Origin of the sequence: Streptomyces sp. NBC_01775 (assembly GCF_035917675.1) — a bacterium.
Classification (GTDB): domain Bacteria; phylum Actinomycetota; class Actinomycetes; order Streptomycetales; family Streptomycetaceae; genus Streptomyces.
On the sequence record NZ_CP109104.1, the window covers coordinates 1,927,797 to 1,985,467 of the forward strand.

The following is a 57,671-nucleotide window of genomic DNA, read 5'->3' on the forward strand; positions in this document are numbered from 1 at the left end:
CCTGGAGGGGGACCTCACGGTGCTGGAATTCCCACTCGACATCCGGGCCCGTGAGCCGGTCGAGCGTGGTGTGGAACTCTTCCTCGGCGTCCGGCAGCATCCGGCCGTCGACCCGCGCCGTCGCCGTCCCGGGGATCACATTGATCTTGTAACCCGCGTCCAGCATGGTCGGGTTGGCGCTGTTGCGCACGGTGGGCTCGATCAGTGCCGCGGCAGGTCCCAACTTGGCGAGCAGCGCGTCCACCTCGGCGTCCGTCACCCCGGGGCCGGGCCCGTCGAGGCCGTGCAGCTCGGCGAGGCGGGTGAGCGCGGCGCGGGCGGTGTGGGTCAGCCGGACGGGCCACTCGTGCTCGCCGATGCGGTGGACCGCGGCGGCGAGCCTGCTGACGGCATTGGCGCGGTTGGTCTTGGAGCCGTGCCCCGCCCGGCCGTGCGCGGTCAGCTTGAGCCAGGCCGTGCCCCGCTCCCCCGCCGAGACGGGGTAGAGCCGCAGCCCGTCCCCGGCGTGGAAGGTGAAGGCGCCCGACTCGCTGATTCCTTCGGTACAGCCCTCGAACAGCTCGGCGTGCTGCTTCACGAGGTGGTCGGAGCCGAACTCGGCGCTGTCCTCCTCGTCGGCCGTGAAGGCGAGGACGATGTCGCGCGGCGGGCGCACTCCCGCCCGGGCCCAGGCGCGTACCAGGGAGAGGACCATGGCGTCGGCGTTCTTCATGTCGATCGCGCCGCGCCCCCACACCACTCCGTCCCGGATCTCGCCGGAGAAGGGGTGCACGCTCCAGTCGGCGGGCTCGGCCGGCACCACGTCCAGATGGCCGTGCACCAGCAGGGCGCCGGCCGTCGGGTCCGTGCCCTCGATCCTGGCGACGACGTTGGTGCGTCCGGGCTTCTTCTCCAGCAGCGTGGGCTCGATACCGGCCTCGGCGAGCCCGGCGGCGACGTACTCGGCGGCCTGCCGCTCGGAGCCCTCGCCGCCGCCCCTGTTGGTGGTGTCGATACGGATCAGCTCCGAAGTGGCCGTCACCACCTCGTCGAAGACCCGGGCGTCCAGATGGTCCGGGACTCCAGGCGTCATGGTGCTCTCCTCCAGCTCAGCCATATTGCTCCTCCACGGCGGAGGAGACGACGGTGGTGACGGCCTTGAAGGCGCGGATCGCCTCATAGGCGCTCGGGGAGGTGAAGGCCACCCGGCGCTCACCCGCGGGCTCGACACCGGGGACGACCGTGGCGGCGCCCACCAGGTGCTCGGCGTCGAACTCGATCTCGATCGTGTGCGGTTCGGGACTCTGCGGGGTGTGGCGCACGGCCAGCGGCGCTGCGCGCTGCGCTGCGCCCTCGATGTCGGCGGCCGTGCGGGTCGGCGTACGGCAGATGGCGGCATACCGCGACACGTAATCCTTGACGGCTACGCCCTCGGCCTCGGGGGCGTAGCCCTTGGCGTCCTCAATGGTGCGGTCGTCCCCGGTCACGAGGATGACCGGCACGCCGAGCTCGGCGACGACCAGGGTGTTGAGGTAGCCCTCGCTGGCGCGCACGCCGTCGGCCCATACGCCGGTCAGGGTGTTGGCGAGGTAGGTGTGGGCGAGGACGCCTTCGGTGCCCGCTCCGGTGTGGTAGCCGATGTAGGCGATCCCGTCCACGTCAGCGCGCTGGGCGCCCTCGACCATCGACAGCGACTTGTGCTTGCCGGTGAGCATCTCCACCCGCTCGTCCAGCTTCTCCAGCAGGAGGTTGCGCATGGTCCAGTGCGCTTCGTTGATGAGCACCTCATCGGCGCCCGCGGCGAAGAAGCCTCTGACAGCCGCGTCCACGTCCGAGGTGAACATCGACCGGCAGCGCTCCCACTGGGGCGTGCCGGGCAGCACGTCTGCGGGCCAGGTGACTCCCGTGGCGCCCTCCATGTCGGCGCTGATGAGGATCTTCATGGCCGGAACGTTACGCGGTCGCCAAACGCCACGACACCCCTGTGGATAACTCCACTGGTCCACACCAGCTGTTTCCACCCGGGCGGGTGAGCAGGTTATCCACACCGCCCGCTGACCTGGGCGTTCAATGCCGCGAGCGCCGGGTCGTCGAAGGGAACGGGACGGCTGACCTCCAGTACCGGAGAGCCCAGATCCAGGACCCGCCTCACGAGCCGCGCGCCCGCCTCGCGTCCGGATCGGCCCAGCATTCCCGGCAGCCGCCGGGCCAGCTCCGCGGTCTCGGGAAACCACCGGTGCGGGCCGAAGCCGGGCGCGAATCTGGCGCCCCGCAGGCCGCGTTGGCGCTGGAGCCTGGCGGCGTCCGCCGCGAGCACCAGCAGCCGGGCGGAGGAGGGAGCGGGCAGCGGATAGGCCCACCACAGCACATCGGCGCGCTCGGCGGCGTCGGAACGCTCGGCGCCGGACGCGATCCGGGCTCTGCCCGCCATGACGTGTCCCGCGCCCGCGAGGTCTCCCGCGCCGTCGAGCCAGTGGTGGTCGCCGCGGCGCGCGGTGGCGTTCAACGCGCCTGTCACGGGCAGGACTTCACCGGCAGGTGCCCCGACGGCGTCCTGGCGGCGGTGGCCGAACAGCCCGCGTGCCCCGGCGCCCCAGTGCAGGACGGTGCCGCGCGCGTCGATGGTCACGGCGGCCGTGGGCACGCAGCCCTGTACGGCGAGGAGGCTCTCCCCCGCCCCTGGCCCCCGGGCGATGTCCGGCTCACTTTCCATGGAACCAGTCCTCCCTTCCGGCGGCGGCCGGTCCCCGGCCGCTCCTGGCGCGGCCACGTCCACGGTAGGGCGGATGGCCGGCCAGGCGCGGGGCAACGCACGAACGGGTGGTACGCCGGAGCGGGGGCGGAGCAGGAGGAGAGCCGGGAGTGAGCCCCCGCCCGCCGGAGTCTCGGAGTCAGTCCTCGTGGCCCAGTTGGAGGTCGCGCTCGGTGCGGCCCCCGCCGGCGATGTGCAGCACGGTGGCGACGGGCGGGTATCCGGCGGCTACCACCGTGTACTCGCCGGATGCCAGGTCGACGAAGCGGAAGACGCCGTCTGCGCCCGTGGTCGCGGTGTCCACGACGTTGCCCGCCGCGTCCAGGAGGGTCACCCTGGCGTCCTCGACGGGCCTGCCGCCGCTGGCCCGCACGGTGCCGCGCAGCACGGCGCCGCCCGCCAGTTCGATGTCCTGCCGCGTCTCGCGCGACGCCTGCACGGAGACGGGGAGCGCGGCGGGGCGGTAGACGGGGGCGCTCGCCGCCAGGGTGTACTCCCCCGCGACGAGTTCGGTGATGACGTAGTTGCCCTCCCGTCCGCTGCGCGTGCTTGCCACGACCTCGCCGCGCACGTCGGTGAGGGTCACCACGGCTTCCTTGACCGGGATGCCGTCGGCGGTGAGCACGCTGCCCGCCAGCCGTCCCGCGCCGCCCAGCACCACGTCGAGGTCGACCGGCCGCTCCCCGACGGTGACGCTGACGGCGCGCGGCTGGTGCCCGCCGGCGGCGGCGATCAGCACATAGGCGCCCTCGCCCGGGGTGCTCAGCGCGTAGCGGCCGTCATCACCCGTCGCACCGCGTCCGATCTGCCGCCCCGAGGTGTCGACCAGGGTGAGCGCGGCGCGGGGCACGGTGCTGCCGTCGTGGTGCCGGACCGCGCCGCAGAGCGGGACTCCCGCCGCGTACGGCACCGGCTGGAGCTGTGGCGACGCGCCGTTGGCCTCGGCCCCCGGGACCGGCGGGTCGTCGGCCGAGCGGGCCTGGGGGACGGACATGTGCTGGGACACCAGTGGTTTCTCCTTGAGGAAGAGGGCCAGCCCGAGCCCGAGGACGAGCACCGGCACGAGGTAGAGAAAGATCCGCGGCATCGCGTCCGCGTACGCGTGGATGTAGGCGTCACGCAGCGGTGCGGGCAGCGCGCGCACCAGTTGCGGAGTCACGGAGTCGGGGTCGGGCAGCTCGCCGTTCCGGGTGTGCGGCAGTTCGCGGATGAGCGCGTCCGCGAGGCGTTCGGCCAGGAGCGTGCCGAACAGGGCGGCTCCGACGCTGCCGCCGATCTGCCGGAAGTAGTTGTTGGCGCTGGTGGCCGCGCCGAGGTCGGCGGCGCTCACGGAGTTCTGCACTGCCAGGATCAGCACCGGCAGCACGAAGCCGATGCCCAGGCCGAGGATGGCGGACCAGACGCCGAAGACCTGGCGGGAGGTGTCCTCGTCCAGCTTGGAGAGCAGCCACATGCCCTCGGCCGAGAGGGCGCAGCCCAGGACGGGGAAGATCTTGTAGTGGCCGGTGCGGGAGATGAGCTGCCCGGCGAGGGTGGAGGAGACGACGACACCGCACATCAGCGGCAGCATCAGCAGCCCCGAGGTGGTGGCACTCGCGCCCTCGACCATCTGGAGGAAGCTGGGCAGATAGCTGGCCGCGCCGAACAGGGCGATGCCGATCGCGGCACCCACCAGGCCGGTGACGTTGAAGATGGAGTCGCGGAACAGCCGCAGCGGCAGGACGGGTTCGGCCGCGTAGCGCTCGGCGACGAGGAACAGCAGCCCGCTGAGCACCACGCCCGCGGCCAGGCCGACGATGACGCGGTCGCCCCACTCGTAGGTCGTACCGCCCCAGCTGGTCAGCAGGACGAGGCAGGTGGAGAAGACCGCCAGGAGCAGCGCGCCGAGCACATCGAGCCGGGGACGCGCAGGGATGCGGGGCAGCTTCAGGGCGAGCGCCGTGACCACCAGGGCGAGGAGGCCGACGGGGACGTTGAACCAGAAGCACCAGCGCCAGGAGTGCGCGTCGGTGAACCAGCCGCCCAACAGGGGTCCGGCCACCGACGCGAGGCCGAAAGCCGCACCGATCAGGCCCATGTAGCGCCCGCGCTCGCGGGGCGGTACGACGTCGGCGATGATCGCCTGAACGCCGATCATGAGGCCGCCCGCGCCTGTTCCCTGGATGGCGCGGTAGACGATGAGCTCTTCCATGGAGCCCGCCCAGCCGGCGAGCGCGGACCCGGCGGTGAAGACCGCGATGGCGAAAAGGAAGAGCCCCTTGCGGCCGAAAAGGTCGCCGAGCTTGCCGTAGACGGGCAGTCCGATGGTGGCGGCGAGCAGGTAGGCGGTGACCGCCCACGACATCTGCCGCAGGCCGTCGAGTTCACCGACGATCTTCGGAAGCGCCGTGGCGACAATGGTCTGTTCGAGCGCGGCGAGCAGCAGCGAGAGCATCAGGGCGCCGAAGACGAACCGAAGGCGGCGCGGGCTGAGGGCCGCGCCCTGCTGCGCCGGGTCCGTGGGCCGCGCCGACTCCGCGGGCCTTTCGGTGTGCTGCCATCCGGTGCGGTAGGCCTCTGGCCGGGCATCCGGCTGTGCGTCCGCCGCGGACGGCTGTACGGCGGTCCCCGCCGGGCCTCGGACGGGCAAGGACTGCACGGGTTCGACCGATCCCGACGGAACATGACCGGGCGTCAGCCGCTCGGAGGGACCGGGCGGGACCGGATCCTGCCCGGGAGTGTCCGGCCCGGTCGGCTCCGGACCGGAACGCCCGCTCCAGGAGTGCATCGGGTCCGGATACTCGACCCCGCCCGGCAGCACCTCGCTCGGCAACGCGTCCGGATGCTCCGCCCCTGCCGGCGGCTGATCCGCGGGGGCCTCGTGGCCGCCGGGGATCTCGACGGTGACCTCGACCGCGGCCGGTGCCAACGTGGGGCCGTGGCCCCGCACTTCGGGCGGCGATTCGCCGCCGTACGCCCGCCGAGCGGGGTTCTCATCGTCCTTGCTGTCGAGGATCGCCCCGCCGGTCCCGCCCATCGCACTCCCCTTGCCGCTTCCTCCGGGGGAGTATTTCTCGCATTGCACGACAAGAGCGTTCAAGCAAGGTCCAAGCGCGCGCCGTGGGACTCAGGACCTCAACTCTTTTGCCCGAGGCTCCTGTCGGGCGGCCGAGCAGGGGCTTTCGCCGCGGAGCGGGTACCACCGGCGCACCTCGGCCCCGCCGCGAAAACCACTCGTTCCGGTGAGCGGCACGGCGCCGCGCGCCGCTACTCCGCGGCCGTGCCGCCCTGCTCGACGTGCGCGGCCAGGCGGCTGAGCACGTCGTCGTAGATACGGGCGAGGCCCTTGGGGGCGAAGGTCTTCTCGAAGAAGCCGCCGATGCCGCCCGCGCCGTTCCATACGGTCGTCACGGTGACCCGGGCGGTCTTCTCACCGCTGCCGGGGGTCACCCGCCAGGTGGTGACCATCGAGGAATTCTGGTCCTTTTCGACCAGCTCTCCGTCGGAAGGCTCGGTGACCTCCAGCAGGCAGTCGCGGATGCGCTTGCTGGTCGCCTGGAGCTTCCAGTGCACGACGGTGCCCGCGCCGTCGCCCCCCTCCTTGACCTCGTACTCGCTGAAGTGCCCGGGGAGCAGCTTGGCCCGGGTCTCGCTGTAGTCGGCGAGTGCGTCGAACACCTCGTCGGGACCGGCGGCGATCTCCCGCTGCGTGGTCGCCTCGACCTGCGCCATAACTCCTCCTGTGCTGGGCGCCCCACGGGCCTCCGCAGGGCGCTACGGACATGGCGCCCAGCCAATCACCCTCGCGTCGGCCGCCAAAATCCGGCTTGACAGAGAGGTGGGGAACAGGTGTTCTATTCTGGACGAGCAAGCGACAGTGCCGCCAGAGGGACGCGACACCACCACTGAGGAGGCCGCACATGCGCTGGGACGAGCTGAGCGACAAGGGACCGACCGCGGCGCCGGCGCTCTTCGGGACCTCCGCCGTCACCACTCGGACGTTCGACACCCCCGAGTTCCGCGGGATCACCTTCCACGAGGTCAGGGCCCGCTCCCTGGTGAACAAGGTGCCCGGAGCGTCCCGGATGCCGTTCGAATGGACGGTGAACCCCTACCGCGGCTGCTCGCACGCGTGCGTCTACTGCTTCGCCCGGCGCAGCCACAGCTATCTCGACCTGGACACCGGCGAGGGCTTCGACTCCCAGATCGTCGTCAAGGTCAACGCGCCCGAGGTGCTACGCAAGGAGCTGAGCGGCCCGCGCTGGTGCGGCCAGCACATCGCCATGGGCACCAATGTCGATTGTTATCAGCGGGCGGAAGGACGCTACCGGTTGATGCCGGGCATCCTGACGGCCCTGCGCGACTGCGCCAACCCGTTCTCGATCCTCACCAAGGGCACGCTCATCCTGCGCGACCTCGACCTCCTGCGCTCGGCAGCCGCCGTCACCGACATCGGGGTCTCCGTCTCGGTCGGCTTCACCGACGAGGAACTGTGGCGCACGGTCGAGCCCGGCGCGCCCGCACCCCAGCGGCGGCTGGACGTCGTCCGTACGCTCACCGAGCACGGCATCCCGTGCGGGGTGCTGATGGCACCCGTGATCCCCTTCCTGAGCGACTCACCCGCACAGCTGCGCGAGACCGTCCGCGCCATCGCGGCGGCGGGCGCCACCTCCGTCACCCCGCTCGCCCTGCATCTGCGGCCCGGCGCGCGCGAGTGGTTCTCCCGCTGGCTGGCCGAGCACCACCCGCACCTGGTGCGGCACTACGAGGCGCTCTACGCCAACGGCCCGTACGCGCCCAAGTGGTATCAGCGGCGCATCACGCGCCAGGTGCACGAACTGGCGGCGGAATACGGCGTGGGCCCCTCCTCCCCCGGCGCGGCGCGACGCATCGAGCCACCGGCGCAGACCGCGCGTCCCGCGCTGGAGGAACGGGCAGCGCAGGAGGCCGAGGACGCGCGCTGCACCCAGCTCACCCTGCTGTGAGCCACCGGCTCGGGACCGCGCTGTCAGACCGGTCTGGGATCATTTCGGCATGTCATCGCTCACTCATATCGCCACCCCCGACGGCCTCGCTCCCGGCAACGGCTTCAGCCATGTCGTGTGGGGAGAGGGCAGGTTCGTCGCGATCTCGGGCCAGGTGGCCGTCGACGCGGAAGGCCAGGTCGTCGGCGAAAGCGACCCGGCCGCACAGGCGCGCCAGGTGTTCGCCAACCTCCAGCGCTGCCTGGAGGAGGCGGGAGCCGCCTTCACCGATGTCGTGAAGTTCACCTTCTTCGTGACCGACCTGTCCGTGATGCCCGCCCTGCGGGAGGTCCGGGACACCTACCTCGACCCCGAACGGCTCCCCGCGTGCAGCGCCGTCCAGGTCGCCGGGCTGGTGCGGCCCGAACTGCTCATAGAGATCGAGGCGTTCGCCGTGATCCCCGCACCGTGATCCGGGTGCCGTGATCCCCGCACCGTGATCCGGGTGCTGTGATCCCCGCACCCTGATCCGCGTGTCGCGATCCGTACGCCGTGACCCGGTCGCGGTGGCGGCCTCAGTCCTCGCGCGGGGGCGCGTCGTCGTTGCCGCGCCGGATGGTGCGCAGGGGGCGGCCCGGCTTCCACGTCCGGAAGACGATGTCCGGCGCCTCGATGAAGACCACGACCACCTCCGTCAGCTCGACGCGGAAGAGGTGGAAGACCTCGGGCGCATGGCCTTCGGGCGCACCGGCGGCCCAGCGCGCCGTCTCCTCCTCGTCCCGCACCTCCACGGCCCGTCCGGTCACCCGCGCGTCGCCCCCGTCCATCTCCGTACCGGAGCCCGGGTTGGCGTACAGGGAAAAGCGGGGGTCGCGTCGCAGGTCCAGCGCCTTGAGCGAGCTGGGCATCATTCCCAGCCACAGCTCTCCCTCTCTGAAGTCGGCCTCCAGGCCCGTCAGCCGGGGCGAGCCGTCCTTGCGCAAGGTGGCCAGCACATGGTGGGTGTAGCGCTCGAACCGCCGCCGCACCCGGTCGGCGAAATCCGGCTCCGCCTTCACGAAGCCCGCCCAGCTCACATCCGTCAATTCGCTCCTCGTCATAGGGGGCAGCCTCGCGCACCAACCAGACACCCTCTGTCGGGTATGACGCCGGTCTGCCGGCTTGTTACGCCGGCTGCCGCGCCGTCGCCGCTCAGGGTGTGCCGCGGTGAGGGCGTTGGATCCGGTGCGGAGCGTTAATCCGGTGCGGGCGTTGATCCGGTGCCGCTCCCACCTGTCCCGCTGCCACCATCGCCGCATGAGGGTGCGGGCGATGGCTGAGGGCGATACGGAGGCCGTCTTCGAGGCACGGGTGCGCGGCTGGCAGCACGCCTACGCGGAGCTGATCCCGCAGGCTCATCCCGACGCGATGCACCCGGCCGAGAACACGGCCAGGCGGCGCCGCGCGCGGCGCGGCCGGCCCCGGATGCTGCTGTGGGTGCCGGAGGGCAACGCGCGCACCCGCCGCTTCTACGAGAAGGCGGGCTTCGCGCACGACGGGCTCGCCGACTCCCTCGAGGTGGGCGGCGCCACCGTTCCCGAGGTGCGCTACGTACGCTCGCTCGCCGACCTGGAGCCGGCCGAGGTCTGAGCGGGGATGCGGGCCAGCGCCGCCTTCGCCGAGGGGGAGAGTCTGTGGTGCTCAGCCGCCGCGTCCAGCACGGGCACCGCGCGCTTGTCGCCGAGCGCGCCGAGGCCCAGGACGCACGCCTCGGCGATCGGGTAGTAGTGCAGCGGCCCGATGAGCAGCCGCTGGAGGACGTTGATCAGCGTCGGCACCGATTCGGGGGCCCGCAGCGCGGTGAGCAGCCGCACGGGATACAGGGCGTAGGCGGTGCGCAGTTCGTTGGTGGCCAGGGCCGCCGCCGCCTTGGCCGTACGTGGGTCGCGCAGCTTCTCCAACGCCTGTGCCGCGCTGGCGCAGCGGGTGGGATCGCGGTAGTTCAGCATGAACACCAGCGTCTCGAAGGCCCGGCTGTCCCCCGCGCTGCCCAGCGCGAAGGCCGCGATCTCGCGGGCCCACAGCGGCCGTTCGGTCTCCACGAGCACGGAAGCGAGCTGGTCGCGCGCCTCCGGCCCGCGCTGCCTGGCCAGCGTGACCAGGCGCGCGTACTCGACGGGCTCGGCCTCTGGCCGCACTCGGTCGATCAGCGCTCGGAATGCGTCGCCCACTCCGCCTCCCCCTCACGTGCTGTGTGCCACAGCGTTGGAAGTGCTCCTACCCCTGGCTTTCTAGTTACCCACGAGTTACGGTGCTCATCAGAGCGGCACCCCCGCTCAGGCGGCCTGGTGACGCAGCCGCCGAGAGTGACGTCGGTTCGGCGCGGAGCACCGCGCATACGGCACGTCTCACGGTCGGGCCCCGGGACAGGGCCGGCCGAAGGGGCCTGTCCCGTAACTCCCCTGCCTTCAGCGTGCGTACGCCCGTGCGCCCGGTAGTGCACAGAACCCTCACCCTCATCAGCCGCGCCCCTGTCCGGGGCCTGTGTCACACCCTCTGGAGTCCCGTGATGGACCGTCCTCCCCTGCGTACCATCGCCGTCGTCGGCCTCGGCACGATGGGCACCGGCATCGCTGACATTCTCGCCCGCGCCGGACGAGAGGTCATCGGCATTGACACGAACGAAGCAGCCGCACGGCAGGCGGTTGCCGCTCTGGAGGCGTCGACGGCGCGGGCCGTGCGGCGAGAGCGGATGACGCAGAGCGAGCGCCAGGACGTGCTGGCGCGCCTGCGCACCTGCACGGAGGTGACGGCGGCGGCGGAGGCGGACCTCGTCATCGAGGTCGTGCCCGAGGACTACGACACCAAGTGCCAGGTCTTCGCCGCGCTCGACGCCGTCGTCAAGCCCGACACGATCCTGGCCACGGGCACCAACGCGTTGTCGGTGACGAGGCTGGCCGCCGACTCCGACCGGCCCGAACGCGTCCTGGGGCTGCACTTCTTCAACCCGGCGCCCGCGATGAAGCTGGTCGAGATCGTCTCCTCGGTACTGACCTCGCCGGAAGCGGTCACCGCCGTCACCGCGCTCGCACGGGAGCTGGGCAAGGATCCGATCGCGGTCGGTGACCGTCCCGGATTCGTCGCGGACGGCCTGCTGTTCGGCTATCTGAACCGGGCCGCCCAGATGTACGAGTCGCGGTACGCCACCCGCGAGGACATCGACTCCGCCATGAGGCTGGGCTGTGGCCTGCCCATGGGCCCGCTCGCACTGCTTGATCTGATCGGGGTGGATACGGCGCGCACCGTCCTGGACGCGATGTACGCGCAATCACGCGATCGCCTCCACGCCCCGGCGCCGGTGCTGCGCCAGCTCTCGGACGCGGGGCTGACCGGCCGCAAGGCGGGGCGCGGCTTCTACTCGTACGAGGCGCCGGGCAGCGGCACGGTGGTGCCCGACGCGCTCACCCCGGACCCGGCGGCGCCGCGCGCCGAGGGCCGCCCCGTCGCGTCGGTGGGTGTCGTGGGGTCGGGGACGATGGCCGCCGGCATCGCCGAGGTCTTCGCCAAGGCCGGATATCCGACGGTGCTCGCGGCCCGGAGCCAGGAGAAGGCGCAGGCGGCCAAGGCCAGGGTCGCGGGGTCGCTGGAGCGCGCGGTGCGCAAGGGCCGGATGACCCCGGAGAACCGGGACGAGGCACTGGCACTGGTCATCCCGGCCGCTTCGCTGGAGGCGCTCGCCGGGGCCGACCTGGTCGTCGAGGCGGTGGCCGAAGATCTCCAGGTGAAGCGGCAGTTGTTCGCCGCGCTGGACGCGGTGTGCAAGCAGGGCGCGGTGCTGGCCACCACCACCTCCTCGCTGCCGGTGGTCGCCTGTGCCCGCGCCACCTCCCGGCCGCGGGACGTGATCGGCATGCACTTCTTCAACCCGGCACCGGCCATGAAGCTGGTCGAGGTGGTGACCACGGTGCTGACCGCCGAGGACAGCCACGCCACGGTCCGCGAGGTGTGCGCGCGGGTGCGCAAGCACCCGGTGGACTGCGGGGACCGCGCGGGCTTCATCGTCAACGCGCTGCTGTTCCCGTACCTGAACAACGCCGTGAAGATGGTCCAGGAGCACTACGCCTCGCTCGATGACATCGACGCCGCGATGAAGCTCGGCGGCGGTTACCCGATGGGGCCGTTCGAGCTGCTGGACGTCGTCGGGCTGGATGTGTCGCTGGCCATCGAACAGGTGCTGCACCGCGAGTTCCGCGACCCCTCGCTGGCGCCCGCTCCTTTGCTGGAGCACCTGGTCGCGGCGGGGTGCCTGGGCAGGAAGACGGGGCGCGGCTTCCGTGAGTACGCACGCCGGTGATCGGCGGCCACGAGGGGTGGGGCGGGCTGCTGGAGCCTTCGCCAGGTGGCCCGCCCACCGACCCCGTCACGGCATGTAACGTTCAGCACATGCCAGAGCCCGCGAAGAACTCCCGTACGAACACGACTCGTGCGAACGGTGCAGCCACCCAGCGCCTCAAGGTGCGCCGAGAGTTGGCCGCTGCCGCGATGGAGCTTTTCGCGACAAAGGGCTACGAGGCGACAACGGTTGACGAGATCGCGGCGACGGCCGGTGTCGCGCGCCGCACCTTCTTCCGGCACTTCCGCTCCAAGGAAGAGGCGATCTTCCCCGACCACGACGACACCCTCGTACGCGCCCAGGCGGTGCTGGAGGCCGCGCCGCCGCACGAGAACCCGCTGGACACCGTGTGCCGGGGCATCAAGGAAGTCATGAAGATGTACGCCTCGTCGCCCAAGGGCAGCGTCGAGCGCTACAAGCTGACCCGCGAGGTCCCGGCGCTGCGGGAGCGGGAGATCGCCTCCGTCGCCCGCTACGAGCGGCTGTTCACCCGCTATCTGCTGGGCCACTTCGATGAGGAGGCGCACCGCGACGGCGTCAGCGGCTACGACGAGCCGCTGCTCGCCGAGGTGGCGGCCTCCGCGGTGGTCACGGCGCACAACCACGTGCTGCGCCGGTGGCTGCGCTCGGGCGGCGTCGGGGATGTCGAGACCCAGCTCGATCACGCGTTCGCGATCGTACGGCGCACCTTCGGTACGGGCTTCGGCGCGAACCGCTCGGTGGCGGAACGGTCCGTCGCGGTCGAGCGCGAGGACGAGGTCCTGGTGACGGTCGCGCGGACGGATGCCCCGCTCGGGGAGATCATGGCGACGATCGAGCGCGCGCTGGCCCGCTGACGCTCCACCCCTTCCCCGGGCGAACCGGATACTTCCGGAAGGGCCGGACTCTCAGGGGTGAGCCGGGCTCTTCCGGGGGAGTCGGGTGAATTGCGGCCTCGCCCACGTCGCGTTCCCGGCCCCGAGCCCGATGACCGGGAACCATGGCGCCCTACGGCGACGTGGAGGTGCGGCAGTGGCGGCTGGGCCAGATTCCCGCGGAACGAAGGGCTCCAGGCCCTGGCTGCGGACCAAGTCCATCGAGGAGTCCATCCGCGACACCGACGATCCGGAGCGGGGCCTGCACAAGTCGCTCTCCGCGCTCGATCTGACCGTCTTCGGCGTCGGCGTCGTGATCGGCACCGGCATCTTCGTACTGACCGGGCAGATCGCCAAGACCATGGCGGGGCCCTCGGTCGCGATCTCCTTCGCCGTGGCAGGTGTGGTGTGTGCGCTGGCCGCGCTGTGCTACGCCGAGTTCGCCTCCACCGTGCCGGTGGCCGGATCCGCCTACACCTTCGCCTACGCCTCGCTGGGTGAGCTGCCCGCCTGGATCATCGGCTGGGACCTGGTGCTGGAGCTGGCGCTGGGGTGCGCGGTGGTGGCGGTCGGCTGGTCGGGCTATGTCCGCTCACTGCTCGACAACGCCGGGTGGCACCTGCCGCAGTGGCTCTCCGGCACCACGGACGAGACGGGTTTCGGCTTCGACCTGCTGGCCTGTGTGCTCGTGCTGCTGCTGACGGCGATCCTGGTGCTGGGCATGAAGCTGTCGGCCCGCGTCACCACCATCGTCGTCGCGGTCAAGGTCGGGGTGGTGCTGATCGTCATCATCGCCGGCGCCTTCTTCGTCACGGCTGACAACTACCGCCCGTTCATCCCACCGGCCAAGGGAGACGCGGCGGGTGGTTCAGGGCTGGCCGCGCCGCTGATCCAGCTGATGTCCGGGTACGAGCCGACCACGTTCGGCGTGATGGGCATCTTCACCGCGGCGGCCGTCGTCTTCTTCGCCTTCATCGGCTTCGACGTCGTCGCCACGGCGGCCGAGGAGACCCGGAACCCGCAGCGCGACATGCCGCGCGGCATCCTCAGCTCGCTGGTCATCTGCACGATGCTGTACGTGGCCGTCTCGATCGTGGTCACGGGCATGCGCAAGTACACCGAGCTGACCGTCCAGGCGCCCCTGGCCGACGCGTTCAAAGCCGTCGGCGAACCCTTCTGGGCGGGCCTGATCAGCTTCGGCGCCGCGGTCGGCCTCACCACCGTGTGCATGATCCTGCTGCTGGGACAGTCCCGGGTCTTCTTCGCGATGAGCCGCGACGGGCTGCTCCCGCGGTTCTTCTCCCGCGTGCACCCGCGCTTCCAGACGCCGTACCGCTCCACCATGCTGCTGGGCGTCCTGGTCGCGGTCGTCGCGGGCTTCACGAGCATCTCCGAGCTGGCCGAGCTGGTGAACATCGGCACCCTCTTCGCGTTCGTCGTCGTCGCGCTGGGCGTGGTGATCCTGCGGCGCACGCGCCCGGATCTGCCCCGGGCGTTCCGCACGCCCCTCGTACCGGTGCTGCCCATCGCCTCGGTGCTGGCCTCGCTGTGGCTGATGATCAACCTGCCGACCGAGACGTGGCTGCGGTTCGCCGCCTGGATGGTGCTCGGCGTCGTCATCTACGGCGTGTACGGACGGCGGCACAGCACGATGCACCAGCGCGCCGAGTAGCCCCCGGCCCGAGCAGCCCCGCCCCGAGCAGCCCCGGGGTCGGGGCCGGGGGGTCCCGCACCAAGTGACACCGACAGGAGCCAGGTCCGGCCTCGCCCCCCCCGCGCGACCTGCGATGATCGATCATCGCTCACATGAGCCCAGTTTGCCGCAGGTGAGAAATCACGGCACCCGGTGTCTTGTCTACTGGCACTGGGTGTCATACCTTGGCATCAGTCCGGGCCCTGTCCCCGTGGTTCACGCCGCGTTTTCCCGGACCGCTTGGCGTCACAAGCGACCCGGCGCACACCCGCGCCCGCACCACCTCGCCGAACCGACGGCACTGCCTCACAAACCGACGACTCCCCCTGGGGGCACCTCCCGGCCGAAGGCCGGGGGACTCCTTCCTCAATCCGCGCTTCGCCGGAGGCATCCCGTGAACCAGATACTCGACGCGATCCTCGCGTCAGACACTCCGCCGGAGGACTTCGCCGCCCTCCCCCTGCCCGACTCGTACCGCGCCATGACCGTCCACAAGGACGAGGCGGAGATGTTCGAGGGGCTGGAGACCCAGGACAAGGACCCGCGCAAGTCACTGCACCTCGACGAGGTGCCGGTGCCCGAACTCGGCCCCGGCGAGGCCCTGGTGGCAGTCATGGCCTCCTCGGTCAACTACAACTCCGTGTGGACCTCGATCTTCGAGCCGCTGCCCACCTTCGGGTTCCTGGAGCGCTACGGACGCCTCTCGCCGCTGACCAAGCGGCACGACCTGCCGTACCACATCATCGGCTCCGACCTGTCGGGCGTCGTGCTGCGCACCGGCGCGGGCGTCAACTCCTGGAAGCCGGGCGACGAGGTGGTCGCGCACTGTCTGTCCGTCGAGCTGGAGTCCGCCGACGGGCACAACGACACGATGCTCGACCCCGAACAGCGGATCTGGGGCTTCGAGACCAACTTCGGCGGGCTGGCGGAGATCGCGCTGGTCAAGTCCAACCAGCTGATGCCCAAGCCGGACCACCTCACCTGGGAGGAGGCCGCCTCCCCCGGGCTGGTCAACTCCACCGCCTACCGCCAGCTCGTCTCGCGCAACGGCGCGGGCATGAAGCAGGGCGACAACGTGCTCATCTGGGGCGCCAGCGGCGGACTGGGCTCGTACGCCACGCAGTTCGCCCTCGCCGGCGGCGCCAACCCGATCTGCGTGGTCTCCAGCGACGACAAGGCCGAGATCTGCCGCAAGATGGGCGCCGAAGCGATCATCGACCGCAAGGCGGAGGGCTACCGCTTCTGGAAGGACGAGCACCACCAGGACCCGAAGGAGTGGAAGCGCTTCGGCAAGCGCATCCGCGAGCTGACCGGCGGCGAGGACGTGGACATCGTCTTCGAGCACCCGGGGCGGGAGACCTTCGGCGCCAGCGTCTACGTCACGCGCAAGGGCGGCACCATCGTCACCTGCGCCTCCACCTCCGGCTACGAGCACAGCTACGACAACCGCTACCTGTGGATGTCGCTCAAGCGGATCGTCGGCTCGCACTTCGCCAACTACCGCGAGGCGTGGGAGGCCAACCGCCTCATCGCCAAGGGCAAGATCCACCCCACGCTGTCGAAGACGTACCACCTGGAAGAGACCGGCCAGGCCGCCCACGACGTGCACCGCAACCTCCACCAGGGCAAGGTCGGCGTCCTCGCGCTGGCCCCCGAGGAGGGGCTTGGAGTCCGCAACCCGGAGAAGCGCGCTCGTCACATCGACGGCATCAATCTGTTCAGGGATGCCGAAGGCGAGCGGACCGGCAAGCACAGCGGGAATGTCTGAGGTGACGGTGCCGGACAAGGATCGTCCCTGGCTGATGCGGACGTACGCCGGGCACTCGACCGCCGAGGCGTCCAACGAGCTGTACCGCCGCAACCTCACCAAGGGACAGACGGGGCTGTCGGTCGCGTTCGACCTGCCCACCCAGACCGGGTACGACCCCGACCACGTGCTCGCGCGCGGCGAGGTCGGCCGGGTCGGGGTGCCGGTCTCCCACCTGGGCGACATGCGCAGGCTGTTCGAGGGCATCCCGCTGGAGCAGATGAACACCTCGATGACCATCAACGCCACGGCCATGTGGCTGCTGGCGCTCTACCAGGTCGTCGCGGAGGAACAGGGGGCGGACGTCTCCCGGCTTCAGGGGACGACGCAGAACGACATCGTCAAGGAGTACCTCTCGCGCGGGACGCACGTCTTCCCGCCGGTCCCCTCGCTGCGGCTGACGACGGACATGATCGCGTACACCGTCGCCCACCTCCCCAGGTGGAATCCGGTCAACATCTGTAGCTACCACCTCCAGGAGGCGGGGGCGACCCCCGTCCAGGAGATCTCCTACGCGATGGCCACGGCCGTCGCCGTGCTGGACGCCGTACGGGACAGCGGGCAGGTGCCGGCGGAGGAGTTCGGGCGGGTCGTGGCCCGGATCTCGTTCTTCGTGAACGCCGGGGTCCGCTTCGTCGAGGAGATGTGCAAGATGCGGGCCTTCACCCGCGTGTGGGAGCGGATCACCAGCGAGCGCTACGGCATCACCGACCCCAAGCAGCGCAGGTTCCGCTACGGCGTGCAGGTCAACTCGCTGGGGCTGACCGAGGCGCAGCCGGAGAACAACGTCCAGCGCATCGTGCTGGAGATGCTCGCGGTCACCCTCTCCAAGGACGCGCGGGCCCGCGCCGTGCAACTGCCCGCGTGGAACGAGGCGCTGGGCCTGCCCCGGCCCTGGGACCAGCAGTGGTCGCTGCGTATCCAGCAGGTGCTCGCACACGAGAGCGATCTGCTGGAGTACGAGGACCTCTTCGACGGGTCGCATGTGATCGAGGCGAAGGTGGAGACGCTGGTCAAGGAGAGCTGGGCCGAGATCGAGCGCATCGAGGAGATGGGCGGGGTGATGGCGGCCGTCGAGTCCGGCTATCTCAAGTCCCAGCTGGTCTCCTCGCACGCCGAACGCCGCGCGCGCATCGAGTCGGGCGAGGAGCGGATCATCGGCGTCAACTGCTACGAGGCGACCGAGCCCAGCCCGCTGACCGCCGATCTGGACACCGCGATCATGACGGTGGACGCCGCCGGTGAGGCGTCCACCGTCGCGGCGGTGCGGCGCTGGCGCGAGACCCGCGACGAGCCGTTCTGGCGCGAGGGGACCCGCGACCCCGGGCTGTATCCCAGTGCGGAGCAGGCGCTGCGGCAGCTGAAAGAGGCCGCGGCCACGGACGCCAACTTGATGGAGGCGACCGTGGAGTGCGCCCGCGCCGGGGTCACGACCGGGGAGTGGGCGGGCGCGCTGCGGGAGGTGTTCGGCGAGTTCCGCGCCCCCACGGGCGTGAGCGGCGCCCCTGTCGCGGTCACGGCCGAGGAGGGCTCGGCGCTGGCCACCGTGCGGCACGGCGTGGAGCGCACGGCCGCCGACCTGGGAGTGGGCAAGCTGCGGCTGCTGGTCGGCAAGCCCGGCCTGGACGGCCACAGCAACGGCGCCGAACAGATCGCCGTACGGGCCCGTGACGCGGGCTTCGAGGTGGTCTACCAGGGCATCAGGCTCACACCCGAGGAGATCGTCGCGGCTGCCGTCGCCGAGGACGTGCACTGTGTGGGCCTGTCCATCCTGTCCGGTTCGCACACCGAGCTGGTGCCGGACGTGCTGGGCAGGATGCGCGAGGCGGGCGCGGGCGACGTGCCCGTGATCGTGGGCGGCATCATTCCGTCGGCGGACGCGCGGGCGCTGCGCGAGGCGGGCGTCGCCGCCGTCTTCACCCCGAAGGACTTCGGGATCACGGAGATCATCGGCCGTATCGTCGGCGAGATCCGGACAGCGAACAGGCTAGACAAGCTGGACCAGCACGATCGGCCCGTCCAGCGAGACCCCCAGGAGGTCACTCAGTGAGCACCGTCAACCGGCAGCGCCCCACCCGGCCCCGCCGCTCCTGCCTCGCCGTGCCGGGCAGCAACCCGCGCTTCCTGGAGAAGGCCCAGGGCCTGCCCGCCGACCAGGTCTTCCTCGACCTGGAGGACGCGTGCGCTCCGCTGGCCAAGCCGGAGGCGCGGCACACCATCGTGAAGTTCCTCAACGAGGGCGACTGGGGCGGCAAGACCCGGGTCGTGCGGGTCAACGACTGGACGACCGAGTGGACCTATCGCGACGTGGTCACCGTCGTGGAGGGGGCGGGGCAGAACCTGGACTGCGTCATGCTGCCGAAGGTGCAGGACGCGCAGCAGGTGCAGGCGCTGGACATGCTGCTGACGCAGATCGAGAAGACGATGGGCTTCGAGGTCGGCAGGATCGGCATCGAGGCGCAGATCGAGAACGCCAAGGGCCTGGTGAACGTGGACGCGATCGCGGGTGCCTCACCGCGCGTGGAGACGATCATTTTCGGCCCCGCCGACTTCATGGCCTCCATCAACATGAAATCCCTGGTCGTGGGCGAGCAGCCGCCGGGCTATCCGGCCGACGCCTACCACTACATCCTGATGCGGATCCTGATGGCCGCCCGGTCCCACGACCTCCAGGCGATCGACGGCCCCTATCTCCAGATCAAGAATGTGGACGGCTACCGCGAGGTCGCCCAGCGCGCCGCCGCGCTCGGCTTCGACGGCAAGTGGGTGCTGCACCCGGGCCAGGTCGAGGCGTCGAACGAGATCTTCTCGCCCTCCCAGGAGGACTACGACCACGCCGAGCTGATCCTGGACGCGTACGACTACTACACGTCGGAGGCGGGCGGCAAGAAGGGCTCCGCGATGCTCGGCGACGAGATGATCGACGAGGCCAGCCGCAAGATGGCCCTGGTCATCTCCGGCAAGGGCCGCGCCGCGGGAATGCGGCGCACCTCCACCTTCGTCCCCCCGGAGGACTGAGCATGCAATTCGGCCGCACCTACGAGGAATTCTCCGTCGGGGACACCTACAAGCACTGGCCCGGCAAGACGGTCACCGAGTACGACGACCACCTCTTCTGTCTGCTCACGATGAACCACCATCCGCTGCACATGGACAGCAACTACGCGGAGTCGACGACGGACTTCGGCAAGAACGTGGTGGTGGGCAACTACATCTACTCGCTGCTGCTGGGCATGTCGGTGCCGGACGTCTCGGGGAAGGCCATCGCCAATCTGGAGATCGAATCGCTGCGGCACGTCGCCCCGACGTTCCACGGCGACACGCTCTACGGCGAGACGACGGTGCTGGGGAAGATTCCGTCGAAGTCGAAGAACGACCGGGGAATCGTGCATGTCGAGACCAAGGGCTACAAGCAGGACGGCACTCTCGTGTGTGTCTTCCGGCGCAAGGTGATGGTGCCGACCCAGGCCTACATCAAGGAACGCGGCGGGGAGCAGCCGGGCCGTCCCGAACTCGTCGAACCGGCGCCGAAGGGGGGCAGGTGAGATGGGACGCCTGGCACAGACCGAGGGCCTGACCGAGATCCAGCGGGAAATACTCTCGACCGTGCGGAGCTTCGTCGACAAGGAGATTCTCCCGGTCGCCACGGAGCTGGAGCACAAGGATGAGTATCCGGCGGAGATCGTGGAGGGCCTGAAGGAGTTGGGGATCTTCGGCCTGATGATCCCCGAGGAGTACGGCGGGCTCGGTGAGTCACTGCTCACTTACGCGCTGTGTGTCGAGGAGATCGCCCGGGGCTGGATGAGCGTCTCGGGCATCATCAACACGCACTTCATCGTGGCGTACATGCTCAAGCAGCACGGCACGCCCGAGCAGAAGGACTATTTCCTGCCGAAGATGGCGGCCGGCGAGATCCGTGGCGCCTTCTCCATGTCGGAGCCGGGCCTCGGTTCGGACGTCTCGGCCATTACGTCCAAGGGCGTGCCGGCCGGGGACGAATCCGGGGACTTCCTGCTGACCGGCCAGAAGATGTGGCTGACCAACGGAGGCACATCCACCCTGGTCGCGGTGTTGTGCCGGACCGATGAGGGACATACCGAAGGGACACCCCCGCACAAGTCGATGACGACTTTCCTGGTGGAGAAGGAGCCCGGTTTCGGCACGGTCCGGCCCGGCCTCAGCATTCCCGGGAAGATCGACAAAATGGGCTACAAGGGCGTCGACACCACCGAGCTGATCATGGACGACCTGCGCATTCCGGCTGATCGCGTACTCGGCGGCACCACCGGCCGCGGTTTTTACCAGATGATGGACGGGGTCGAGGTCGGCCGCGTGAATGTCGCCGCGCGTGGCTGTGGTGTCGCCCAGCGTGCCTTTGAACTGGGTATCGACTACGCACAGCAACGACACACCTTCGGAAAGCCGATCGCGGGCCATCAGGCCATTCAGTTCAAGCTCGCGGAGATGGCGACAAAGGTCGAGGCGGCACACGCGCTGATGGTCGGCGCCGCCCGGAAGAAGGACTCCGGTCAACGCAACGACCTGGAGGCCGGAATGGCGAAATATCTCGCCTCCGAGTACTGCAAGGAGGTCGTGGAGGACTCGTTCCGCATCCACGGCGGGTACGGTTTCAGTAAGGAATACGAGATCGAGCGCCTCTACCGGGAGGCGCCGATGCTCCTCATCGGCGAAGGAACCGCCGAGATCCAGAAGATGATCGTGGGCCGGCGGCTACTCGAGGAGTACCGCACCCAGGGTTGAATGTCCTTTTCGGGGTGTTTTCTTGGGGAACAAGATCACACCCCGACCTGGGACTTCGGCCACTGACTGGCCCTCTGGCTTGCCCAGTTGCCATCAGAAACCGGTAGCATCCCGGGAAAGCCGCCGTCCCCCCGTTACCTACGCGGCTCCCTCCGCTACGAAGGTCATTCATGCCCCACAGCCCATCCACTGCACCCAGCGGCTCCCCCGCGCGCGGCTCTGGTCCCAGCGGGCCCGGCATGTCCGGCGCGTCCGGTGTGCCCCGCGTACGTCTGGCGCGCGGAGCGTCCCCCTGGCTCCTGCCGACCGTGGCGACGGCGGCTCTCAGCCTGGCACGCTCCCGCAGGTCCGGACGGGCCGCGCTGGTCGCCGTGCCCGCCACGGCGCTCGCCGCGGGCATGCTGTGGTTCTTCCGGGACCCGGAGCGGGAAATCGGCCAGGGCCGGGTGATCTCACCGGCCGACGGCGTGGTGCAGAGCATCATGCCGTGGAAGGACGGCCGCACCCGCGTCGCCATCTTCATGAGCCCGCTGAACGTCCACGTCAACCGCGCTCCGCTCGCCGGGACGGTGACCTCCGTCGAGCACATCCCCGGCGGCTACGTTCCCGCGTTCAACAAGGAGAGCGAGAACAACGAGCGCGTCGTCTGGCACTTCGACACCGAGCTGGGCGACATCGAGATGGTCCAGATCGCCGGCGCCGTCGCGCGACGCATCGTCCCCTACGTGCCCAGTGACACCAAGGTGGAGCAGGGCGAGCGCATCGGACTGATCCGATTCGGCTCCCGGGTGGATGTGTACCTCCCGGAGGGGGTCGAGACGGCCGTGGAGGTCGGCCAGACCACGACAGCGGGGGTGACTCGCCTTGACCGTGATTGATCCGGACACCCAGGCGGCGTGGGTTCCTGGCGCCGATGCCGCCCACGCCGACGACGTCGACGGGCTGGAGGACGACGCGGCGGACGAGATGCCGCTGTCCACCCGCCTGTCAATAGCGGACACGCTGACGCTGGGCAATGCCACGTGCGGCTTCATGGCGGTGTACTTCACCACCACCGGCGTCCTCATCCCGCACCTGACCGGCAGCGAGGACGGCGGCATGGCGCGGCACAGCGCCGCCACGGCCGTCGTGCTGATGCTGATGGCCTCGGTCTTCGACCTGTTCGACGGCCTGGTCGCGCGCAAGCTGCGCAGCTCCGCGATGGGCGCCGAGCTGGACAACCTCTCCGACCTGATCAGCTTCGGGCTGGCGCCCGCGTACTTCGTGGTCGTGTGGGGGATGGTCGCCAACGACGCGCACCAGCGGGTCTCGGTGGTGGCCGCGATCGTGGTGTTGCTGGCGGTGGTGCTGCGGCTTGCGCGGTTCTCCTGCGTGACCGTGCGGGACGGAGTGTTCCAGGGCATGCCGGGGCCGTTCGGCGCGCTGACCGTTGTCTCCATCGTGCTGTTGGAGCTGCCGTTCGTGCCGACCGCGCTCGCGATCGTGGGCGTCGCGTGGCTGATGGTGAGCCGCGTGGAGTACCCCAAGCCGCGGGGGCGGCTGGCCGTCGCGATGCTGAGCTGGATCGTGCTCAGCATGGGATTGCTGGCGGCCTGGGCGTTCGACGCGCCGGGTGGTGAGCTGCTGTTGCAGACCGGGTGCGCGCTTCAGGTGGTGCTCGGTGCGGTGATTCCGCTCTTCGCGACGTTCCGTCGCGTTAATTCCTTCCGTGACAACCGGCGCGAGGCGCGGGCAGCCGCACAGAGCTGATCCCTTCGGGGGGCCCGAGTCGCTTCGGGGGTGCCCCTTCTGCGGCGTATCGCGGCTGCGGGTGTGCTGCGGCTGAGCGCGCAGTTCCTCGCGCCCCTTCAAGGGCCCGGTCTTCGACCGGGCCCTTGAAGTCTTTTCTGGGGGCGGCGGGGCGCAGGAAAGTGTTATCGGAGGGGGCCCCACACCGTCTCCTGGGCGTACGACACCATCGTCAGCCCCCACCTCCACCAGGAGCCCCTCTCATGCCGCACCCCCACAAGGCCAAGCACCGCCTCTCGCGTCGCCATGTTCTCCGGCTCGGTGGCGGTCTCGCGGCGGCCGGCGCCGTCGTCGGCGGCACCGCCGCCGCGTTCGGCAGCGGCGGCTCGGCGGACGCCGCGCCCGATGAGGGGCGGCGCGCCAAGGCCGCCTTCGCCCACCCCGGCATGCTGCACGCCGCGGACGACCTCCAGCGGGCCAAGGAGGGCGTCGCCGCGGGCAAGGAGCCGTGGCTGGCCGGATGGCGGAGACTGACCGCCAACCGGCACTCCGCGAGCGACTGGGCCGCCAGGCCGACGGAGAACGTCGTACGCGGCGGCGCCGGCCAGAACTACCGGAGCCTCTACAACGACATCCACGCCGCCTACCAGAACGCGCTCCGCCACCGCATGGACGGCTCGAAGGAGCACGGCGACGCCGCACGGGACATCCTCAACGCCTGGTCGGGCACGCTCAAGACGGTCACGGGCAACGCCGACCGCTTCCTCGCGGGCGGCATCTACGGCTGGCAGTTCGCGAACGCCGCCGAGCTGATGCGCGGCTACGAGGGCTTCGACCTGCCCCGCTTCCAGAAGATGATGACCTCGGTCTTCCAGCCGCTGAACGAGGACTTCCTCGCCCACCACAACGGCGCGCACATCGAGAACTACTGGGCGAACTGGGACCTGTGCAACGTCGCCTCGCTCATGGCCATCGCCATCCTCACCGACGACAGGGCGCTCTTCGACCGGGCCGTGACCTATATGAAGGAGGGCCCGGGCAACGGCTCGATCCCGCACGCCGTCCCCTTCCTCCACGAGGGCGGCCTCGCGCAGTGGCAGGAGAGCGGCCGGGACCAGGGCCACACGATGATGGGCATGGGCCAGCTCGGCGCGATCTGCGAGATGGCCTGGAGCCAGGGCACCGACCTGTACGGCTTCGACGACAACCGCTTCTTGAAGGCCGCGGAGTACGTCGCCAAGTACAACCTGGGCCAGAGCGTCCCGTTCAAGACCTACACCTGGCACCAGGGGCAGCCCCCGGGCAAGGTGATGTCGCAGACCGTCATCTCCGACGCCGCCCGCGGCCAGCTCCGCCCCGTCTGGGAGATGCTGCACCACCACTACGCGGACCGCCGCGGCCTGGAGGCTCCGTATCTCGCCGAGTTCGCGCAGAAGAACCGGGCAGAGGGAGGCGGCGGCGACTACGGCTCGGACAGCGGCGGCTTCGACCAGCTCGGCTTCGGCACGCTGCTGTACGCCAGGTAGACCGCGTGGGATTCCGGCCCTCGTATCCCCGGCCGGCGGGAGGGGAGCAGCGACGCGTGGACGTACGGGAGTGGCGTGCTGTCGTCGAGGCGGCACAGGGCGGGGACCGGCAGGCCCTCGACGAGCTGGTCGAGGGCTGGCTCCCGCTGGTCTACAACATCGTCGGCCGCGCCCTGAACGGCCACGCCGACGTGGACGACGTCGTGCAGGAGACCATGCTCCGCGCCGTCCACCATCTGCCCGCGCTGCGCGATCCCGAGGGCTTCCGCTCCTGGCTCGTGGCCATCGCCATGCGCCAGGTGCGCGAGCGGCTGCGCCGCCGGGCGCGTGCGGAGGAGCCGGTGACACCGGCTGAGGCCGAGGCTGCGGCTGAGGACTTCGCGGAGCTGGCCGTGGTGCGGCTGGAGCTGGACGGCGAGCGCCGGGAGGTCGTCGAGGCGGTGCGCTGGCTGGACGGACCGGACCGCGAGCTGCTGTCCCTGTGGTGGCAGGAGGTCGGCGGCAGGCTGACGCGCAGCGAGGTCGCCGGTGCGCTGGGCATCAGCCGCCGGCACGCCGCCGTCCGCGTGCAGCGGATGAAGGGGCGGCTGGAGACGGCGCGCGGCATCGTACGGGCGCTGGAGCGCTCCCGCTGCCGCGAGCTGGCGAAGCTGACCGGCGGCTGGGAGGGGCGCCCCTCCTCGGTCTGGCGCAAGCGCTTCGCCCGCCATCTGCGGGGCTGCCGGTGGTGCGGTCGGGCGCGGGAGGGTTTCGTACCGCCCGAGCGGCTGCTTGTCGGGCTCGCGCTGGTCCCGGTCCCGGTCGGGTTCACGGTGGCGTCGCTGCTGGGCGGCGGCAAGGCGGCGGCAGTGGGACTGGGGGCCGCTGCCGCCTCAGCGAGCTGGTCGGCGAAGGTCCTCGCGGCCGTCGGCAAGCCGGTGGCCGGGCTCACGGCGGGCGCGTCGCTGGTGGCGGGCGGCGCGTACGTCATCTACGAGCGGACGGTCCCGCACGGCACGCCCCCGCCCCCGGCCACGGCCTCCGCGAACCCCTCCCCCACGGCTCGCTCAGCCCCCTCGGTGACGGGCTCCCCCACCACGCCGCCACGCGATGCCCCCTCACCGACGGCCGAGAAACCGCGGGCGCGCGCCGCGTACGGCAGCGTCGTGGACGCGGCCGACCGGGCGCCGGACCCGGGGCGGCGGCCCGGCGCGCTGCCGCGGCGCGCCGACCGGGGACTGACGAGCAGCGGCGGCGGCAAAGCCGTGCTGACCCACCGGGGGGAGTCGGTGTCCCTGCGCGGCACCGGCTATGTGCGCGTCCGCTGGCAGATCCTCCCGGACCAGCGCCCGGGAAGCCTCGTCATGCCCACCTGGACCCGGCTGCACGGCAAGCTCTTCCACGTCGCCTCGGGCGGCGGGCGCCGCATGGACGACCGCCGGCCGGGCGCGGGTGACAGGACGTGGATGGGCTCGCCGTCCGGCGGGCTCACCCAGCTTCCGCGTGGCGCACAGCAGATGTGGCAGAACGAGTACTTCTGGCTGGACGGCGGCGTCACTCTGCACCTGAACGAGAGCGGCGCCGACTACAACCTCATCGTGGAGCCGATGAGGCGCGAGGACATTCGCGCCGACCTCGGGACCGGCCCCGACCCCGCCCAGGGCGTCGTCCGCTACGGCCTCGTCCGCGACACGGGCAACGACCGGGCGCCGGTCCCCCAGTACGTCACGCGCTCGTCCCCCGGCGACCCGGCGACGGTGCCGCAGCGCTCCCGGCTCCGCTGGGGAGTGTCTTCGAAGTAGCGTCGTCCGCCCGGAAGGCGGGCCCGGCGGTGCCTGGTGTGTGCGATCGCAAGGCGGAGGAGGGTGGGGGCACCTCCCGGCCGGAGGCTGGGGGGACCCCGCGGAGCAGCGGCGACCGACGACAACGCCGCTGGGGGCACCCCCTGCTCGGAGAGCTTGGGGGAGTGCGTGCCAGGCACCACCGGGCAGACGGGACTTCGAAGACACGACCTAGGTGTGTTGTCCCGGCAATCGGGCGCGGCACCAGCTGTATCCGCTCCGGGCGTTGTTCACGCGGACGGCTCGACAACCGGCCGGCGAACCGCCGGACGGGCGAGCACGGTTGCTCGGTGAGGCGTCGTTGCCGCGCTGTCAGTCCCACCTGAAAAGATCCGGGAATGACCAGCAGCACAAACACTCCCGTCCCGCTCCCGGCCAACCACCGCGTCTCCCAGAGCTACGCCGACTGGGCGCGCACGCAGGATCCAGGATCCGAGCACACCGCGGTCGAAGTACTCGACAAGGCCGAGCGGAAGCGGGGGCGGATCCTGGAAAAGCCCGGGCGGTTCGTGGACGACATGGAAGGTTTGGCCCGCGGTCTCCCGGCCGCCCATCTGCCCTGGTTCTGGGACACCATCGGCCACTGGCTGCTGGCGGCGCACCGCCGCTCCGCCGCCCGTGCGTACGGCCAGGCGCGCGCCGCCGAACGCACTCACCGGCTGCCCGTCGACCCCGGCTGGCGGCAGGTGAACGTACTGCTGTTCGCTCGGTTCGGCGCCCTGCCCGCCACCGAACTCAGCGGCCATCACGGGTGGCTCGCCGACATCCTCGAACCTGCTGACGCGCACCGCGAGTTCACGCGGGTGCTGACCTCCTGGGCGGCGTCGCCCGGCGAGTTCCCCGCCGACCTGGCCCGCCGGGTCCGCGAATCGGCCCGCGCCGCCGGCCTCGGCGCCGAGGAGGAGGCCCGGGTGCTGGGCGGACTGCTGGCCGCAGGCCGCGGCAAGGCCGTACCCGACCGGCTGCTCGACGCAGCCGCCGGACCGCTCACCGCGCACCCGCCGGCGGACGACCAGGCCACCGCACTCCTTGAGCTGTTCCCCGAGTCGAAGAACGACGCGGCTGCCTGGCTGCGGCTGCTCATCGGCTGCGGCGCCGCCGACGCCGCAGCCGCCGGCCGGATCGCCCCCGAGGGCGGCCTCGGCGACTGGCTCCGCCGCTACGCCGCCGGCTATTCGCACCGCACCGTCGCCGGCGGCGGTGTGACCCGCCAGCCCATGCCGACCGAACTTCTCGATCTGGTGGGCCGGTTCGCACCGCTGCTGCGGGCGTCCGACACCCCCGTCCCGCTGCACGAGGACCGCTACCGGTGGCCCCACCTGGACGCCGACCTGCTCGACCTCTGCCTCGCCGAGGGCATACCCGTCGAGGACCCCGGCCCCGCCGTCCGTCTGGAGTTCTGGGGCGAGCGCTCGCAGCGGGACCTCAAAGCGCTCGCCGCCGACCCGGTGTTCGGGCCCCGGCTGGAGGGCACCGTGCACGCCGGCCTCCGCACCAGCGGCGGCACCGCCATCACCCGGCTCCCGCACAACCCGGGCGTGGCCACCGAGGTGCACGCCCGGGTCGAGAAGCTGCTGGAGGCCCTGCGCGACGGCGGACTCGCCGCCGCCGACGAGGCCGTCGAGGAACTGCGCGACCTCCTCGACCGGCCCACCGCTGTCGCCCTGGACGGCATCGAGGAAGCCCTCGAAGCCCTCGACCTCACCGGCCCGCTGACCCGCGCCCTGCGCGCCGGACTGCCCGAGGAGCTGGGCTGGCCCGCCCTGGAGCAGGCACTCGCCGAGTTCCGGCCCGACGAGACCGTGCACGTCACGTGCACCTGGCCGGTACTCACCGTGTACGGGGACGCACGCGTCATCGCCGTCGATCACGCCGGCCGACGCGGCGACCACAGCCTGGAGCTGCCAGGCGCCTCCCGCTCCCACACCGCGCACTGGGTCGGCGACCGGTTCCTCGTCGCCTGGAACGAGGAACACGAGGACGAGTGGCACAGGAGGGCCTACTGGTCCGACCGGGCCGGCGAGACCTTCGTACCGGAGGAGACGTACGGACTGCGCCCCTACGGCGGCAGCATCCAAGGCGGCCTCGGCTACCAGTTCGAAACTCCCGACGCCGGCGGTCGGTTCGACGGCGAACGCGTCCTGCGCGCCGGTGGCCGCGAGGGCATCGGCCACCGCGACTACCAGATGAGCGACGGATCCGCCGTCTGGAGCTCCAAGGTGTTCGGCGAAGACCACGGCGGCTGGGCCCGCCTCGCCCCGGCCACCGGCGCCCCCACCGAAGACCGCACCCTGCCCGCGTTCCACCGCCCCGCCGAAACCCCGCCCGGGACCGAGCCCTTCACCGACCATCGGATCCTCGCCGCGCTGCCGCCAGGCGCCCCGCCCTCCCCGCTCGGCCAGGACGGGCGGCTCACCGGCTGCCGGGTCCGCTACCGCACGCCGTACGCCGGGCCGTCGCCCCGCGAATTCGTGCTGGAGACCATCGACGGCCGCACCGCCTCCTACCGCAGCCGCCGCTGGGGCCGACGCCCCTGGGGCGTCCTCGCCCTGCCGCTCGGCGGGGAGGACGCAGTCGTGACCGGCGAGACCACCATCCGCGGCCACGCCGCCGAGGACAACTCCCTGCTATGGCAGGTCCGCGGCTTCCCCGGCAGCAGAGACCGCTCCCCGGTACGCGCCACCTTCGGCGAGCAGGCCGGGCCGGTGCCGCCGCCCGCCTATTGGCACTTCCTCACCCCCCGTGACGAGGCATCCTCCCAGGCCCTGCGGGCCGTCACCGACGCCGCCGTCCGCCGGCTGCTGCACCCCGGCACCGGGAGCGACAATGACGGGCCCCACCCCCTGTCCGGTGTGACCGACCCGCGAATCCGAGAGGGCGTCGACCGCGCCGCCCGGCTCGCCGCCGACGTGCTGCGCCGCCGCCGGGAGCTGTCCCACCGGGTCGCCGTCATGCGGTCCGGGCCGGTCGTGGACCTGCCCGACCCGGCACCCGACACCCGCCTCACCCCCGCCCTGCGCGACCTGCTGCCAGACCTGTACCCCTACGAGGCACAGCCTCCGCAGCCGCAGCCCGCTCTCCTCACCGCGGTCGCCGCCGACGGCCGGCACCTGCGCGGGGAGATCGACGATGAGGTCCGGGTGCTCGCCCTGCCCGCCGCACCGCCCGAGTGGGCGGTACTGACCGGCAAGATCGACGCCGTGGCCTGGCGAGCCGCCTGCGCCGCCGCCCCCGACGAGGAGCGGCAGGCCCTCACCGCCCTGCTCGGCGTATGGAGCCGGCAGCCGTTCGCCGAGGCCGGCAGCGCCTGGCGGACCGGCCGCGCCCCCGAAGAGCGGATCGCCGAACTCCGCGCGAATGGCGCCACTGTGGCCTCCGGGCCGGTCCGCAGCGGCCTCGCCCCCTTCCTCCAGCGCGCCGCCGACCCGGCGCCCGCCGACGCCGAGGAGTGCGAAACCCACACCATCGCCGGTGACGACGCCATCCGGCTCCCCCGCCTGCTGGCGCTGCTCGCCGAGCACGGCCCGCTGCCGGTGCCCGAAGAGGCCGTGGATCTGTTCCGCTGGCGCACCGGAGTGCCGCGCCCCACCGCCGCCCTGGTCCTCGACGGATTCCCCGGCAGAGACGACTACGACGAGCACCGCAAGCTGCTCCGCGCCAAGCCGTACAAGGCGGACCGGGCCGCCGTCCATACGTACGGGGAGTTCCGGGGGCGGCTCGGCACAGTCGGCCGGCGCACCGTGCTCGCGGCGGCCCTGCCCGCCGACCCGGCCGAACTGTGGGCGCCGGGGGGCATGACCGCCGCCGCGGACCGAATGGCCACCGCCTGGGCCGGGCTCCTCAACACCGGCCCGTACATCGACGACGGCAGCCACGCCGCCGCCCTCGCCGCAGACCGCGGCCTGCCCGAGACTTGGGCTGCGGCCCTGCTCACCGGCCGCGTCCCGGAGCCCCTGGACGCCGACGGGGCGCGGGCCACCACAACGGCCGCCGCCTGGGCGCTCACCGACCGCCCGGTCGGCGACCCGGCCGCAGCGGGCGCCCGCACTCTGATCGACCGGCTCACGGACGCCCCCGGCGTCCCCGCCGATCTCCTCGCCGCCCTGCGCCGGCTGGCGGACCGATCCGCCACCACCCCGGTCCCGCCGGGCCAGTACGAGAACAACCCGCTGGTCAGCGTCCCGGACCTGGTGGACGAGGTCGCGGCATCCCTCGGCGTCGGCCGCGACGCTGCGGCCCTCCACCTCCAGACGCACGCCCTCGACCGGCCGGCCGATCGCACCGTCCGTCGCTGGAACATGTGGACCCTCGGCCACCACCGCGCCGTCCGCAAGGAACTCATCGCCGCGAAGGCACCCCGTCCCGCGCCGTCCGGCGCGGCGGACGCGCGGCCGGCGATCCCGGCCCCCGTCCACGAACGGTTCGCCCTCTCCTGGGCGGAACAGCAGCCACGACAGGGCTAGGACCGTGACCGGCAATGTTCGCCCCGTCAAGGAGCGTCGTCCGGTGGGTGCGATCGCGGGGCGGCCGGAAGTCCTCGGACGGGGTCTCCCCCGAAGACGTTGTCGGTGCCGCTGGGCTGGCTGCCCCTCGGCTCAGAGGTTCTCTTCGGCGAGGCGGGCGGCCAGCTGTTCCAGCAGGGGGCCCGCCTCGGCGACGCAGCGGGCGACGTCGGGCTCGATGTCCGTCAGGGCGTAGGCATGCTCGATGCCCGCGGCGTTCAGCTCCTTCTTGCCGATGGCGAGCCGCCCGCAGACGGCCAGCACCGGCTTGCCCGCGCTCCGCGCGGCAGCCGCGACACCCGCGGGTGCCTTGCCGTGCAGGGTCTGCTCGTCGAGCGACCCCTCGCCGGTGATGACGAGCGAGGCCCGCTCGATCGCTTGGGCCACGCGCAGCTCCTCCATGAGGATCTCGATGCCGGGGCGGAAGCGCGCCCGCAGGCCCACGAGCGCCGCGAAGCCGATGCCGCCCGCGGCCCCGGCGCCGGGCGAACCGGCAGCCTCCGTCTCGCCGAGGACCTCGGCGAAATGGGTGAGCGCGGCGTCCAGCAGAGCCACGTCCTCCTCGCCCGCGCCCTTTTGCGGGCCGTAGACGGCCGCGGCGCCCTTGGGGCCCGTGAGGGGGTTGTCGACGTCGCTGGCCAGGATGACCTCGACGTCCTTCAGGCGCGGGTCGAGGCCCGACAGGTCGGCGGAGACCAGCTCGCGCAGGCCGCCGCCGCCCCACGGGACGGAGTCGCCGTCCCGGTCGAGCAGACTCGCGCCCAGCGCGTCGAGCATGCCGGCGCCGCCGTCGGTGGTGGCCGAGCCGCCGACGCCGAGGATGACGGTGCGCGCGCCCGCGTCCACGGCGGCCAGCAGCAGCTCGCCGACGCCGTAGGTGGTGGCGGTCAGCGGGACGAAGACCTCGGGCGGCAGGTGCTGGAGTCCGGAGGCTTCGGCCATTTCCACGACGGCGGTGTCCCCGCGCAGCGCGAAGGCCGCCGTGACCGAGGCGCCGAGGGGGCCGGTGACCTCGGCCTCGTGCCGTTCGAAGCCGTTCGCGACGGCTGCCGCCACGGTGCCGTCTCCCCCGTCCGCGACCGGCAGGGACTCGATCTCCGTCTCCGGGCGTGCCGTGTGGATTCCGGCGGTGACGCGTGCGGCGACCTCGACGGCCGTCAGCGATCCCTTGAACTTGTCCGCGGCGATCAGCACGCGCGCCGGTGTGGTCCGCGCCGTCGTAGTCATGGTTCTGCCCCTGGGGTCTGTCTTGCGTTCGAACAGGCAGTCGCGCCTGTGCGACCCTATCTGCCCGGCTGCTCGCTCGACCATGGGCCGGGGCCGGGCGGCCCCTTGACGGGGGACTTGCTCCGCGCCCGTATCCGGACCCGATTCCGTCGCAATCGCCCCAAAGCGGGGCGACATGACCGCCGATGCCGGGGGCGAGATCTGACGGAGCGGTTCCAGCCCGCGGTCAGACCTGTCAGGCCGGTCAGGCCGCCGCGCGGCGCAGGCGGCGCCACACCGCGCGGGCCGCGTGGTGGCCGGCCATGCCGTGGACGCCGGGTCCGGGGGGCGTGGCCGAGGAGCACAGGAACACGGAGGGGTGCGCCGTCTCGTAGGGGACCCGCTTGAGCTTGGGCCGGATCAGCAGGCGCAGCCCGGCCGCGGAGCCGCAGGCGATGTCGCCGCCGACGTAGTTGGCGTTGCGGGCCGCCAGCTCGGGCGGACCCGCCGTCGCGCGGGCGAGGACGCGGTCGCGGAAGCCGGGCGCGAAACGTTCGAGCTGACGCTCGATCGCCTCGGTCGCATCGCCCTCCCAGCGCGCCGGCACATGCCCGTACGCCCAGAAGACGTGCTTGCCCTCGGGCGCCCTGGTGGGGTCGACGAGGGAGGGCTGCGAGGTGATGAGGAACGGCTTCTCGGGGGCGCGCCCGCGCACGACCGCGTCGCGCATGGCGGTGTTGATGTCGTCGATGGTGGGGCCGACGTGTACGGTCCCGGCGCGCGCGGCCTCGGGCGAGGTCCAGGGCACGGGGCCGTCCAGGGCGTAGTCGATCTTGAAGACGCTCGCGCCGTAGCGGACGTTGTCGTACGCGCTGCCGAGCCCGGCGATCCGGGCGAGGGCCGTGGGCGAGGTGTCGAAGATGTACGCGCGCGCGGGCGGGAGTTCGTCCAGGCGCTTGACCTCGGTACCGGTGTGGATCGTGCCGCCCAGGGCGCGCAGATACCCGGCCAGCGCGTCCGAGATGGCCTGGGAGCCGCCGCGCGGGACGGGCCAGCCGTGGGCGTGCGCCGCGAGCGCGAAGACGAGCGCGGGCGCCGTCATGAACAGGTTGCCCATCGGGGCGATGACGTGGCCGGCGAGCCCGGCGAACAGCGCGCGGGCCTTCTCGTCCCGGAAGCGCGCCCTGGTCCATGTCACCGGCTGAAGTCCGGTCAGGCCGAAGCGGACGAGCTGGACGGGGTCGTACGGGAAGCGTCCGTTGAGGGCCGAGCCGTAGCCGAGGAAGTCGGCGGCGAGGCTGTCCCAGCGGCCGGTGAAGGGCGCGACCATGCGGCGGTAGGCGCCCGCGTCGCGGGGGCCGAGGGAGGCCGCCGTCTCGCCGATGGAGTGGGCCAGGACAGCGGCCGAACCGTCGGGGAACGGGTGCGCCATGGCGAGTTCTGGGTGCAGCCACTCCAGGCCGTGGTCCGCCAGCGGCATGCCGCGGAAGGCGGGTGAGCCCGCACCGGTGGGGTGGACGGCGGAGCAGGGGTCGTGCCGGAAGCCGGGGAGGGTCAGCTCCTCGGTGCGGGCGCCGCCGCCGACGGTGTCCTTGGCCTCGAACAGCTCGACCTCGAAGCCGCGGCGGGCCAGTTCGACGGCGGCGGTCAGGCCGTTGGGCCCGGCTCCGACCACGACCGCGTCCCGGATCGATGGCACTTTCGGCTCCCCTCGCCCGCCCCTGCTCACAGAGGGCTCGTGTCGCTTCCGTCACGCAGGAGCCCCACCATACGCCGGGCCACCTGGGCATCACGTGCGGCGGTGAAGGGCAGTGCGTTGCCGCCCGCGAGGCGGAACGGCACCCCGTCGACGGTGCCGCTGGCACCGCCCGCCTCGGCGACCATGAGCAGCCCGGCGGCGTGGTCCCAGGCAGCCTCCCAGCTGTAGGCGACCGCGTCGAGGTCCCCCGCCGCGACGGCGAGATACTCCAGGCCCGCCGAGCCGGTGGGGCGGGGCGCGACGCCCTCCGTGCGCAGTCGGCGCAAGGCGCGCTCCTGGGCCTCGTCGGTGAAGTCGGGGTGGGAGACGGCGACGCGCAAGGTGGCGCCCGGCGCGGGGGAACCCGCGTGCAGGGGCTCGCCGTTGAGCAGCGCGCCGCGCCCGCGCCGGGCCACGGCGGTGCGGCCGAGCGCGGGCGCGTGGATCCACGCGGCGAGGGTCTCCCCACGCTGGGCGAGGGCGACCATGGTGCAGAACCCCTCGTCACCCGCCACGAACTGCCGGGTGCCGTCGATGGGGTCGATGATCCATACGGGCGCCTCCTCCTCCAGCGCCTCGTAGGAGGACGGGTTCGCGTGCACGCCCTCCTCGCCGACGACGGCGGAGCCGGGCAGCAACGCGGCGAGCGCGTCGGCGAGTTGGCGCTCGGCCCGCTGGTCGGCGACGGTGACCAGGTCGTGGCTGCCGGTCTTGGTCGTGACCTCGTCCTCGGCCAGTTGCCGCCAGCGCGGCATGACCTCGTCCTCGACGGCGGCACGGACCGCCCGTTCCACCGCCGCTGTCAGCTCGTCCGTCGGTTCGTTGTCGATCACACGCCCATGGAAGCACGGACCGGGGCGGGATCCGGCCAACCGGGTTCCTGCGGGGGTGGTCTGAAGGGGTGCCCTCGTCCGACGGCCGGGGCGGGGCCCGGGACCGGCTTACGCTGGGGTCATGGGTGCACCGAAGAACGCGCCGCTGGTGGCCGTCCTGAGCGGGGCCGGGATCTCCACCGACTCGGGTATCCCCGACTACCGGGGGCCGCAAGGGATGTGGCGGCGGGACCCGGAGGCGGAAAAGCTCGTCACGTACGAGTACTACATGTCCGACCCCGACATCAGGCGCCGCTCGTGGCGGATGCGCGGCGAGAGCCCCGTATGGCGCGCGCGGCCGAACGCCGCGCACGCCGCCGTCGCGCGCCTGGATCGCTCCGGTGCGCCCGTACGCGTCATCACCCAGAACGTGGACGGCCTGCACCAGGCAGCGGGGGTCCCGGACCGCAAGGTCCTGGAGCTGCACGGCAACGCCCGCACCGTCCTGTGCACGGTCTGCGGTGCGCGCTCGACGATGGAGCGTGCGCTGGAGCGGGTGGCGGCGGGTGAGGAGGACCCCGCGTGCGAGGAGTGCGGCGGCATCCTCAAGTCCGCGACGGTGATGTTCGGCCAGCAGCTCGACTCCGAGGTGCTGACGCAGGCCGTGGCCGTCACCAAGGCGTGTGAGGTCTTCATCGCCGTGGGCACCAGCCTCCAGGTGCAGCCCGCCGCCTCACTGGCGGGCCTCGCGGCGGAGAACGGCGCCCGGCTCATCATCGTCAACGCGGAGCCCACGCCCTACGACCCGCTCGCCGACGAGGTCGTGCGCGAGCCCATCGGCGAGGCCCTGCCGAAGCTGCTGGAGGGGCTGGAGCCCTCCGGCGCGGCAGGCTGAGCGGGATGACACGGCCTCCTTCGGCCGACACCGTGCGCCGCCTCGTCGACCGGGTGCTCGCCGGGGATCCCGAGAAGGAGCGGCGGATCGAGCCCGTCCACGAGGGCGGCGAACACGCGACATGGCGGGTGGGCGACCGCTATGTGCTGCGGCTGGCGCCCGACCGCGCGGCCTCCGCCCGCCAGCGCCGCGAGGCAGCACTGCGCGAGGCCGTCGCCGCGAAGCTGAGCGTGCCGGTGCCGCGCAGTGCGGCCACGGGTGAGTGGGACGAGGGCCGCACGTACACGCTCGACCTCGCGCCGGCAGGTGAATCCGCCGAGCAGCGGCCGGTGCCGGCGGCGGGCGAACGGGACCTGGCGGCACTGCTGTCGGGGCTCGCGGACTTCCCCGTACGAGAGGCGGAGGCACTCGGCGTGCCCCGCACCGCACCGCGACAGGTGACGGCGGTGTGGACGGGCGCGGAACGGGCGCGCGGGGCGGTACGGGGGCGCGAGGCCGAACTCGCCGCTCTCCGGCGGCTGGAGACCGTCCGCCCCGCGACGCCGGCCGCCGGGACGCCGACGGCGCTGGTGCACCACGACCTCAAGGGCGAGCACCTGCTCCTGACCCCGGCCGGGCGGGTGAGCGGGGTGCTGGACTGGACGGACGCGGTGCTCGGCGACCCCGCTGAGGACATCGCGGGGCTGGCGCTGTCGATCGGCGCGACGGCCGCGCTCCGGGTGGCCGCGAACGCGGGCTACGGCACCGGGATGTGCGCGCGGGCACTCCAACTGGTGCGCTGCGACACGCTCGTCCGGCTGGCCGCCCGGCTCGCCGGGGTGGACGACAGCCCTCTGCCGCTGCTGCGCACCCAGCGGGCGCGGGCATGGGAGACGACCCCGCTGGACGAGTCGGCCGCGGCCGTTTCCTAGGGGCGCACCCGCCGTTGCCCAGGGCCGCGCGAGGCATTTCGCAGGGCCGCACCATGCGTTGCCCCAGAGCCGCACCAGCTCGCGGCGCGCCGTGCGGCCCCGCCAGAAATGCCGCGTCCGGATCCCGCCAGCGTCGGCCGCCGTACCGCCGGAGGATTGAATCGTTCAGGCGGAAACCACGACGTATCGGCAGGTATTGACCATGTCCAGCAACTCCCCCACCCCCTCCCTGCACGGCAAGGTGGCCCTCGTCACGGGCGGCAGCCGGGGCATCGGCGCGGCCGTCGCACAGCGGCTCGCGGCGGAGGGGGCCCAGGTGGCGCTCACCTACGACACCAACGCGGAGCGGGCCAAGGAGACGGCCGAGCGCATCGAGAAGAACGACGGCCGGGCGTGGACCGTACGCGCCGACCTGACGGACGCGGAGTCGATCCGCGCGGCGGTGGACGGGACCGTCGCCGAGTTCGGCCGCCTCGACATCGTCGTCAACAACGCGGGTACGGGCACGGGCGGCCCACTGGAGGAGGTGGAGCTCGCGGAGCTCGACCGCGTGCTGACGGTCAACGTGCGCGGTGCCTACCTCGTGGCCCAGACGGCTGCCTCGCAGCTGGCCGAGGGCGGCCGGATCATCAACCTCGGAAGCTGCATCGCCGACCGGGTCCCCTTCCCGGGGATGACGCTGTACGCCACCAGCAAGGCCGCGATCACGGGCCTGACCCAGGGCCTGGCCCGCGAGTTGGGCCCGCGCGGTATCACCGTCAACCAGGTGGCGCCCGGCCCGACCGACACCGACATGAACCCCGCGAACGGCGAGGGTGCCGAGTCCCAGGCGGCCCTCACCTCCCTGGGCCGCTACGGCACCCCGGAGGAGGTGGCCCACACGGTCGCCCACCTCGCCACGGACGGCGCGAGCTACATCACGGGCGCGTCCTTCGCCGTGGACGGCGGAATCTGAACCGCCCCGCTGAGCTCGCTGAAAGCCCGTTGAAGGCCCCGCTGGACCCGTCAAAGGCCCCCTGAGCACCCCCGCCTTCTTGTGGAGGCGGGGACTCGGGCGATCATCATGACGGCGTTGTTGTCCGGACGATCATGATGTGCGTGGGCGGTGGTGAGCGTGGTGGCGGTCCTTCGGGCGACGAGGAAGCTGCTCGACAGGTATGCCGACGACCCGGCGAAGGTGACCGGGACATGGGAGTCGCGGGTCGTGGCGGTCGTACTGCGCCACGGGTCCCGGGCAGACGCGGAAGCGCTGCTCCCGCTCTTCGTCGACGACCCCGGAGCCCGCGAGGGCCTGCTTCCCGTGCTCGCCCGGCACGGAGACAGGACGCTCGCCGCACGCCTGCTGGAGGCAGGCACGGAATCGGGCCGCCTGATCGAAGGCGTTCCGGCCGAACTCCTGCACACGGTGGGCTACTTGGGGTACGAGCCCGCCGAGCGGATGCTGTGGGAACACGTCGAGGGCACGTACGAGGAAGACCCCTGCGACGAGGTCTCGTACGGGGAGGTCTCGTACGGGGAGGCGATGAGCGCGTGCCTGGGGTTGCTGCACCTGCCGTGCCAGGGTCTGCGGACCGGGATCGCCGCTGCTCTTGAGCGGCATCGGGGCTCCCCCTTCTTCCCCGAGTTCCTGCCGGCTCTGGCCACGAAGACGGGCGACCCGGCATGGCTGGGCAAGCTCCTCGAGTGGGGTGCGGGCGGCGCGTCCACGGACTGCAACGGCGGGCTGATTCTGGGCATCGCCCTGCACGGCGGGGCCGCACGTGCGGAGTTCACCCGGCTGTTGTGGGATCCGCGCTGGGAAGCCCACGGCGGGGGCACGGGAGCCGACCGCTGGGCGTACGCGGGTACGCGCGTGCTGGGCCTCGGCCTGCCGGAGCTGTATGCCGCGCTGCGGGCCCGGCTGCGGATGCGGCCCGGCTCCCCCGAGGCCGCGCGGCACGCCCTGGCCGTATTCACCGCGCTGTTGCGGCTGCGGGTGGCCCGGCCATGGCTCGGCGTGCGCCTGGCCGCCGAGCCGCAGGACACCTGCGAGGCCCTGTACGACCTCCTGTTCGAGTGGTCCTCCCCCGACGAGGACGACTCGCTGACCGGCCTGGCGCTGCGGGCACTCACCGCCGACGACCCCCTCCTTGCGAGCCTCTACGATGTGGCCCGGCGCCTGGACACCGAGGCGCGGCACGAGCTGGACCCGGTGTGAGCCGGGTGGAGGCCGGTATGAGCCGGGCGAAGGCCGGTGCGATCCGGGCGGAGGCCCGTGCGGCCCGGGTTGAGCCCGGCGGCGCGATGCCCGCGGGGACGCCCTGAAACCCATCACCTAGCATGCCAAGCCATGGCGATGTTCGTGCACTTGACCTCGGCGGCCAACGCGCCGCGCATCCGGCGCTCCGGGATCCGCGCGGTCAGCCGCGGGCAGGGCGAAGCGCGCGGGGTGTACTGCTTTCCGGTACTGCCGTCGTACACCCTCACCCACCAGTGGCTGCGCGAGCTGGCCCGTTCCGGCAGCCGGGGAGGGCTCGTCGCGGTCCATGTGCGGCTGGACGACGCTCAGCGGGTGCTGGTCGGGAGCTATTCGGATCGCGCGCGGGGGACCCAGACGGGCATCACCGCCGCCGAGGCGGTGCGGCGGATCGCGGCGCTGGAAGATCCGCGCGGGTGGGAGGTGTTCGTGCCCCGGGCGATCCGTCCGCGCGAGGTGCACAGGGTGCGGGCCGCGCCGCAGGTGGCGGGCTGGCGGTACTGGCCGAAGGCACACGGCGTCCGCCCCTGCACCTGCTTCGGGTGCCGGGTGCGCGGCGAGTACGGTGCGCGGCGCCTGCGCGAGCGGTTGCCGCATCCGCTGGACGGCCCGCCGCCGCCGGCGCGGGTGCTGCTCGCCAAGGTCGCGGCGGCCGGTGACCCCGGCGACCCGGCCGCGCTGCGGGAGGCGCTGCACTGGTTCGGGATGCGCCGACGGGGTCCGCTCGCCCAGCTGGGCCACCTCGCCGCTCACCCCGACCCGCGGGTGCGGGAGGAGCTGGTGTGGGCGGTCGCCCGCTGGTCGACCCCCGGGGTCGCGGAGCTGCTGGACGGCCTCGCCGACGACCCGGACCCGGACGTCCGGGAGGCGGTGGAGGCGATCCGCGAGTAGCACTGACCGGCCATCAGGTCCCTGCCGCTGACCGAGCGCCGGCCGCTCGGCTCTCCGCACGGGCGCTCTCCGCAGGAGCACTCTCCGCACGTGCGCTCTCCGTATCGGCACTCTCCCCACGGGCGTCCTTCGCACAGCGGAAGCCGGGAAAGCCGCGCGCTATCGTGAAGGCGGTCTGTGACGAGGAAGGCGGAGCGGCATGCACGGCGAGTACAAGGTTCCCGGGGGCAAACTGGTCGTCGTGGATCTGGACGAGCGCGATGGAGTGCTTCGCGACGTCCAGGTGGCCGGCGACTTCTTCCTGGAGCCCGACGAGGCGCTCTTCGCCATCACCCGCGCCCTGGAAGGCGCGCCCGCGACGACGGACGCGGAGGGCCTCACCCAGCGCATCAAGGCCGCGGTGCCCGACGACACGGTGATGTACGGCCTCAGCGCCGAGGGTGTCGCCATCGCTGTTCGCCGGGCACTCGCCAAGGCCACCGACTGGGCCGACTTCGCATGGCAATTGATCCACGAGGCCCCCCAGCCCCCCGCCCTGCACATGGCGCTCGACCAGGTCCTCACCGAGGAGGTCGCCGCAGGCCATCGCTCCCCGACCCTGCGCGTCTGGGAATGGGGCGCCCCCGCGGTCATCATCGGCAGCTTCCAGTCCCTGCGGAACGAGGTCGACCCCGAAGGCGCAGCCCGGCATGGCATCGAGGTCGTACGACGCGTTTCCGGCGGAGGGGCCATGTTCGTGGAGAGCGGGAATACGATCACCTACTCGCTCAGCGCCCCGGCGTCCCTCGTATCGGGCCTGTCTTTCGCCGACTCCTACGCGTACCTCGACGAGTGGGTGCTCGGCGCGCTGGGCGACATGGGTATCAAAGCGTGGTATCAGCCGCTCAACGACATCGCCACCGACGCGGGCAAGGTCGCCGGTGCGGCGCAGAAGCGGATGGTCGGCCCCGACGGCCACATCGGAGCCGTGCTGCACCACGTGACCATGTCCTACGACATCGACGTCGACAAGATGCTCGACGTCCTCCGCATCGGCAAGGAGAAGATGTCCGACAAGGGCACCAAGAGCGCCAAGAAGCGCGTCGACCCGCTCCGCCGCCAGACCGGCCTCGACCGCGAAACCGTCATCGACCGCATGATCGACTCCTTCCGCACCCGCTACGGCCTCACCCAAGGCCACGTCACCACCGACGAAATGGCCCGCGCGGAACACCTCGCCACCACCAAGTTCACCAGCCCCGAATGGACCGCCCGCATCCCCTGACCCCACCGGTTCGGCCCGCGAGGGGAGTCCGGGCTGCCGCCTTGGCTAATCTGCACGGATGACCACCGACCTGACCCTGCTGCCGCGTGTCGCCTATCGCGGACAGGAGGTCACCGCGCCCCGGATCCGCGGCCTCCTCGCGCTGCTCGCGGGCGACTTGCGCACCGGCTGCGGCACCGAGCGGCTGGTGGCGGGGCTGTGGCCGGACGAGTTGCCGGAGCGGCCGGGAAAGGCGGTGCAGGTCCTCGTGTCCAGGGCGCGGGCGCAGCTGGGCGCCGACGTCCTCGCAAGCACACCGACCGGATACCGGCTCGCCCTCGCCGAGGACCAGGTCGACAGCTCAGCCCTGCTGCTGCACGCCGCCGCGAGCGCGGACCGGGCCAGGGCCGGGGACCACGCGGGTTCGCTGGCCGCGGCCGAGGCCGGACTCGCGCTGTGGGAGGGCACCCCTGACGGGGCCGGCGGGCCCGGCGAAAGCACAGACCCCGTAGCCGCGTTGCGCACCGAGCGCGCCCCCGTCCGCGGCACGCTCATACGCGCGCGGGCGCTCGCGCTCGCCCGGCTGGGGCGGCACGCGGAGGCGGCCGGGCCGCTGGCCGTGGCCGCCTCGGAGCATCCGCGCGACGAGGAGGTGCTCGCCGAGCTGCTGCGCGGCGAGGCGGCGACGACGGGCCCGTCCGCCGCGCTGACGCGGTACGAGACGTACCGCCGTGAGCTGCGCGAGACGCTCGGCACGGATCCGGGCGCCGGGCTCAAGGCCGTACAGCGGGAGCTGCTGCGCGGCGAGGCGCCCGTGGTCCGGCGCGGCGTGCCGCACGAGCCGAACCCGCTGCTGGGACGGGACGAGGACATCGCGGCGGTGGAGCGGCTGCTGCGCGCCTCCCGCGCCGTCACCGTCGTCGGCCCCGGCGGCCTCGGCAAGACCCGGCTCGCGCACGCCGTCAGCCGCCAATGGGGTCTCCCCTGCTCGAGCGAAGCCGAGAGCTTGGGGAACGAGCAGCGCGTGGTGTATTTCGTGCCCCTCGCCGGCGTCCCCGTGGACGAGGACGTGGCCGCGGAGGTGGCCTCCGCGCTCGGTGCGGGCGAGGGGCGGCCGGCCGCCATGAGCGGCCATGCCCCGGCCGACCCGGTGTCCGGCATCCTCGGTGCGCTCGGCTCCGGGCCCGCGCTGCTGGTCCTCGACAACTGCGAGCAGGTCATCCGGGGCGCCGCCGACCTCGTACAGGCCCTGGTCTCGTCCTCGAAGGACCTGCGGGTGCTCGCCACCAGCCGGGCCCCACTGGGCCTCACGTCGGAGGCCGTGTACGCGCTGCCGGAGCTCCACCCCGCCACCTCGGCCGAGCTGTTCACGCAGCGGGCCCGGGCCGCCCGGCCCGGCGTGGAGCTGCCGCCGGACGCGGTGGGCGAGCTGTGCCGCCACCTCGACGGGCTGCCGCTCGCCGTGGAGTTGGCAGCGGCGCGGGTGCGGGTGTTGTCGGTGCCGGAGATCGCCCGCCGCCTCGGTGACCGGTTCGCGCTGCTGCGCGGCGGGGCGCGGGACGCACCGGAGCGCCACCGCACGCTGCACGCCGTCGTGGAGTGGAGCTGGAACCTGCTCGCTGAGGACGCCAGGGCGGCGCTGCGCACGCTGTCCGTCTTCCCCGGTGGCTTCGCCGGCGAGGCGGCGGAGCAGGTGCTCGGTGAGGATGCGCTGCTTGTGCTGGAGCAGTTGGCCGGTCAGTCGCTGCTCACCGTCGCCGACACCCCGGCCGGCATCCGGTTCCGGATGCTGGAGACCGTACGGGAGTTCTGCGCGGCCAGGCGCACGGAGGCGGGCGAGGACGAGGAGGCCGTCGCCCAATTCCTGGCCTGGGCACGGGACTTCGGGGTCGCGTACCACGGCTGGTTCTTCGGCTCGGAACCTTCCCCAGGCTCTCGGCTCCGCTCCCCCATTGCCGCCTGGGAGCGGATCAGGGCCGAGCAGGACAACCTCGTGCTGGCCCTGCGGCACGCCCTGGCCCGCGACGACGGCCCCGCCATCGCCGCTCTCACCGCCGTCCTGGCCGCCCTGTGGTCCACCGGCTCCAACTACCCCCGCCTCGCCGCCCTCGCCACGGACACCGGCCCGCCGCTGTCGCACTACCACCCCGAGCCCGAGTACGTCGAAGTCGCCCGCGCCGCAGCGGTGTTGTGCACGGCGAGCCTGTTCATGGGCTACGGCCCGCGCGCCGGACGCCACCTCGTCACCCTCCGGCGGCTGCCCCCGGCCCCGCCGGACACGCTGCCGCGGGCCATCGGGGTCGTGCTGAGCGCGGTCCCCGAGATGCTGCCTCCCGGCTACGACGTGCTGCGCGAACTCAGCGACAGCGAGCAGCCGCTGCTCGCCGGCACCGCGGAGTACATCGCCACCCTCGTCTGGGAGTCCGAGCACGACATAGACCGCGCGCTCGCCTCCGCTCGCCGGATGATCGCCGCACTGGCACCGGTCGACAACCCGTTCCTGCAAGTCATCGGCCACGCCCGGCTGGGCGAGCTGTGCTTGCAGACGGAGCAGGGCGAGGCCGCGTACGAGCACCTCAAGGCGGCGCTCGAGGCGCTGCCGCGGCTCGGCGACGAGCAGGACTCCATCGGCGTCCGCTGGGGCCTCGTCCTCGCCTGCCTGCATCGTGGCGACCCCGACGAGGCCGAGTACTGGCTGCGGCAGGCGGAAGGCGACAACCCGCAGCAGGACGCCTTCTCGAACCTCGACCTCGGCAGCAGCCGCGCCGAGATCGCGCTGACCCGCGGACTGACGGAGGTCGGACTCGGCCTGTGGCGCGGCGCCGTGGAACGGATGCCCGAGGCCGGCCCGACGCACAGCACCGACACCGACCCCTTCTTCGACCGGTGGGCGCTACAGCTCCAGTCGGCGGCGGTGACGGCGCACGCGCACGCCGGCCGTCTCGAACTGGTCGCAGGGCTGGCCGACCGGCTGCGGCAGCGGCTGCGGACCCTGCTGTCCGGCCCGTCCCCCTCGCCCATGGAGCTCCCTGTGTTCGGGACGGCGCTGCACGCGCTCGGCATGGCGGGGCTCGCGTCCGGCCGACGTGACCCCGACCCCGCCCCCGACCCCGCCGCTGCTGCCGCCGCCGTACGGATGATCGCGCTGGCTGAACGGCTGCGTGTGCTGCGCGACTTCCAGCCGACGATGTCGGCGGACCGCGCCCGGACGGCGGCCCGGAACGCCGACAGGGCGGCGTACGCCGACGCGGTGTCGGAGTACGCCGCCCTGGGGCGGGACGAGTTGCGGGAGGCAGCCCGCGCTGTCATGGCGGTTACTTCGGGTCGCGGTTGAACAACGACGTCGACCAGCGGTAGCCGAGCGCGGTCAGACCGACGCACCAGACGATCGCGATCCACCCGTCGTTGCCGATCTCGGTGCCGAGCAGCAGGCCGCGCAGGGTCTCGATGGCGGGGGTGAACGGCTGGTAGTCGGCGATCGGCTGGAACCAGCCCGGCATCGTGTCGGCCGGGATGAAGGCGCTGGAGATGAGCGGGAGGAGGATCAGCGGCATGGCCATGTTGCCGGCCGCCTCGGGGTTCGGGCTGGCCATGCCCATCCCGACCGCGATCCAGGTGAGCGCCAGGGCGAACAGCGCGACCAGCCCGAACGCCGCCAGCCACTCCAGGACCGTGGCGTCCGTGGACCGGAAGCCCATGGCCAGGGCGACGGCGCCCACGAGAACCACGCTCATCACGCACTGCAACACGGTGCCGACGACATGCCCGACGAGCACGGAGCCGCGGTAGACCGCCATCGTACGGAAGCGGGCGATGAGGCCCTGGGTCATGTCCATGGAGACGGACACCGCGGCCCCGATCACGGTGCTGCCGATGGTCATCATCAGCAGGCCCGGGACGATGTAGGCGATGTACTCGGAGCGGTCCGCGCCGCCGCCGCCGATGCCCGCGCTCATCACGTCTCCGAAGATGTAGACGAAGAGCAGCAGCATCATGATCGGCGTGAGCAGCAGGTTCAGGGTTCCGGACGGGTAGCGCCACGCGTGCAGCAGATTGCGGCGCAGCATCGTGTTCGAGTCGCGGACGGCGAGGGAGATCCGGGTCGGGCGGGTGGGGGCCATAGGGGCACTCATCGGACGTTCTCCTTGGGCTGGTTGGGGATGTTGGCCGGGCCGGTCAGGGCGAAGAACACGTCGTCGAGGTCGGGGGTGTGCACGGTGAGTTCGTCGGCCTCGATGCCGGCGGAGTCCAGCCAGTCGAGGATGGCGCGCAGCTCGCGCTGGCTGCCGTCGCTGGGGATCTGTAGCGACAGTGCCTCGTCGTCCCTGGTGACCTCGCGCAGGGCGACGGCGGCGGACTGGTACGCGGCCGGGTCGGTGAACCGCAGCCGCACGTGGCCGCCCGGGATGAGCCGCTTCAGCTCGTTGGCACTCCCCTCGGCGGCGATCTTGCCGTCGCTCAGCACCGCGATACGGTCTGCGAGCTCGTCGGCCTCCTCCAGATACTGAGTGGTGAGGAAGACGGTGACGCCGCCGGAGACGAGCTCGCGGATGATCTGCCACATGTTGTGGCGGGAGCGCGGGTCGAGGCCGGTGGTCGGCTCGTCGAGGAAGATGATCCGCGGGTTGCCGACCAGCGTCATGGCGAGGTCGAGGCGGCGCTTCATGCCGCCGGAGTAGGTGGAGGCGGGCTTCTTCGCGGCCTCGGTGAGGTCGAAGCGCTCAAGGAGTTCGGCGGCGGTGCGGCGGCCTTCGCTGCGGGAGAGGTGGTGCAGGTCCGCCAGGAGGAGCATGTTCTCCTCACCGGTGATCAGGCCGTCGACTGCGGAGAACTGCCCGGTGACGCCGATCGCGGCCCGCACGGCCTGCGGGTCGGCGGCCAGGTCGTGGCCGCCGACGTGCAGGTCGCCGGCGTCGGCGGTGATGAGGGTGGAGAGGATCTTGACGGCCGTGGTCTTGCCGGCGCCGTTGGGGCCCAGGAGGGAGAAAACCGTACTCTGCGGCACGGCCAGGTCGATGCCGTCGAGGACCTTTTTCTCGCCGTAGGCCTTGTGCAGCCCCTTGGCTGCGATGGCGGGTGCGTTCGATGTCGTTGTCATGCCCCACAACTTGCAGCGGGGCGGTTTCAGCGCGGATTCAGCACGGTTTCAGCGCCCTGGAACCGAGCGGCGCAGGACAGTCCTTCCGTGGTCCATGTTCAGCCCTGAAGCACGAGAGCACCTCGTCGACCGCGCGAGGACTGGGTCCTCCCGGCACCCGCCCTGCTCCGAACACGTCCTCGCTCTCCGCCGTATGCCCCAGTGCCCCTCCCGGCAAGCTTCGCCCGGTCACGGCACTAGTGCCGTGACCGGCAATGTTTGCCCGTCAAGGAGCGTCGTCGTGGGGGCACCGCCCGCCCGCCCGCGCGAGCGGAGCCGAGCGTGGGGGAGCGTGCGATCGCAAGGCGGCCGGAAGCCCTTGATCGGGGTCTCCCCCGCTCTGGGGGCACCTCCCGGCCGAAGGCCGGGGGAGAAGCTGAGAGCTTGGGGAAGGAGCTACCAGGGCTTTTGGCCAACGCCGCTGGGGGCACCCCCTGCTCGGAGAGCTCGGGGGAGTGCGTGCCGGACGACGCGACGGGGCAAAGCTTGCCGGGAGGGGCACTATCTGGAGCAGCGTCTTGTCGGCGTCGGTGCGAGGTGTTCAGGAGACCGGTGCGGCGAAGTAGTCGCCGTGCTCCAGGTCGTCGAGCAGTGTCGGGTGGATGGGCGACCAGCCGAGCAGCTCCTGCGTGTAAGAGCTGGAGACGGGCGCGTCGAAGCCGTAGACCGTGGCCATGAACGGGCTTGCGAAGTGCGCGGCAGCCTCGTCCGGGGCCAGCGAGACCGCGGGCAGACCGAGGCCTTGAGCGATCGTCTCCGCGACGCTCTTCAGGGTGACGCCGCTTTCGGCCACTCCGTGCAGCACGCTGCCTGCGGGAGCCTTCTCCAACGCCAGGCGGAACAGCATCGCGGCGTCGAGCCGATGCACCGCAGGCCATCGGTTGCCGCCTTCGCCGACGTAGGCCGACACGCCGGTCCTTCGTGCGGTGGCGACGAGCATGCCGATGAAGCCGTAGTCCCCGGGGCCGTGGACGGTAGGAGCGAGCCGGACCAGGCTCGCGCGTACTCCCTGGGCGGCGAAGCCCAGGCAGGCACGCTCGCCCGGGATCCGGAAGCCGGCGATCCCGGCCGGGTCGGGCTCGTCCTTCTCGGTGCTCTCCCGGTCGGCGGGCATGACCAGCGTGCCGGAGGTGCTGACGAACGGCTTGCCCGAGCGCTCCAACGCCTGGCCGAGCGTCTCGATCGCGGTCCGGTCGCGCCTCATCATGTCGTCCGGGTCGGCGAAGTCGCCGCCGAAGGCCATGTGCAGGACGCCGTCGGCGGCTTCGGCGCCGCTCCGCAGACTGTCGAGGTCGTCCAGGGAGCCGCGGTGCGGTGTGGCGCCCAGCGACTCCAGCCGGGCGGCGGCGGCGTCCGAGCGCGCCAGACCGGTGACGGTGTGACCGGCCGCGACGAGCTCAGCGACGACGGTGGGGCCGGTCAGGCCGGAACCACCGGTAACGAAGACATGCATGAATACTCTCCCACTTGACGCCAGTTGCCGGCGCCATCTGTAGCGCCAGTCACTGACTCTACAGGTAATGCCAGTCACTGGCGCAACGTGGCGTCGGTGACTGAAACCTGCGATAGCCTCGGGGGGTGCCACGGAGCGGAGCAGAAGCGCGTCGCCGCCTTCAGCAGGCGGCCCTGGACCTGTATCGGGAACAGGGGTTCGACCAGACCACCACGGCGGAGATCGCCGGACGGGCCGGTGTCAACGAGCGCACGTTCTTCCGGCACTTCCCCGACAAGCGCGAGGTGCTCTTCGACGGCGAAGCCGCCCTACGCGCCGCGCTGACGCAGGCGGTGGCCGAAGCGCCCGATGGTCTGCAACCGCTCGAAATACTGCTCTGCGCCTTCCGCGAAGCCGGGCGGATCCTTGAGGAGAACCGCCCGTTCTCCGAACCACGGCTGGAAGTCATCGCCAAGACTCCAGCGCTCCGCGAACGCGAGTTGGCCAAGGCCGCGTCGCTCACCGAAGCGGTGGCGGAGGCGCTGCGGCAGCGCGATGTCGCCGACCGGCTGGCCGACCTGGCCGCTCGGACCGGCTGGGCCGCCTTTCACCAAGCGGCCCAAGCCTGGATCGAAGACCCCTCACAGAGCTTGGCCGCGCATCTCTCCCGAGCCTTCGACGATCTGCGCGCCCTCTCCGCGACCGCCCTGCTGACGAAGGCGGACGCCGAAGGCTGATACGGCATCACCCGCCGTCACCGATCGGCACGACTGGGCCGCGTACCGCCGTCGGGAAAGACCTGGCAGCGCCCGACGCGGGCCGAAGCCACGTCACTCCCGCCGAGCCGGCCCGCGCCGGAGAGCTCCTTCCGGGCTCGTGACTCCGCCCGGTGCGCAGCCAGGTTCCCCGTGGAGGTGAAATGCCAGGTCAGGACATGGGAACCAAGTGAACCCTCACTCGAACGGTCGCGTTCGTGTGCGACTCGCGAAGGAGGATCGCACGCTTGAGCCCATGAGAGCTGGCAAAGCGGCGCTCGCGGTCGCGACCATCACGCCACTGACACTGCTGATGCTCGGCACCGTCTCCATCCAAGAGACAGCGCCGGCAGTGGCACGGGCCGACGCCCCGGAACGCCGAGCCGCTCCCCGCCCGCACATCGTCTCCCGGCCCGAATGGGGCGCCGACGACGAGGCGGTGCGCGAGCGGCGGCCCCCGTACGCCCACGGGGTGCGCGCCGTCTTCATCCACCACACCAATCACCCCAACGAGTACGACTGCGACAACGTCCCCGGCATGTTGCGAGCACTACAGGCCGACCACATTCAGCGTGGGTGGGACGACGTCGGCTACAACTTCATCGTCGATCGCTGCGGCACCATCTACGAGGGCCGACGCGGCGCGATGGGGCACGCGGTCAAGGGGGCCCACACCAAGGGCTTCAACACCCACAGCCTCGGCATAGCGGCGCTCGGTACCTTCGACGAAGGCGTGAAAGTGCCCAAAGCGATGTTGAAGTCGATCGCCGCGGTGACCGCGTGGAAACTCCGCCCCGGTATCAATCCGCGGGGCCGCACGAAAATGACCTCGACGAGCGACGAGAGCCGCTATCCGCGGGGCGACAAGGCGAAGTTCAACGTCATATCCGGCCACCGCGACGCCTACGACACCGACTGCCCCGGCAAGGCTCTGTACAAGAAACTCCCGCTACTGAGGAAAATGGTCGCCAACGCGGTGCGACACCACAGCCACGGGAAGGCCGGCAAGCACATCTGACCCGGACGGCGGTGCCAACGCGGCGGCGGCCGGCAAAGCCGGCCGCCGCCGCGTTCCGCTTGCCCGACGGGCCGCGTTACGCGAGCGTCCTCAGACGTGCTCCATCCCTCTCTCCGCACCGCTTCGCCCCCTGCCCCGGACCCACACGAGCAGGATGAGCGCCGTCAGGGCGGAGACGGCCTGGGCGACCGCGATGACGTTCTTGTCGGTGAACCACAGGGGCTCGTACATATCGGGGAACGGCCCGAGCACCCCGATGTCGAAGTAGCGGTAGATCAGCAGCAAAGCCAGTCCGCCCAGAGAGACGGCCAGCGCGAACGTATCGGCCGGCCTGCTGCGCCACACCAGGACGAGGAGGGCGGCCAGGGCGGCCAGCGCGGCCTCCAGGCGGAACAGCGTGCCCTGGCTGATCGATTCGGTCACCACGTCGTACTGGTCGGCGAGACGTGCGTGGACCTGCGCGTTCACCGCGAGACCTGCCGCGGTCACGATGCGCAGCACGGCCTGCACCGGGGTGATTCTTCCGGTGCAGGGGAGGGGCCGAAGAGGCGGGTGAGATCGCATGGGGCACTCCACGGGGGGAATCGGCCGATGTCCGGGACCCCGCGCCGTCGGCCGCCCGCCGACGGAGGAGACGGACAGCGAAGAGGTGGACAGCGCAGGAGGCACGGACAGCCGCGACGGGCAGGGGTGGGCGCGGGCCGAGCCGGGCGGGACGGGGTGGGGCGGCGTGGGCCGGGGCCCACGCCCCGGCCCACGCCCGGTGAGGGCCCGACCGGTGGGCGATCCACTCGATGAGCGGGTCCACCCGGTGGCCGGGTCCACCCGGTGAGCGGGTCAGTATCCGCCGTTGCCCTTGCTCTTGCTCGGTGAGGACTTGCCCTTGTGCGAACGCTTGTGGAGGACCGCCTTCCCGTGCGGGTCCACCACGTACCACTTGCCGCCGAACTGGTCGAGGCCCTCGCCGTTGATCTGTCCGGCCTTCTTGTCCTCATGGAAGCGGTAGAGCGGGTGGCCGTGATAGGTGACCTGCTTCTGCCCCTTGTCCCGGCTCGACGTCGACACCAGGGACTTCATGGCGCCCTTCTTGGCCTTGGGCTTGTCCGCCGTCATGGGCGGCCATTCCTTCGCGCAACTGCCCAGGCAGGTCGACTTCTTGGACGTGTCCTTCTTGAAGAGGTAGAGCGTCCTGCCCTTTCCGTCCACCAGTATCTTTCCGTACTTCGTCTTCTTGACCTTCACCGTCTTCGCCGCGGACGAGGCCTTCTTCTCCGGTATCGTCGTCACCCTCGTGCCCGTGGGGGCTTCGGTGGCGAACGAGGAACCGGCCGTGATCCCGGTGAACACGACGGCGGTGACCAGCGGGACCGCAGTCCTGATGAATTTACCCATGAGACTTCCCCTCGATCGGCCGCTCGGCGCGGCCAGACATGGTGTGGCGCTGCACGCTCCACGGGACTATGTGTTCGAGTCCGAGGCGATCCGGCTATGGCATTCGGGTGACTTCCGCCGTTCGAGGAGTGCCCCTGTGTGTTCGGTCCAGGTGTCGGGGCGGGCCGGGGCCACTTCCCGCGGTGGCGCGCCGTTCTCCCCGGCTCAGGCTCGGGCGCCGCCGTCGACGCGCAGGACCGTGCCGGTCACGTAGGAGGAGCGGTCGCTCAGCAGCCAGGCGGCGGCCTGTGCGATTTCTTCGGGGTCGGCCGCGCGGCCGAGCGGGGTGCGCGCCTTGAGGCGCTTGACGAGTCCGGGCGACTCCGCTTCCCAGGTACGGATCATCTCGGTCGCCGTGTGGCCGGGCGCGATGGCGTTGACGCGGATGCCTTCGGGGCCGTAGGTGATGGCAGCCGACTCGGTGAGGCTGTTGACCGCGCGCTTCATCGCACCGTAGACGGGCAGCTCGGGGTTGCCCCTCAGACTGCCGACGCTGGAGTTGTTGACGATGGCGCCCGTCCCGGCGGTGGTCCGGATGGCGGCGACCTCGGCGGCCATGGCCAGCCACGGTCCCTTGAGGTTCACGGCGTAGACGTGGTCGAAGTCGGCCTCCCGCACCTGGTCCATCGGGCCGGGCGGCACGAACGTCGCGCCGTTGTTGAAGGCGACGTCGAGGCGGCCGTACAGGTCCGTGGCGCGGTCGACGGCGGCGCGCACACTGGCCGCGTCGGCCAGATCGCACACCACGTGGTCGGCGATGCCGCCCGCCGCCCGGACCTCCTGGGTCACCGCCTTCAACTGCGCCTGCGTCCGGGCCGCGAGCAGGACCCGGGCGCCCTCCCGCGCGAACAGCCGCGCCGCGGCGGCGCCGATACCGCGACCGGCACCGGTGATGAAGGCGATCTTGCCGGCCAGCAGGCCCGGCGCCGCGGGGGCTGCGGGGGTGGTGGATGTGTCGGTGGTCGGTGTGTTGTCCATGGCGGCGAGCCTGCACCCGTCCGCAGGGCCGATCCAGGCACTGGCGGTGCCTGGATCGACCCTGCGGCACCCGCGCACACTGGGGATGTGGACAGACGAGAAGTGGCGGCCTTCCTGCGCAGCCGGCGCGAGCGGATCGCCCCCGCCGACGTGGGGCTGCCCGCCGGGCCCCGGCGCCGCACCCCGGGGCTGCGCCGCGAGGAGGTGGCGCAGCTGGCGTTCATCTCGACGGAGTACTACACGCGGCTGGAGCAGGCCCGCGGCCCACGGCCGTCCCGCGAGGTGCTGGCCGGGCTGGCGCGGGCCCTGCGCCTGCCGGACGCCGAGCGCGACCACCTCCATCACCTGGCGGGCGCACCGCCCGGCCCCCGCCCCGGGCCCTCGCGCGAGGTACGGCAGAGCATCCTCGACCTGCTGCACCGGCTGCCGCAGGCCGCCGCCACGGTGACGTCCGCGACGTTCGAGGTGCTTGCCTGGAACGATCTCGCGGCGGCCCTCATGGAGGACTTCTCCGCCCTGCCGCCGCGCGACCGCAACTTTGTGCGCCGTGTCTTCCTCGGGCCTTACCCCCAAGGGCGGCGGCTGTACGGGGTGTCGGACGCGGACGCTTTCGCCCGCGTCTCGACCCAGCGCCTGCGCGCCGCCGCCGCCCGCTACCCCGAGCTGACCGAGATGGTGGGCGAACTCCTCGCCGGGAGTGAGGAGTTCGCGCGCCTGTGGGCGTCGCACGACGTGGCGGCGGAGCCCACTTTGCGCAAGACCTTCCAGCACCCGCTGGTCGGCCCGGTCACCGTCAACTGCGACGTCGGAGCACTCGCAGCACACGTTCGCTCATGTGCGCGATCTGCCGGGCTCGTTGGAGAGCCTCGGCGTGGATCCCGTCGGCCTCGACATGGTCGCCTTCACCCATCTCCATGGCGACCACACCGGCTGGGCCCGGCCCGACGCGGCCGACGACGGCCACGGGCTGTTCCCGAAGGCCCGTTGGATGGTCGGGGAAGGCGAGCTGACAGCGGCCGGCCTGACCCTCGCCGGCGGGAGCACACGGACCACGGCCGTGGCGGACGGCACCGAGATCGCCGAGGGCATCCGCGCCTGGCCCCTCCCCGGTCACACCCCCGGGCACACGGCCTGGGTACTCGGCCCGGGGACGGCCGGGAGGTCGTGGCCTTCGGTGACGCCATGCACTCCCCCGTCCAGACCCAGCACCCGGACTGGGACGTGGTGCTCGACGGTCACCGCGACGAGGCCGAACGCTCGCGGCGCCTGCTCGTGGAGCACCTGGCCCGGGAGGGGGTCTACGGCTTCGGGGTCCACTTCGCCGATCAGCAGCTGGGCACCGTCGACGGCGCGGGCCGCTGGCGCCCCTGGGCGGACGAGACCGACGCGGCGTCCTGAGCACGGCGCCGGCAGGGGGCGTTGGCCGTGGGCGCGGCCGTGGGCGCGGTCACGATTTCGTTCCCACCGCGAGGTAGAGCACGGCCGTGGACTTGATCGGAATCATGCGCACTTCCTCGCGGCGCCGGAGGAGGTAGCGCATTCCGTCGCGGAAGTGCGGGCGCAGGCCGAGCAGTTCGAGTTCCACGCCGTGTGTCCGCGCGGCCCGGGTGAGCCGTTCGCGGTTGACGAAGAGGCGGTGGTCGTGGGTGCCGCGCGGTGGCCTGCCGGGAAGAGGGAGGTTCTCGGCCAGCGTGATGCCGGCCAGCCGGGCCAGCCTGGTGTCGGCGATGGTGTCGAGGATCAGCGTGCCGCCGGGGCGCAGGACCCGGCACAGCTCCCGGACCACCGCGTAGGGGTCTGCCACATGTTCGAGGCACTGTCCCGCGGTGACCACGTCGACCGACTCGTCCGCCACCGGGAGTCTCGTGATGTCGGCCTGCGCGACCGCGTCGAAGCCGTGCCGGCGGGCCTCGCGGAGGCCCATGACCGACAGGTCCATGCCGAGTACGCGGTACCCCTTGCCGGCCAGGTGCGGGCCGAACAGTCCGCCGCCGCAGGCGACGTCCAGCAAGGTCGCGTGCGCGTTCCCGGGGGCCGGGACGAACCCGGCGCGGGCCCGCGCGATCCAGCCCAGGGGTGCGAGGGATCCGCGCGGGTCCCACCACTGGTCGGCGAGAGCGTCGTAATCGGCGATGAAATCACTGCGGAGCTTCGACATGACCACCATCCGGCGCGTACGGAAGCCAAGCCTGGCCTGAAGTGCCTGACCCGCCGGATCGAGGATCAAGGATCAAGCCTGCTTGAGCTGCGGAACTACTTGCTCCGCGAACAACGCCAGGGAGGTCCGCGCGGTTTCGGGTGCGTTCCCGAGAAGTGGAACCGGGCGCCGGCACCCCGGCCGGCCTTGTTGTCACAGAGGGCGGCGCCATACTTCCGGCATGCTGCTTCCTCTCACCGTGACCACGGAATCCGGGCCCGAACGACAGGGCGTGAGCGCCGAGGAGCTGGCCGCGCTGCTGGCCGGACTCGGCGGCCAGGGCGACCACTTCGTCTCCGCCCGGCACACATCTCCCCCAGCCGCGTCCGGCGGCTGGCTGCGCGTGCTGCGGGCCGGCAGCGGCCCCTTCGAGCTGGAGCGGGAAGAGGCCCCCGGCGACGGCGACGGCGACGGTGCCGTGGCCGGGGGCCCGGGTGAGCGGCGCACCGCGCGGGTGGAGACGGCTCGGGAGGCCGCCGCGCTGTTCTCCTCCTGGGCGGCGGGCGAGGACGGCTGGGACGCGGGCATACGCTGGCAGCCCGTCGACCACGCCACCCCTCAGTTGTCTCCCCATGTGCGGGAGGAGGCCGAGGAGTTGGCGCGCGAGCTGGTGCACGCCGGGTTCGACGGCCGCACCCGGATCGCCGCGGACCTGCTGACCGTGCTCGGCGAGGGCCGCTCCGAGCCGCGTGGCCCCTCGGCGGCGGAGGCGCGCGGCATCACCGACCAGGTGTGGGACGCCCGGCTCGCCGAGCAGCGCGAGTGGCCGGAGACCACCGAGGCGGACAGGGTGGAGCGGGCCTTCGAGGCGATGGCCGGTGCGGGAGTCACCGCCCGTATGCACTTCCAGTGCTGTATGCCCTGCGCGGTCGGCGCCGTCGAGGACGAACGGGCAGAGGGCGAGGACGGCTTCGCGTTCTTCCACGTCCAGGACACGGACGCGGCGGTGGAAGGCCGTGGCCTCTTCATCAGCTTCGGCTCCTACGACGGCGACCCGGCACGGGAAGCGCTCATAGCCGACCGTGTCACCGAGGCGCTGCGGCACGAAGGGCTCCCCGTCCACACCGTCGGCGACCCCGAGGGCATCATCCACCTCCACCCGCTGCGGTGGCGCAAGCGGCTGCCGACGGAGGCGCCCGCCGGCCGCTGACCGTACCCCTCGCCGGGCGGGCCTCCCCCCGTGTGAGGCGCGCCCGTCCCGCGCCCTGCCGTCAGCCCCCGTTCGATCAGCGCCCGTGCGGTCGGCGGAAGTCCTCCGCGTGGTCCGCCACCCAGTCGCGGTAGGTGCGCCCGGGGCGGCCCGCCAGGGCTTCGAAGCCGGGGGCCACCGTCTCGGGTTCGGCTTCCATCCGGGCGTGGGCGTCGAGGATGCCGGTGGCGTAGTGGGGCGGGAGGCCGGTGGCGACCAGCTCGGCGTGGGCCTCGTCGCGGGGCAGCTCCTCGGCCTTCAGGGGCCGCCCGAGGACCTCGCCGATGATGCGCACCTGTTCGGCCTGGGTGAGCACTTCGGGCCCGCTCATCGTGGGTGCGGTGCCGACGAGTTCGTCGGTGAGGAGGGCGCGGACGGCGACGGCCGCGATGTCGGCCTCGTGGATGAGGGAGCGCCCGGCGCGCGGGGAGGCCATCCGCACGACCTCGCCCGCGCGGACCTGCGGGGCCCATCCCAGGGTGTTGGCCGCGAAGCCGCCGGGCCGCAGCAGGGTCCACTCGGCGCCGGAGCCCCGCACGAGCCGTTCCAGGGTGGTGTGGTTGCCGATGATGCCGGGCTCGGGCTCGGTGGTGTCGGTGCCGGTCAGGCCCTCGGGCACACCCCACGCGGAGAGGTAGACGACGCGGCGCGCGTGCTCCGCCAGCGTGGCGACGGCGGCGCGGGCCGCCCCGGTGCCTTCGAGGGGCCACATCAGAAAGACGGACCCGACGCCGTCGAGCGCGGCCCGCAGACTCGCGGTGTCGCCCAGATCCCCGGCGACGGCCTCCACTCCCCCGGGCAGCCGGGCCTTGGCGGGGTCGCGGACGAGGGCCCGTACGGGGGCGCCCGCCTCGGCGAGCTGCGCCGCCACCTGTCCGCCGACGTTGCCTGTCGCTCCAGTCACCAGAATCACGGCCGTCACCCTTTTCCGTTCGAATGCGTTTCATGTGCGGGTCTCGTATGCCGTCACGTGCGTCCGCTGTGCGCGTCCGCGTGCGTTCTTCGGCGTGCGGATCCACTCTGCGAGTTGAAGTGAGGTTCAAGTCAACCGCCGCGCCCCGGTCGGCCCCACGCTCCGGCGCCGGACGGCCCCGCACTCCAATGGCCGCTCCCCGTTGCCCACCACCGCCCGCGCGCGCAGGCTGGACGGCATGATCCCGGCGAACACGACAGGCACGGGCGGCACGACGGTGGTCTACGGGGCCGACCCGGAGGGACCGTCGCCGGGGCCTCCCGTCCTCGACGTCTACGCCGACCTGCGCTGTCCGTACTGCAAGCGCATGGAGAACGCGCTCGGCGCCACGATGCGGCAGCTCGCGGACGACGGGGACGTGGTGCTGCACTACCACTTCGCGACGTTCCTGGACGAGACACTCGGCGGCCACGGCTCGCACCGCGCGCTCAACGCGCTCGGCGCCGCCGCCAACAGGGGACAGCGCCAGTTCATGGCCTACCTGCGCACCCTCTACCGCAACCAGCCGCACGAGCACAACGACGGCTTCGCCGAGCCGCGCACGCTGATGGGCCTGGCCAACGATGTGGAGGGGCTGCGCGACCCGGCGTTCGAGGCCCAGGTGCTGGAGTCGGCGTTCCACGAGTGGGTGGAGCGGGTCGGCCGCGCGTTCTACGAGAGCGGGGTCGCGGCGACGCCGACAGTGCTGTTCGAGGACCGTCCGGTCGCTGTCCTCGACGGTAGGGGCCACGCTGTACATCCCGAGGAGTTCACCGCGCAGATCCACGCGACCGCATGAGTTCGACCAGTCCGAGTCAGGGAGCAGCAGGCATGGGCGAGACCAAGGACGAGGCCCGGGACCAGCGTGTCGAGATCACCGACAACCCCGCCGAGGGCCGCTACGAGGCCCGCATCGACGGGGCCCTGGCCGGGGTCGCGCAGTATCTCCGCGCCCCGGGAGTGGTGGCGCTGACCCACACCGAGGTGGAGCCGGACTACGAGGGCAGGGGCGTGGGCGGGGCGCTCTCCCGTGCGGTGCTGGAGTCGGCACGGGAGGCGGGCGACAAGGTCGCGCCGGTCTGCCCCTTCTTCGCGGGCTGGGTGCGCAAGCACCCGGACTACCAGTCGCTGATCTTCGAAAAGAACGAGAGCTGAGGGCGGCGTCCCGTACCCGCCGCCCCCGTACTCCCGTCAGGCCGGCGCGCCCAGAGCCGGGATCACCCCTGACCCGTAGGCGTCGATGGCCCGCTCCTTCGCGTCGTGCATCGCGTACAGCGCGAACTGGTCGACGCCCAGCTCCGCCAGCTCCCGCAGCCGCGCGACGTGGGCCTGTTCGGGGCCGATGAGGCAGAAGCGGTCGATGATGTCGTCGGGCACGAAGGCCGTGTCGGGGTTGCCGGCGCGGCCGTGGTGGGCGTAGTCGTAGCCGTCGCGCTCCTTGATGTAGGAGGTGAGCGCGGCGGGCACCGCGTCGGAGTGCTCGCCGTAGCGGGCGACGAGGTCGGCGACGTGGTTGCCGACCATGCCGCCGAACCAGCGGCACTGCTCGCGCGCGTGCGCGAGCGCCTCCGGCGTGTCCTCGCACACGTACGCGGGCGCGGCCACACAGATGGTGACCGAGGCCGGGTCCCGGCCCGCCTGGGCCGCCGCCGCGCGGACGGCGGCCGTCATCCACGCGGTCAGCACCGGGTCGGCGAGTTGGAGTATGAAGCCGTCCGCCTCACGCCCGGCCAGGGCCAGCGCCTTGGGGCCGTAGGCGGCCATCCATACGGGCAGCTTGCCGTCGCGTACCCACGGCAGCCGCAGCGGGGTGCCGTCCACGACGGCCTCGCGGCCCTCGGCCAGGTCGCGGATGGCGGTGATGGCCTGGCCGAGCCGGTGGAGGGTGACGGGCGGGCGCCCGGCGACCCGCA

At 72.0% G+C, this 57,671-nt stretch carries 47 protein-coding genes and 1 pseudogene (2 of these 48 cut by a window edge); 29 read left to right on the forward strand and 19 right to left on the reverse strand.

The window, feature by feature from the left end; genetic code table 11:
* From OHB04_RS08690 to OHB04_RS08710, 5 genes are all read right to left on the reverse strand, one after another.
* Window positions 1–1,096, reverse strand: the 5' portion of a protein-coding gene (locus tag OHB04_RS08690) for a M20/M25/M40 family metallo-hydrolase (protein ID WP_442814798.1). The gene continues 335 nt to the left of window position 1, outside the view; only the first 1,096 of its 1,431 coding nucleotides appear in the window; it begins with the start codon at window positions 1,094–1,096; its stop codon lies beyond the left edge, outside the window.
* Window positions 1,089–1,922, reverse strand: coding sequence for a M55 family metallopeptidase (locus OHB04_RS08695; RefSeq protein WP_326807218.1), 834 nt, complete (start codon window positions 1,920–1,922; stop codon window positions 1,089–1,091). The genes OHB04_RS08690 and OHB04_RS08695 overlap by 8 nt, the downstream gene beginning before the upstream one ends.
* Window positions 1,923–2,017: 95 nt before the next feature.
* On the reverse strand, window positions 2,018–2,692 hold the full coding sequence (locus OHB04_RS08700; protein ID WP_326807219.1) for a hypothetical protein: 675 nt from the start codon (window positions 2,690–2,692) through the stop codon (window positions 2,018–2,020).
* 178 nt (window positions 2,693–2,870) lie between these two features.
* The gene (locus OHB04_RS08705) at window positions 2,871–5,747 is read right to left on the reverse strand and encodes a DHA2 family efflux MFS transporter permease subunit (protein WP_326807220.1); all 2,877 of its coding nucleotides are present in this window, start codon (window positions 5,745–5,747) and stop codon (window positions 2,871–2,873) included.
* 230 nt (window positions 5,748–5,977) lie between these two features.
* A complete protein-coding gene (locus OHB04_RS08710; RefSeq protein WP_326687083.1) occupies window positions 5,978–6,442 on the reverse strand; it encodes an SRPBCC family protein in 465 nt (154 codons plus the stop codon).
* Window positions 6,443–6,630: 188 nt separating this feature from the next.
* Between OHB04_RS08710 and OHB04_RS08715 the strand changes: the two genes are divergently transcribed.
* Window positions 6,631–7,695, forward strand: a complete 1,065-nt coding sequence (locus OHB04_RS08715; protein ID WP_326687084.1) for an Rv2578c family radical SAM protein — start codon at window positions 6,631–6,633, stop codon at window positions 7,693–7,695.
* A 49-nt stretch (window positions 7,696–7,744) separates the two neighbouring features.
* Window positions 7,745–8,146 (forward strand): RidA family protein, encoded by a 402-nt coding sequence (locus tag OHB04_RS08720; RefSeq protein ID WP_326687085.1) that lies wholly within the window; start codon window positions 7,745–7,747, stop codon window positions 8,144–8,146.
* Window positions 8,147–8,249: 103 nt separating this feature from the next.
* On the opposite strand, the gene OHB04_RS08725 is transcribed toward OHB04_RS08720, so the two are convergent.
* Entirely contained in the window at window positions 8,250–8,774 is a 525-nt protein-coding gene (locus OHB04_RS08725; protein ID WP_326807221.1) for a pyridoxamine 5'-phosphate oxidase family protein, read from the reverse strand.
* Between the two features lie 211 nt (window positions 8,775–8,985).
* Here OHB04_RS08725 and OHB04_RS08730 point away from each other — a divergent pair, with 211 nt between their 5' ends.
* The gene (locus tag OHB04_RS08730) at window positions 8,986–9,303 is read left to right on the forward strand and encodes a hypothetical protein (RefSeq protein WP_326687087.1); all 318 of its coding nucleotides are present in this window, start codon (window positions 8,986–8,988) and stop codon (window positions 9,301–9,303) included.
* Here OHB04_RS08730 and OHB04_RS08735 read toward each other — a convergent pair.
* Complete coding sequence (locus tag OHB04_RS08735) at window positions 9,261–9,884, reverse strand: HEAT repeat domain-containing protein (RefSeq protein WP_326687088.1); 624 nt, start codon at window positions 9,882–9,884, stop codon at window positions 9,261–9,263. The genes OHB04_RS08730 and OHB04_RS08735 overlap by 43 nt on opposite strands.
* Before the next feature lie 338 nt (window positions 9,885–10,222).
* Here OHB04_RS08735 and OHB04_RS08740 point away from each other — a divergent pair, with 338 nt between their 5' ends.
* From OHB04_RS08740 to OHB04_RS08800, 13 genes are all read left to right on the forward strand, one after another.
* Window positions 10,223–12,007, forward strand: a complete 1,785-nt coding sequence (locus OHB04_RS08740; protein WP_326807222.1) for a 3-hydroxyacyl-CoA dehydrogenase family protein — start codon at window positions 10,223–10,225, stop codon at window positions 12,005–12,007.
* 89 nt (window positions 12,008–12,096) lie between these two features.
* On the forward strand, window positions 12,097–12,882 hold the full coding sequence (locus tag OHB04_RS08745) for a TetR family transcriptional regulator (protein WP_326807223.1): 786 nt from the start codon (window positions 12,097–12,099) through the stop codon (window positions 12,880–12,882).
* A gap of 175 nt (window positions 12,883–13,057) precedes the next feature.
* Window positions 13,058–14,572 carry an amino acid permease gene (locus OHB04_RS08750; RefSeq protein WP_326807224.1) on the forward strand — a complete coding sequence of 505 codons (1,515 nt, stop codon included), beginning with the start codon at window positions 13,058–13,060 and terminating at the stop codon, window positions 14,570–14,572.
* 415 nt (window positions 14,573–14,987) lie between these two features.
* Window positions 14,988–16,361 (forward strand): crotonyl-CoA carboxylase/reductase, encoded by a 1,374-nt coding sequence (gene ccrA / locus OHB04_RS08755; RefSeq protein WP_326807225.1) that lies wholly within the window; start codon window positions 14,988–14,990, stop codon window positions 16,359–16,361.
* On the forward strand, window positions 16,354–18,450 hold the full coding sequence (locus OHB04_RS08760; RefSeq protein ID WP_326687093.1) for a protein meaA: 2,097 nt from the start codon (window positions 16,354–16,356) through the stop codon (window positions 18,448–18,450). The genes ccrA and OHB04_RS08760 overlap by 8 nt, the downstream gene beginning before the upstream one ends.
* Window positions 18,447–19,418: an HpcH/HpaI aldolase/citrate lyase family protein gene (locus OHB04_RS08765; RefSeq protein WP_326807226.1), complete on the forward strand. Its 972-nt coding sequence runs from the start codon at window positions 18,447–18,449 to the stop codon at window positions 19,416–19,418. The genes OHB04_RS08760 and OHB04_RS08765 overlap by 4 nt, the downstream gene beginning before the upstream one ends.
* 2 nt (window positions 19,419–19,420) lie before the next feature.
* Window positions 19,421–19,945 (forward strand): MaoC family dehydratase, encoded by a 525-nt coding sequence (locus OHB04_RS08770; protein ID WP_326687095.1) that lies wholly within the window; start codon window positions 19,421–19,423, stop codon window positions 19,943–19,945.
* A 1-nt stretch (window position 19,946) separates the two neighbouring features.
* Window positions 19,947–21,161, forward strand: coding sequence for an acyl-CoA dehydrogenase family protein (locus tag OHB04_RS08775; RefSeq protein WP_326687096.1), 1,215 nt, complete (start codon window positions 19,947–19,949; stop codon window positions 21,159–21,161).
* A gap of 170 nt (window positions 21,162–21,331) precedes the next feature.
* A complete protein-coding gene (locus tag OHB04_RS08780; protein WP_405806164.1) occupies window positions 21,332–22,039 on the forward strand; it encodes a phosphatidylserine decarboxylase in 708 nt (235 codons plus the stop codon).
* Window positions 22,026–22,910 carry a CDP-diacylglycerol--serine O-phosphatidyltransferase gene (pssA, locus tag OHB04_RS08785; RefSeq protein ID WP_326687098.1) on the forward strand — a complete coding sequence of 295 codons (885 nt, stop codon included), beginning with the start codon at window positions 22,026–22,028 and terminating at the stop codon, window positions 22,908–22,910. The genes OHB04_RS08780 and pssA overlap by 14 nt, the downstream gene beginning before the upstream one ends.
* Before the next feature lie 242 nt (window positions 22,911–23,152).
* A complete protein-coding gene (locus OHB04_RS08790) occupies window positions 23,153–24,415 on the forward strand; it encodes an alginate lyase family protein (RefSeq protein WP_326807227.1) in 1,263 nt (420 codons plus the stop codon).
* Window positions 24,416–24,471: 56 nt separating this feature from the next.
* The gene (locus OHB04_RS08795; protein WP_326807228.1) at window positions 24,472–26,196 is read left to right on the forward strand and encodes an RNA polymerase sigma factor; all 1,725 of its coding nucleotides are present in this window, start codon (window positions 24,472–24,474) and stop codon (window positions 26,194–26,196) included.
* A 377-nt stretch (window positions 26,197–26,573) separates the two neighbouring features.
* On the forward strand, window positions 26,574–30,698 hold the full coding sequence (locus tag OHB04_RS08800; RefSeq protein WP_326807229.1) for a hypothetical protein: 4,125 nt from the start codon (window positions 26,574–26,576) through the stop codon (window positions 30,696–30,698).
* Window positions 30,699–30,830: 132 nt separating this feature from the next.
* Here OHB04_RS08800 and OHB04_RS08805 read toward each other — a convergent pair whose 3' ends face one another.
* The 3 genes from OHB04_RS08805 to OHB04_RS08815 all read right to left on the reverse strand — a co-directional run bounded on the left by OHB04_RS08805 (window position 30,831) and on the right by OHB04_RS08815 (window position 34,514).
* Entirely contained in the window at window positions 30,831–31,964 is a 1,134-nt protein-coding gene (locus OHB04_RS08805; protein WP_326687102.1) for a glycerate kinase, read from the reverse strand.
* Between the two features lie 244 nt (window positions 31,965–32,208).
* Window positions 32,209–33,642, reverse strand: coding sequence for a phytoene desaturase family protein (locus tag OHB04_RS08810; protein ID WP_326687103.1), 1,434 nt, complete (start codon window positions 33,640–33,642; stop codon window positions 32,209–32,211).
* A 26-nt stretch (window positions 33,643–33,668) separates the two neighbouring features.
* Window positions 33,669–34,514 (reverse strand): inositol monophosphatase family protein, encoded by an 846-nt coding sequence (locus OHB04_RS08815; protein ID WP_326687104.1) that lies wholly within the window; start codon window positions 34,512–34,514, stop codon window positions 33,669–33,671.
* Between the two features lie 121 nt (window positions 34,515–34,635).
* Here OHB04_RS08815 and OHB04_RS08820 point away from each other — a divergent pair, with 121 nt between their 5' ends.
* The 7 genes from OHB04_RS08820 (at window position 34,636) to OHB04_RS08850 (ending at window position 44,003) form a co-directional block, all read left to right on the forward strand.
* Window positions 34,636–35,388: an SIR2 family NAD-dependent protein deacylase gene (locus OHB04_RS08820; protein ID WP_326807230.1), complete on the forward strand. Its 753-nt coding sequence runs from the start codon at window positions 34,636–34,638 to the stop codon at window positions 35,386–35,388.
* A gap of 5 nt (window positions 35,389–35,393) precedes the next feature.
* A complete protein-coding gene (locus OHB04_RS08825) occupies window positions 35,394–36,299 on the forward strand; it encodes an aminoglycoside phosphotransferase family protein (RefSeq protein ID WP_326807231.1) in 906 nt (301 codons plus the stop codon).
* 202 nt (window positions 36,300–36,501) lie between these two features.
* On the forward strand, window positions 36,502–37,254 hold the full coding sequence (locus OHB04_RS08830; protein ID WP_326687107.1) for an SDR family NAD(P)-dependent oxidoreductase: 753 nt from the start codon (window positions 36,502–36,504) through the stop codon (window positions 37,252–37,254).
* Window positions 37,255–37,413: 159 nt separating this feature from the next.
* Window positions 37,414–38,496, forward strand: coding sequence for a hypothetical protein (locus OHB04_RS08835; RefSeq protein ID WP_326687108.1), 1,083 nt, complete (start codon window positions 37,414–37,416; stop codon window positions 38,494–38,496).
* A gap of 132 nt (window positions 38,497–38,628) precedes the next feature.
* A complete protein-coding gene (locus tag OHB04_RS08840; RefSeq protein ID WP_326687109.1) occupies window positions 38,629–39,426 on the forward strand; it encodes a HEAT repeat domain-containing protein in 798 nt (265 codons plus the stop codon).
* Between the two features lie 199 nt (window positions 39,427–39,625).
* Complete coding sequence (locus OHB04_RS08845; protein WP_326687110.1) at window positions 39,626–40,690, forward strand: lipoate--protein ligase family protein; 1,065 nt, start codon at window positions 39,626–39,628, stop codon at window positions 40,688–40,690.
* Between the two features lie 58 nt (window positions 40,691–40,748).
* The gene (locus OHB04_RS08850) at window positions 40,749–44,003 is read left to right on the forward strand and encodes an ATP-binding protein (protein ID WP_326807232.1); all 3,255 of its coding nucleotides are present in this window, start codon (window positions 40,749–40,751) and stop codon (window positions 44,001–44,003) included.
* Here the strand turns inward: OHB04_RS08850 and OHB04_RS08855 are convergent.
* The 3 genes from OHB04_RS08855 to OHB04_RS08865 all read right to left on the reverse strand — a co-directional run bounded on the left by OHB04_RS08855 (window position 43,984) and on the right by OHB04_RS08865 (window position 47,259).
* A complete protein-coding gene (locus OHB04_RS08855; protein WP_326687112.1) occupies window positions 43,984–44,802 on the reverse strand; it encodes an ABC transporter permease in 819 nt (272 codons plus the stop codon). The two genes, OHB04_RS08850 and OHB04_RS08855, sit on opposite strands and share 20 nt — an antisense overlap.
* A complete protein-coding gene (locus OHB04_RS08860; RefSeq protein ID WP_326687113.1) occupies window positions 44,799–45,767 on the reverse strand; it encodes an ATP-binding cassette domain-containing protein in 969 nt (322 codons plus the stop codon). Before OHB04_RS08860 ends, OHB04_RS08855 begins: the two co-directional genes overlap by 4 nt.
* Before the next feature lie 580 nt (window positions 45,768–46,347).
* Window positions 46,348–47,259: an SDR family oxidoreductase gene (locus tag OHB04_RS08865; protein ID WP_326687114.1), complete on the reverse strand. Its 912-nt coding sequence runs from the start codon at window positions 47,257–47,259 to the stop codon at window positions 46,348–46,350.
* Between the two features lie 125 nt (window positions 47,260–47,384).
* Here OHB04_RS08865 and OHB04_RS08870 point away from each other — a divergent pair, with 125 nt between their 5' ends.
* Window positions 47,385–47,975 carry a TetR family transcriptional regulator gene (locus OHB04_RS08870; protein WP_326807233.1) on the forward strand — a complete coding sequence of 197 codons (591 nt, stop codon included), beginning with the start codon at window positions 47,385–47,387 and terminating at the stop codon, window positions 47,973–47,975.
* Between the two features lie 274 nt (window positions 47,976–48,249).
* On the forward strand, window positions 48,250–49,011 hold the full coding sequence (locus OHB04_RS08875; RefSeq protein ID WP_326807234.1) for a peptidoglycan recognition protein family protein: 762 nt from the start codon (window positions 48,250–48,252) through the stop codon (window positions 49,009–49,011).
* 90 nt (window positions 49,012–49,101) lie between these two features.
* Here OHB04_RS08875 and OHB04_RS08880 read toward each other — a convergent pair whose 3' ends face one another.
* From OHB04_RS08880 to OHB04_RS08890, 3 genes are all read right to left on the reverse strand, one after another.
* The gene (locus OHB04_RS08880) at window positions 49,102–49,575 is read right to left on the reverse strand and encodes a hypothetical protein (protein WP_326807235.1); all 474 of its coding nucleotides are present in this window, start codon (window positions 49,573–49,575) and stop codon (window positions 49,102–49,104) included.
* A gap of 273 nt (window positions 49,576–49,848) precedes the next feature.
* Complete coding sequence (locus OHB04_RS08885; protein WP_326807236.1) at window positions 49,849–50,403, reverse strand: COG4315 family predicted lipoprotein; 555 nt, start codon at window positions 50,401–50,403, stop codon at window positions 49,849–49,851.
* A gap of 204 nt (window positions 50,404–50,607) precedes the next feature.
* Complete coding sequence (locus tag OHB04_RS08890; protein WP_326807237.1) at window positions 50,608–51,420, reverse strand: SDR family NAD(P)-dependent oxidoreductase; 813 nt, start codon at window positions 51,418–51,420, stop codon at window positions 50,608–50,610.
* An 87-nt stretch (window positions 51,421–51,507) separates the two neighbouring features.
* Between OHB04_RS08890 and OHB04_RS08895 the strand changes: the two are divergent.
* Window positions 51,508–52,227: pseudogene (locus OHB04_RS08895) on the forward strand (helix-turn-helix transcriptional regulator); the annotation flags it as partial.
* 640 nt (window positions 52,228–52,867) lie between these two features.
* Here the strand turns inward: OHB04_RS08895 and OHB04_RS08900 are convergent.
* On the reverse strand, window positions 52,868–53,647 hold the full coding sequence (locus OHB04_RS08900; protein WP_326687121.1) for a methyltransferase domain-containing protein: 780 nt from the start codon (window positions 53,645–53,647) through the stop codon (window positions 52,868–52,870).
* A 151-nt stretch (window positions 53,648–53,798) separates the two neighbouring features.
* Between OHB04_RS08900 and OHB04_RS08905 the strand changes: the two genes are divergently transcribed.
* Window positions 53,799–54,767 carry a DUF6891 domain-containing protein gene (locus tag OHB04_RS08905; protein WP_326807238.1) on the forward strand — a complete coding sequence of 323 codons (969 nt, stop codon included), beginning with the start codon at window positions 53,799–53,801 and terminating at the stop codon, window positions 54,765–54,767.
* Window positions 54,768–54,843: 76 nt separating this feature from the next.
* Here OHB04_RS08905 and OHB04_RS08910 read toward each other — a convergent pair whose 3' ends face one another.
* Entirely contained in the window at window positions 54,844–55,719 is an 876-nt protein-coding gene (locus OHB04_RS08910) for an SDR family oxidoreductase (protein WP_326807239.1), read from the reverse strand.
* Between the two features lie 238 nt (window positions 55,720–55,957).
* On the opposite strand from OHB04_RS08910, the gene OHB04_RS08915 reads away from it, so the two are divergent.
* Together OHB04_RS08915 and OHB04_RS08920 are read left to right on the forward strand one after the other, a co-directional pair.
* Entirely contained in the window at window positions 55,958–56,557 is a 600-nt protein-coding gene (locus tag OHB04_RS08915) for a DsbA family protein (RefSeq protein WP_326687124.1), read from the forward strand.
* 32 nt (window positions 56,558–56,589) lie between these two features.
* Window positions 56,590–56,913: a GNAT family N-acetyltransferase gene (locus tag OHB04_RS08920; protein ID WP_326807240.1), complete on the forward strand. Its 324-nt coding sequence runs from the start codon at window positions 56,590–56,592 to the stop codon at window positions 56,911–56,913.
* Between the two features lie 36 nt (window positions 56,914–56,949).
* Here OHB04_RS08920 and OHB04_RS08925 read toward each other — a convergent pair whose 3' ends face one another.
* Window positions 56,950–57,671, reverse strand: partial view of a TIGR03842 family LLM class F420-dependent oxidoreductase gene (locus tag OHB04_RS08925; protein WP_326687126.1) — the 3' portion only. 298 nt of this gene lie beyond the right edge of the window; 722 of the gene's 1,020 nt are visible here — the last part of the coding sequence; its start codon lies beyond the right edge, outside the window; the stop codon is at window positions 56,950–56,952.

Coding starts and splice junctions, on each gene's coding strand:
- OHB04_RS08905 (WP_326807238.1), top strand. CDS start 53,799: ATGCTGCTTCCTCTCACCGTGACCACGGAATCCGGGCCCGAACGACAG.
- OHB04_RS08825 (WP_326807231.1), top strand. CDS start 35,394: ATGACACGGCCTCCTTCGGCCGACACCGTGCGCCGCCTCGTCGACCGG.
- OHB04_RS08730 (WP_326687087.1), top strand. CDS start 8,986: ATGGCTGAGGGCGATACGGAGGCCGTCTTCGAGGCACGGGTGCGCGGC.
- OHB04_RS08760 (WP_326687093.1), top strand. CDS start 16,354: ATGTCTGAGGTGACGGTGCCGGACAAGGATCGTCCCTGGCTGATGCGG.
- OHB04_RS08860 (WP_326687113.1), bottom strand. CDS start 45,767: ATGACAACGACATCGAACGCACCCGCCATCGCAGCCAAGGGGCTGCAC.
- OHB04_RS08865 (WP_326687114.1), bottom strand. CDS start 47,259: ATGCATGTCTTCGTTACCGGTGGTTCCGGCCTGACCGGCCCCACCGTC.
- OHB04_RS08855 (WP_326687112.1), bottom strand. CDS start 44,802: ATGAGTGCCCCTATGGCCCCCACCCGCCCGACCCGGATCTCCCTCGCC.
- OHB04_RS08725 (WP_326807221.1), bottom strand. CDS start 8,774: ATGACGAGGAGCGAATTGACGGATGTGAGCTGGGCGGGCTTCGTGAAG.
- OHB04_RS08715 (WP_326687084.1), top strand. CDS start 6,631: ATGCGCTGGGACGAGCTGAGCGACAAGGGACCGACCGCGGCGCCGGCG.
- OHB04_RS08745 (WP_326807223.1), top strand. CDS start 12,097: ATGCCAGAGCCCGCGAAGAACTCCCGTACGAACACGACTCGTGCGAAC.
- OHB04_RS08805 (WP_326687102.1), bottom strand. CDS start 31,964: ATGACTACGACGGCGCGGACCACACCGGCGCGCGTGCTGATCGCCGCG.
- OHB04_RS08705 (WP_326807220.1), bottom strand. CDS start 5,747: ATGGGCGGGACCGGCGGGGCGATCCTCGACAGCAAGGACGATGAGAAC.
- OHB04_RS08840 (WP_326687109.1), top strand. CDS start 38,629: ATGGCGATGTTCGTGCACTTGACCTCGGCGGCCAACGCGCCGCGCATC.
- OHB04_RS08710 (WP_326687083.1), bottom strand. CDS start 6,442: ATGGCGCAGGTCGAGGCGACCACGCAGCGGGAGATCGCCGCCGGTCCC.
- OHB04_RS08875 (WP_326807234.1), top strand. CDS start 48,250: ATGAGAGCTGGCAAAGCGGCGCTCGCGGTCGCGACCATCACGCCACTG.
- OHB04_RS08850 (WP_326807232.1), top strand. CDS start 40,749: ATGACCACCGACCTGACCCTGCTGCCGCGTGTCGCCTATCGCGGACAG.
- OHB04_RS08915 (WP_326687124.1), top strand. CDS start 55,958: ATGATCCCGGCGAACACGACAGGCACGGGCGGCACGACGGTGGTCTAC.
- OHB04_RS08775 (WP_326687096.1), top strand. CDS start 19,947: ATGGGACGCCTGGCACAGACCGAGGGCCTGACCGAGATCCAGCGGGAA.
- OHB04_RS08830 (WP_326687107.1), top strand. CDS start 36,502: ATGTCCAGCAACTCCCCCACCCCCTCCCTGCACGGCAAGGTGGCCCTC.
- OHB04_RS08720 (WP_326687085.1), top strand. CDS start 7,745: ATGTCATCGCTCACTCATATCGCCACCCCCGACGGCCTCGCTCCCGGC.
- OHB04_RS08890 (WP_326807237.1), bottom strand. CDS start 51,420: ATGGACAACACACCGACCACCGACACATCCACCACCCCCGCAGCCCCC.
- OHB04_RS08700 (WP_326807219.1), bottom strand. CDS start 2,692: ATGGAAAGTGAGCCGGACATCGCCCGGGGGCCAGGGGCGGGGGAGAGC.
- OHB04_RS08740 (WP_326807222.1), top strand. CDS start 10,223: ATGGACCGTCCTCCCCTGCGTACCATCGCCGTCGTCGGCCTCGGCACG.
- OHB04_RS08820 (WP_326807230.1), top strand. CDS start 34,636: ATGGGTGCACCGAAGAACGCGCCGCTGGTGGCCGTCCTGAGCGGGGCC.
- OHB04_RS08800 (WP_326807229.1), top strand. CDS start 26,574: ATGACCAGCAGCACAAACACTCCCGTCCCGCTCCCGGCCAACCACCGC.
- OHB04_RS08790 (WP_326807227.1), top strand. CDS start 23,153: ATGCCGCACCCCCACAAGGCCAAGCACCGCCTCTCGCGTCGCCATGTT.
- OHB04_RS08880 (WP_326807235.1), bottom strand. CDS start 49,575: ATGCGATCTCACCCGCCTCTTCGGCCCCTCCCCTGCACCGGAAGAATC.
- OHB04_RS08770 (WP_326687095.1), top strand. CDS start 19,421: ATGCAATTCGGCCGCACCTACGAGGAATTCTCCGTCGGGGACACCTAC.
- OHB04_RS08780 (WP_405806164.1), top strand. CDS start 21,332: ATGCCCCACAGCCCATCCACTGCACCCAGCGGCTCCCCCGCGCGCGGC.
- OHB04_RS08845 (WP_326687110.1), top strand. CDS start 39,626: ATGCACGGCGAGTACAAGGTTCCCGGGGGCAAACTGGTCGTCGTGGAT.
- OHB04_RS08695 (WP_326807218.1), bottom strand. CDS start 1,922: ATGAAGATCCTCATCAGCGCCGACATGGAGGGCGCCACGGGAGTCACC.
- OHB04_RS08885 (WP_326807236.1), bottom strand. CDS start 50,403: ATGGGTAAATTCATCAGGACTGCGGTCCCGCTGGTCACCGCCGTCGTG.
- OHB04_RS08920 (WP_326807240.1), top strand. CDS start 56,590: ATGGGCGAGACCAAGGACGAGGCCCGGGACCAGCGTGTCGAGATCACC.